Annotated in this window: 48 protein-coding genes and 1 tRNA gene; 23 read left to right on the top strand and 26 right to left on the bottom strand. The window is 70.8% G+C overall.

Features of this window, described 5'->3' with window-relative positions:
• Nucleotides 1–23: 23 nt before the first annotated feature.
• Nucleotides 24–992 (bottom strand): SGNH/GDSL hydrolase family protein, encoded by a 969-nt coding sequence (locus ACTWP9_RS24730; protein WP_443248461.1) that lies wholly within the window; start codon nucleotides 990–992, stop codon nucleotides 24–26.
• Nucleotides 993–1,296: 304 nt separating this feature from the next.
• On the opposite strand from ACTWP9_RS24730, the gene ACTWP9_RS24725 reads away from it, so the two are divergent.
• Both ACTWP9_RS24725 and ACTWP9_RS24720 read left to right on the top strand, forming a co-directional pair.
• A complete protein-coding gene (locus ACTWP9_RS24725) occupies nucleotides 1,297–1,791 on the top strand; it encodes a DUF3145 domain-containing protein (protein WP_443248460.1) in 495 nt (164 codons plus the stop codon).
• 99 nt (nucleotides 1,792–1,890) lie between these two features.
• Nucleotides 1,891–2,805, top strand: coding sequence for an NAD(P)-dependent oxidoreductase (locus ACTWP9_RS24720; RefSeq protein WP_443248459.1), 915 nt, complete (start codon nucleotides 1,891–1,893; stop codon nucleotides 2,803–2,805).
• Between the two features lie 143 nt (nucleotides 2,806–2,948).
• Here the strand turns inward: ACTWP9_RS24720 and ACTWP9_RS24715 are convergent, their stop codons facing one another.
• From ACTWP9_RS24715 to ACTWP9_RS24695, 5 genes are all read right to left on the bottom strand, one after another.
• Entirely contained in the window at nucleotides 2,949–4,259 is a 1,311-nt protein-coding gene (locus tag ACTWP9_RS24715; RefSeq protein ID WP_443248458.1) for a beta-ketoacyl-[acyl-carrier-protein] synthase family protein, read from the bottom strand.
• A gap of 34 nt (nucleotides 4,260–4,293) precedes the next feature.
• Entirely contained in the window at nucleotides 4,294–4,542 is a 249-nt protein-coding gene (locus tag ACTWP9_RS24710; protein WP_209263290.1) for an acyl carrier protein, read from the bottom strand.
• A 72-nt stretch (nucleotides 4,543–4,614) separates the two neighbouring features.
• Entirely contained in the window at nucleotides 4,615–5,649 is a 1,035-nt protein-coding gene (locus tag ACTWP9_RS24705; RefSeq protein ID WP_443248457.1) for a ketoacyl-ACP synthase III, read from the bottom strand.
• A 22-nt stretch (nucleotides 5,650–5,671) separates the two neighbouring features.
• The gene (locus ACTWP9_RS24700; protein WP_443248456.1) at nucleotides 5,672–6,619 is read right to left on the bottom strand and encodes an ACP S-malonyltransferase; all 948 of its coding nucleotides are present in this window, start codon (nucleotides 6,617–6,619) and stop codon (nucleotides 5,672–5,674) included.
• 100 nt (nucleotides 6,620–6,719) lie between these two features.
• Nucleotides 6,720–7,907, bottom strand: a complete 1,188-nt coding sequence (locus ACTWP9_RS24695; protein WP_443248455.1) for a PucR family transcriptional regulator — start codon at nucleotides 7,905–7,907, stop codon at nucleotides 6,720–6,722.
• Nucleotides 7,908–7,996: 89 nt separating this feature from the next.
• Here ACTWP9_RS24695 and ACTWP9_RS24690 point away from each other — a divergent pair, with 89 nt between their 5' ends.
• Nucleotides 7,997–8,707, top strand: coding sequence for a pirin family protein (locus ACTWP9_RS24690; RefSeq protein ID WP_443248454.1), 711 nt, complete (start codon nucleotides 7,997–7,999; stop codon nucleotides 8,705–8,707).
• Nucleotides 8,708–8,734: 27 nt separating this feature from the next.
• Here the strand turns inward: ACTWP9_RS24690 and ACTWP9_RS24685 are convergent, their stop codons facing one another.
• Nucleotides 8,735–9,550, bottom strand: coding sequence for a serine hydrolase domain-containing protein (locus ACTWP9_RS24685; RefSeq protein ID WP_443248453.1), 816 nt, complete (start codon nucleotides 9,548–9,550; stop codon nucleotides 8,735–8,737).
• 85 nt (nucleotides 9,551–9,635) lie between these two features.
• Between ACTWP9_RS24685 and ACTWP9_RS24680 the strand changes: the two genes are divergently transcribed.
• Nucleotides 9,636–10,160, top strand: a complete 525-nt coding sequence (locus tag ACTWP9_RS24680) for a MerR family transcriptional regulator (protein ID WP_443248573.1) — start codon at nucleotides 9,636–9,638, stop codon at nucleotides 10,158–10,160.
• Here ACTWP9_RS24680 and ACTWP9_RS24675 read toward each other — a convergent pair.
• The 7 genes from ACTWP9_RS24675 to ACTWP9_RS24645 form a co-directional block, all read right to left on the bottom strand.
• Entirely contained in the window at nucleotides 10,139–11,398 is a 1,260-nt protein-coding gene (locus ACTWP9_RS24675) for an acyltransferase family protein (protein WP_443248452.1), read from the bottom strand. The two genes, ACTWP9_RS24680 and ACTWP9_RS24675, sit on opposite strands and share 22 nt — an antisense overlap.
• Complete coding sequence (locus tag ACTWP9_RS24670; protein ID WP_443248451.1) at nucleotides 11,388–12,575, bottom strand: alpha/beta hydrolase; 1,188 nt, start codon at nucleotides 12,573–12,575, stop codon at nucleotides 11,388–11,390. The genes ACTWP9_RS24675 and ACTWP9_RS24670 overlap by 11 nt, the downstream gene beginning before the upstream one ends.
• Nucleotides 12,576–12,959: 384 nt before the next feature.
• Nucleotides 12,960–13,694: a response regulator gene (locus ACTWP9_RS24665; RefSeq protein ID WP_443248450.1), complete on the bottom strand. Its 735-nt coding sequence runs from the start codon at nucleotides 13,692–13,694 to the stop codon at nucleotides 12,960–12,962.
• Complete coding sequence (locus ACTWP9_RS24660; RefSeq protein WP_443248449.1) at nucleotides 13,691–15,223, bottom strand: sensor histidine kinase; 1,533 nt, start codon at nucleotides 15,221–15,223, stop codon at nucleotides 13,691–13,693. Before ACTWP9_RS24660 ends, ACTWP9_RS24665 begins: the two co-directional genes overlap by 4 nt.
• A complete protein-coding gene (locus ACTWP9_RS24655) occupies nucleotides 15,220–16,098 on the bottom strand; it encodes a DUF4429 domain-containing protein (protein WP_443248448.1) in 879 nt (292 codons plus the stop codon). The genes ACTWP9_RS24660 and ACTWP9_RS24655 overlap by 4 nt, the downstream gene beginning before the upstream one ends.
• A gap of 119 nt (nucleotides 16,099–16,217) precedes the next feature.
• The gene (locus ACTWP9_RS24650; RefSeq protein WP_443248447.1) at nucleotides 16,218–17,477 is read right to left on the bottom strand and encodes an alpha/beta hydrolase; all 1,260 of its coding nucleotides are present in this window, start codon (nucleotides 17,475–17,477) and stop codon (nucleotides 16,218–16,220) included.
• Nucleotides 17,478–17,636: 159 nt separating this feature from the next.
• The gene (locus ACTWP9_RS24645) at nucleotides 17,637–18,266 is read right to left on the bottom strand and encodes a TetR/AcrR family transcriptional regulator (protein ID WP_443248446.1); all 630 of its coding nucleotides are present in this window, start codon (nucleotides 18,264–18,266) and stop codon (nucleotides 17,637–17,639) included.
• A gap of 111 nt (nucleotides 18,267–18,377) precedes the next feature.
• Here ACTWP9_RS24645 and ACTWP9_RS24640 point away from each other — a divergent pair, with 111 nt between their 5' ends.
• Nucleotides 18,378–19,991, top strand: coding sequence for an MFS transporter (locus ACTWP9_RS24640; RefSeq protein WP_443248445.1), 1,614 nt, complete (start codon nucleotides 18,378–18,380; stop codon nucleotides 19,989–19,991).
• 325 nt (nucleotides 19,992–20,316) lie between these two features.
• Complete coding sequence (locus tag ACTWP9_RS24635; RefSeq protein ID WP_443248444.1) at nucleotides 20,317–20,709, top strand: peptidase inhibitor family I36 protein; 393 nt, start codon at nucleotides 20,317–20,319, stop codon at nucleotides 20,707–20,709.
• 130 nt (nucleotides 20,710–20,839) lie between these two features.
• Here ACTWP9_RS24635 and aceE read toward each other — a convergent pair whose 3' ends face one another.
• Nucleotides 20,840–23,587, bottom strand: a complete 2,748-nt coding sequence (gene aceE / locus ACTWP9_RS24630) for a pyruvate dehydrogenase (acetyl-transferring), homodimeric type (protein ID WP_443248443.1) — start codon at nucleotides 23,585–23,587, stop codon at nucleotides 20,840–20,842.
• 507 nt (nucleotides 23,588–24,094) lie between these two features.
• Between aceE and ACTWP9_RS24625 the strand changes: the two genes are divergently transcribed.
• The 6 genes from ACTWP9_RS24625 (at nucleotide 24,095) to ACTWP9_RS24600 (ending at nucleotide 28,965) form a co-directional block, all read left to right on the top strand.
• Nucleotides 24,095–24,532 carry a DUF3052 domain-containing protein gene (locus tag ACTWP9_RS24625; protein ID WP_099880468.1) on the top strand — a complete coding sequence of 146 codons (438 nt, stop codon included), beginning with the start codon at nucleotides 24,095–24,097 and terminating at the stop codon, nucleotides 24,530–24,532.
• 270 nt (nucleotides 24,533–24,802) lie between these two features.
• Complete coding sequence (locus ACTWP9_RS24620; protein ID WP_209237991.1) at nucleotides 24,803–25,261, top strand: peroxiredoxin; 459 nt, start codon at nucleotides 24,803–24,805, stop codon at nucleotides 25,259–25,261.
• A 197-nt stretch (nucleotides 25,262–25,458) separates the two neighbouring features.
• Nucleotides 25,459–26,034 (top strand): TerD family protein, encoded by a 576-nt coding sequence (locus ACTWP9_RS24615; RefSeq protein ID WP_443248442.1) that lies wholly within the window; start codon nucleotides 25,459–25,461, stop codon nucleotides 26,032–26,034.
• A 189-nt stretch (nucleotides 26,035–26,223) separates the two neighbouring features.
• On the top strand, nucleotides 26,224–26,802 hold the full coding sequence (locus tag ACTWP9_RS24610; protein WP_443248441.1) for a TerD family protein: 579 nt from the start codon (nucleotides 26,224–26,226) through the stop codon (nucleotides 26,800–26,802).
• A 116-nt stretch (nucleotides 26,803–26,918) separates the two neighbouring features.
• Nucleotides 26,919–28,070, top strand: a complete 1,152-nt coding sequence (locus ACTWP9_RS24605) for a DUF475 domain-containing protein (RefSeq protein WP_443248440.1) — start codon at nucleotides 26,919–26,921, stop codon at nucleotides 28,068–28,070.
• Between the two features lie 130 nt (nucleotides 28,071–28,200).
• The gene (locus ACTWP9_RS24600; protein WP_443248439.1) at nucleotides 28,201–28,965 is read left to right on the top strand and encodes a TerD family protein; all 765 of its coding nucleotides are present in this window, start codon (nucleotides 28,201–28,203) and stop codon (nucleotides 28,963–28,965) included.
• Between the two features lie 166 nt (nucleotides 28,966–29,131).
• On the opposite strand, the gene ACTWP9_RS24595 is transcribed toward ACTWP9_RS24600, so the two are convergent.
• Entirely contained in the window at nucleotides 29,132–30,406 is a 1,275-nt protein-coding gene (locus ACTWP9_RS24595; protein WP_443248438.1) for a TerD family protein, read from the bottom strand.
• 283 nt (nucleotides 30,407–30,689) lie between these two features.
• On the opposite strand from ACTWP9_RS24595, the gene ACTWP9_RS24590 reads away from it, so the two are divergent.
• The 3 genes from ACTWP9_RS24590 to ACTWP9_RS24580 are packed head-to-tail and all read left to right on the top strand — an operon-like array spanning nucleotide 30,690 to nucleotide 35,223.
• Nucleotides 30,690–31,856 (top strand): HpcH/HpaI aldolase/citrate lyase family protein, encoded by a 1,167-nt coding sequence (locus tag ACTWP9_RS24590; RefSeq protein ID WP_443248437.1) that lies wholly within the window; start codon nucleotides 30,690–30,692, stop codon nucleotides 31,854–31,856.
• A complete protein-coding gene (locus tag ACTWP9_RS24585; protein WP_443248436.1) occupies nucleotides 31,853–34,381 on the top strand; it encodes a phosphoribosyltransferase in 2,529 nt (842 codons plus the stop codon). The genes ACTWP9_RS24590 and ACTWP9_RS24585 overlap by 4 nt, the downstream gene beginning before the upstream one ends.
• A 5-nt stretch (nucleotides 34,382–34,386) precedes the next feature.
• Complete coding sequence (locus tag ACTWP9_RS24580; protein ID WP_443248435.1) at nucleotides 34,387–35,223, top strand: HAD family hydrolase; 837 nt, start codon at nucleotides 34,387–34,389, stop codon at nucleotides 35,221–35,223.
• 132 nt (nucleotides 35,224–35,355) lie between these two features.
• Here ACTWP9_RS24580 and ACTWP9_RS24575 read toward each other — a convergent pair whose 3' ends face one another.
• Nucleotides 35,356–36,069 carry a DUF4383 domain-containing protein gene (locus ACTWP9_RS24575; RefSeq protein WP_443248434.1) on the bottom strand — a complete coding sequence of 238 codons (714 nt, stop codon included), beginning with the start codon at nucleotides 36,067–36,069 and terminating at the stop codon, nucleotides 35,356–35,358.
• A 122-nt stretch (nucleotides 36,070–36,191) separates the two neighbouring features.
• Nucleotides 36,192–37,448 (bottom strand): hypothetical protein, encoded by a 1,257-nt coding sequence (locus tag ACTWP9_RS24570; RefSeq protein ID WP_443248572.1) that lies wholly within the window; start codon nucleotides 37,446–37,448, stop codon nucleotides 36,192–36,194.
• 171 nt (nucleotides 37,449–37,619) lie between these two features.
• Here ACTWP9_RS24570 and ACTWP9_RS24565 point away from each other — a divergent pair.
• A tRNA-Val gene (locus tag ACTWP9_RS24565) sits at nucleotides 37,620–37,691 on the top strand.
• Between the two features lie 274 nt (nucleotides 37,692–37,965).
• Here ACTWP9_RS24565 and ACTWP9_RS24560 read toward each other — a convergent pair.
• Nucleotides 37,966–38,898, bottom strand: a complete 933-nt coding sequence (locus ACTWP9_RS24560; protein ID WP_443248433.1) for a DedA family protein — start codon at nucleotides 38,896–38,898, stop codon at nucleotides 37,966–37,968.
• Nucleotides 38,899–39,103: 205 nt separating this feature from the next.
• Between ACTWP9_RS24560 and ACTWP9_RS24555 the strand changes: the two genes are divergently transcribed.
• A complete protein-coding gene (locus ACTWP9_RS24555; protein ID WP_443248432.1) occupies nucleotides 39,104–40,078 on the top strand; it encodes a superoxide dismutase family protein in 975 nt (324 codons plus the stop codon).
• A 7-nt stretch (nucleotides 40,079–40,085) separates the two neighbouring features.
• On the opposite strand, the gene ACTWP9_RS24550 is transcribed toward ACTWP9_RS24555, so the two are convergent.
• Together ACTWP9_RS24550 and ACTWP9_RS24545 are read right to left on the bottom strand one after the other, a co-directional pair.
• Nucleotides 40,086–41,801 (bottom strand): alkaline phosphatase D family protein, encoded by a 1,716-nt coding sequence (locus ACTWP9_RS24550; protein WP_443248431.1) that lies wholly within the window; start codon nucleotides 41,799–41,801, stop codon nucleotides 40,086–40,088.
• 102 nt (nucleotides 41,802–41,903) lie between these two features.
• The gene (locus ACTWP9_RS24545) at nucleotides 41,904–42,584 is read right to left on the bottom strand and encodes an HNH endonuclease family protein (RefSeq protein WP_443248430.1); all 681 of its coding nucleotides are present in this window, start codon (nucleotides 42,582–42,584) and stop codon (nucleotides 41,904–41,906) included.
• 496 nt (nucleotides 42,585–43,080) lie between these two features.
• Between ACTWP9_RS24545 and ACTWP9_RS24540 the strand changes: the two genes are divergently transcribed.
• The 4 genes from ACTWP9_RS24540 to ACTWP9_RS24525 all read left to right on the top strand — a co-directional run bounded on the left by ACTWP9_RS24540 (nucleotide 43,081) and on the right by ACTWP9_RS24525 (nucleotide 48,025).
• Nucleotides 43,081–43,662, top strand: a complete 582-nt coding sequence (locus ACTWP9_RS24540) for a TMEM165/GDT1 family protein (protein WP_443248429.1) — start codon at nucleotides 43,081–43,083, stop codon at nucleotides 43,660–43,662.
• A 194-nt stretch (nucleotides 43,663–43,856) separates the two neighbouring features.
• Nucleotides 43,857–45,857, top strand: a complete 2,001-nt coding sequence (locus tag ACTWP9_RS24535) for a DHA2 family efflux MFS transporter permease subunit (RefSeq protein ID WP_443248428.1) — start codon at nucleotides 43,857–43,859, stop codon at nucleotides 45,855–45,857.
• A gap of 273 nt (nucleotides 45,858–46,130) precedes the next feature.
• The gene (locus tag ACTWP9_RS24530; RefSeq protein ID WP_443248427.1) at nucleotides 46,131–47,117 is read left to right on the top strand and encodes a peptidoglycan-binding protein; all 987 of its coding nucleotides are present in this window, start codon (nucleotides 46,131–46,133) and stop codon (nucleotides 47,115–47,117) included.
• A 248-nt stretch (nucleotides 47,118–47,365) separates the two neighbouring features.
• Entirely contained in the window at nucleotides 47,366–48,025 is a 660-nt protein-coding gene (locus ACTWP9_RS24525; RefSeq protein ID WP_443248426.1) for an HAD-IA family hydrolase, read from the top strand.
• 30 nt (nucleotides 48,026–48,055) lie between these two features.
• Here the strand turns inward: ACTWP9_RS24525 and ACTWP9_RS24520 are convergent, their stop codons facing one another.
• A complete protein-coding gene (locus ACTWP9_RS24520) occupies nucleotides 48,056–48,430 on the bottom strand; it encodes an antibiotic biosynthesis monooxygenase family protein (RefSeq protein WP_443248425.1) in 375 nt (124 codons plus the stop codon).
• A 375-nt stretch (nucleotides 48,431–48,805) separates the two neighbouring features.
• Here ACTWP9_RS24520 and ACTWP9_RS24515 point away from each other — a divergent pair, with 375 nt between their 5' ends.
• The gene (locus ACTWP9_RS24515) at nucleotides 48,806–50,902 is read left to right on the top strand and encodes a bifunctional glycosyltransferase 87/phosphatase PAP2 family protein (protein ID WP_443248424.1); all 2,097 of its coding nucleotides are present in this window, start codon (nucleotides 48,806–48,808) and stop codon (nucleotides 50,900–50,902) included.
• 26 nt (nucleotides 50,903–50,928) lie between these two features.
• Here the strand turns inward: ACTWP9_RS24515 and ACTWP9_RS24510 are convergent, their stop codons facing one another.
• A complete protein-coding gene (locus tag ACTWP9_RS24510) occupies nucleotides 50,929–52,176 on the bottom strand; it encodes a cytochrome P450 (protein ID WP_443248423.1) in 1,248 nt (415 codons plus the stop codon).
• Between the two features lie 315 nt (nucleotides 52,177–52,491).
• Between ACTWP9_RS24510 and ACTWP9_RS24505 the strand changes: the two genes are divergently transcribed.
• Entirely contained in the window at nucleotides 52,492–53,661 is a 1,170-nt protein-coding gene (locus ACTWP9_RS24505; RefSeq protein ID WP_443248422.1) for a steroid 3-ketoacyl-CoA thiolase, read from the top strand.
• Nucleotides 53,662–53,840: 179 nt separating this feature from the next.
• On the opposite strand, the gene ACTWP9_RS24500 is transcribed toward ACTWP9_RS24505, so the two are convergent.
• The 3 genes from ACTWP9_RS24500 to ACTWP9_RS24490 form a co-directional block, all read right to left on the bottom strand.
• Entirely contained in the window at nucleotides 53,841–54,416 is a 576-nt protein-coding gene (locus ACTWP9_RS24500) for a TetR/AcrR family transcriptional regulator (protein ID WP_443248421.1), read from the bottom strand.
• Between the two features lie 519 nt (nucleotides 54,417–54,935).
• The gene (locus ACTWP9_RS24495; RefSeq protein WP_443248420.1) at nucleotides 54,936–55,826 is read right to left on the bottom strand and encodes an ECF transporter S component; all 891 of its coding nucleotides are present in this window, start codon (nucleotides 55,824–55,826) and stop codon (nucleotides 54,936–54,938) included.
• Nucleotides 55,823–56,886 (bottom strand): ATP-binding cassette domain-containing protein (locus ACTWP9_RS24490; protein ID WP_443248419.1); only part of this gene is annotated, 1,064 nt, incomplete at its 5' end. The genes ACTWP9_RS24495 and ACTWP9_RS24490, both read right to left, overlap by 4 nt.

Raw genomic sequence — 56,886 nt, 5'->3', positions numbered from 1 at the left:
GAGTCCCGTAACGCCCTGCCGGTCTACCCGGCGGGGCGTCGCGCGGTGATCTGTCCGTACGCCAGTTCCGCGAGGCTGCGCTGGCCCTCCTTGCTGGGGTGGAACCAGTCCCAGTTGCTCAGCTCGGTCCCGGTGAACCGGTAGTTGAAGACCGCCCCGTTGTCGTAGCGGCAGCGCAGATCCTTGGCGCACTCCTGCTTGAGCACGGCGTTGTAGGCCACCACCCGGTCGTAGACCTGCTGCCGCCGCTCCCGGTCGGCCGCGTCCGTGGACTGCGGTTCCTTGAGCATCGACTGGCAGATGCCCAGCCCCCACACCCGCTGCCCTATCGGGTTCTTCCTGCCCTCCTGCCACAGCCGCTTCAGGTTGGGCACGCTGGAGACGTACATCTGCGCCTTGGGTGCCTCGGTGCGCAGCGCCCGCAGCCCTTCGCGGAAGCTGGTGCGGAACTCCTCGACGGAGGTCATCTGTCCGACGGTGGGGCGGCAGGCGTCGTTGGCGCCGCTCATGACGGTCACCATGTCCGGCTTGCGGGCCGCGGCCCTGCGCAGCTGGGCGGGCAGGTCGGCGATGACCGCGCCGCTGGCCGCGTAGTTCCAGCTCTCCGTCCCCGGGTCGCTCAGCAGCCGCCGCGCGAGGCTGTCGACGCCGTCCGCCGTGCCGGTGGCCCATGACACCTTGGTGCAGTCGGCCAGCAGGGAACATGCGTCGAACCCGCGGGTGATGGAGTCACCAACGGCGGCCAGGGAGTCGGGGCTGCGGTCCCAGATCCGCCGCGGGGTGGGTCTTGGGTGGGGGCGCGAGGAGTCTTCGGCGCGCTGCGCGCCGTGCTTGTCGCCTCCACCCGACGAGCTGCCGCACGCCACGGCGAGCACCAGACCCGCTACGGTCATCAGGACGAAAGCGCAGATGGCAACGGTGCGGGACCGTTTCGGCGCGCCGGGCAGCGAACGCGCTGGACGTGCGTTCCCCGGCTCGTGGCTCTCCGTCATCCGACCCCCTGTTTCGCCCGCGCTCAACCGACGGTACGTCACCCACCGTGCGCCGCCTCGCGGTAGCTTGTGCCGTGGTCGGTGAGCGGGTGGGTCGACCGGCACAGCGACTGGTAAATATTACCTCGCGTCACTTCCTGTCCCTTTCGGGGAGAATTGGGCGCAATGGTGTTTACTATTCGTAACCTCGGGAGCTGGTAGGGAAGTGACCGGTGGTGCAAATTGTCAGGCGCTTTTCCGGCGCGTGATCGGTAGGTGATCGAGGCCGCCCGGTGGCGACCCTCGGAGCGCACTGGAGGTCCCGGTGACGACACGTGGAGTTCTGTACGTCCACTCGGCGCCCCGCGCCCTGTGCCCGCACGTCGAGTGGGCCGTCGCGGGGGTGCTGGGCGCCCGCGTCAACCTCGACTGGATCAGACAGCCCGCCTCGCCCGGTACCTGGCGCGCCGAGTTCTCCTGGCAGGGCGATCCCGGCACCGCCTCCAAGCTCGCCTCCGCGCTGCGCGGCTGGCACCTGCTCCGCTTCGAGGTGACGGCAGAGCCGTGTGCGACCGCGGAAGGCGAGCGGTACAGCTCCACACCGGATCTCGGCATCTTCCACGCGGTCACCGGGATGCACGGCGACATCCTCATCCCCGAGGACCGGTTGCGGGCCGCCGCCGCCCGCGCGGGACGAGGTGAGAGCGAGCTGGAGGCCGAGATCTCCAAGCTGCTGGGCAAGCCCTGGGACGACGAGCTGGAGCCGTTCCGCTACGCGGGAGAGGGCGCACCCGTCCGCTGGCTGCACCAGGTGGTCTGAAACCGGTGGCTGCACCAGGTGGTCTGAAACCGGCCAGGACAGGCCGCCCGCATGCGTGCCGGTTGCCCTGGAGGGCGCTCGAAGCCCTACCGTTCCGGCATGCCTGACGAAAACTCAGTCGCAGTGCTCGGCACCGGCACCATGGGGGCCGCCATGGCCCGCAACCTCTCCGCGGCCGGGCTCCGGGTCCGCGCCTGGAACCGCACCCGCGCCAGGGCCGAGCCGCTGACCGGCCACGGCATCACCGTCACGGACGAGGCCGCCGAGGCCGTACGCGGTGCCGACACCGTTCTGACTTCCCTTCATGACGGCCCGGCCGTGCTGGCGGCGATGCGCGCCGCCGCCTCCGGGCTGGCGGAGGGCACCCTATGGATCCAGGCCAGCACCGTCGGGCCGGACGGGACCGCACCGCTGGTCGAGTTCGCCGACACGCAGGGGCTGTGCTTCCTGGACGCGCCTGTCCTGGGCACCAAGGCGCCTGCCGAAGCGGGGCAGCTGACCGTCCTCGTCTCCGGCGGCTCCGGCAGCTCCCTCGTACGGGAGCGGGCCGCCCCCGTGCTCGACGCCATCGGCGCCAAGACCCTGTGGCTCGGCGAACAGCCCGGCGCCGCCAGCCGTCTCAAGCTGGTGGTCAACAACTGGGTTCTCACCCTCATCAACGGAACGGCCGAAACCCTCGCCCTCGCCGAAGGGCTCGGAGTCGAAGCCGCCGACTTCCTCGGTGCCGTCGCCGGCGGCCCGCTGGATGTGCCGTATCTCCAGGCGAAGGCCAGGCTGATCCTGGAGGGCGCCTATGACGCCAGCTTCCTGCTCTCCGGCGCCCGCAAGGACGCTGAGCTCATCACCGGAGCAGCACGGAAAGCCGGCGTACGGCTCGACGCCACCCCGGCGATCGCCGAGCGGCTGCGGCGCGCGGAAGCGCAGGGGCACGGCGCGGACGACGCGGCAGCCTCGTTCTTCGCCAGCTACGAGTCCTCCGACTACGGCAGGGGCGACGCCCGCGGCTCCGCTTAGCAGCCCACAGCCCACAGCCCACAGAAGAGCAGCGGTCGCAGACGGCCGGCAGTACATATGTAAGGGGCGGCCTCCAAGGGAGGCCGCCCCTTACATATGCCGCGATCGGCACTCGGTCCGCGTCCGGAACGACACGGCCGGAATCACACCGTGCGGAACGCCAGTACCACGTTGTGGCCGCCGAATCCGAAGGAGTTGTTCAGCGCGGCGATCCGGCCCTCGGCCGGGAGCTCGCGTGCGGTGTCGCGCACGATGTCGCCGTCGGCCTCCGGGTCGAGGTTGGCGATGTTGATGGTCGGCGGAGCGATGCGGTGGTGCAGCGCCAGCAGCGTGGACACCGTCTCGACACCTCCGGCGCCGCCCAGCAGATGGCCGGTCATCGACTTGGTGGCCGAGATACCCATGTGGTCGACGTCGTCGCCGAACACCTTGCGCAGCGCCTTCAGCTCCGCAAGGTCGCCCTGCGGGGTCGAGGTGGCGTGCGCGTTGATGTGCATGATCTCGGCCGGGTCCAGGTCGGAACGGGAGACCAGGTTCTGGAGTGCGTGCGCGATCCCGTTGCCTGAGGGCTCCGGCTGCACGATGTCGTGGCTGTCGGCGGAGATGCCCTGGCCGACCGCCTCCGCGTAGATCCGCGCGCCGCGCCGCCGGGCGTGCTCGGCCGACTCCAGCACGATCACCCCGGCGCCCTCGCCGAGCACGAACCCGTTGCGGTCCACGTCGAAGGGGCGGGAGGCGCCCTGCGGGTCCTCGTTGTTCTTGGACATCGCCATCATGTTGGCGAACGCGGCGACCGGCAGCGGGTGTATGGCCGCCTCGGTGCCGCCGGCGACGACGATGTCGGCGCGGCCGGTGCGGATCATCTCGATCGCGTACCCCACCGCCTCCGAGCCGGAGGCGCAGGCGCTGACCGGAGTGTGCACTCCGGCCCGGGCGTTGACCTCGAGGCCCACGTTGGCCGAGGGGCCGTTCGGCATCAGCATCGGCACCGTGTGCGGCGAGACGCGGCGAACGCCCTTCTCCCGCAGCACGTCGTACTGGTCCAGCAGCGTGGTGACACCACCGATACCGGACGCCACGACGGCGCCCAGCCGGTCCGGGTTGACGGAGGCGTCCTCGCCGGCCCGGGCGGTGAAGCCCGCGTCGGCCCATGCCTCACGGGCCGCGATCAGCGCGAACTGCGCCGAGCGGTCCAGTCGCCTGGCCTGGGGGCGGGGGATGCTCTCGCCCGGCTCGACCGCGGCCTTCGCCGCGATTCGTACCGGCATATCGGCAGCCCACTCCTCTTCGAGGAGCCCCACGCCCGAGCGCCCGGCGACGAGCCCTTCCCAGGTCGATGCGCTGTCGCCACCCAGCGGTGTGGTTGCGCCGATACCGGTGACGACCACGGAGTGATTGGTCGCGTTCACTGGAATTCTCTCCACGGTAGGGGGTGACTCGTTTGAGCCACCCATACGCCGGGTGGCGACAAACGCGTCAACGGATGTCTCAGCTCTGGTGCTTGAGGATGTAGTCGGTCGCGTCACCGACGGTCTTGAGGTTCTTGACGTCGTCGTCCGGGATCTTCACGCCGAACCGCTCCTCGGCGGCGACGACCACCTCGACCATGGACAGCGAGTCCACGTCCAGGTCGTCGGTGAAGGACTTCTCCAGCTGGACATCCTCGGTCGGGATTCCGGCGATCTCGTTCACGATCTCGGCGAGGCCCGAGACGATCTCTTCCTGAGTGGCGGCCATTGCGGCGCTCCTTCGTATATGCGGTGAGTCCGCAGCGCCCGACCCTGTCGTACGGGGCTGCTCGGATCTTGACTAGGGGAGAGTAACGACCGTGGCGGCGTAGACGAGACCCGCCCCGAAGCCGATGACGAGCGCGAGGTCGCCGCTCTTCGCCTTCCCCGTCGCCAGCAGCCGCTCCATCGCCAGCGGGATGGAGGCAGCCGAGGTGTTGCCTGTGGTCTCCACGTCGCGGGCGACCGTGACGTGCTCGGGCAGCTTGAGGGTCTTGACCATCGAGTCGATGATCCGCATGTTCGCCTGGTGCGGAATGAAGACGTCCAGATCTTCGGCCGTTATGCCGGCCGCGTCCAGGGCCTGCTGCGCGACCTTGGCCATCTCGAAGACGGCCCAGCGGAAGACCGTCTGGCCCTCCTGGCGCAGCGCGGGGAACTTCAGCGAACCGTCCTCGCTCAGCGGCAGCTGCGAGACATCGCCCACCCGGAAGCCGTCCCAGGGGACGGTCTGGGTGATGACGTCCCGCTTGTCACCCTCCGAACCCCAGACCGACGGGCCGATACCGGGCTCGTCGGACGGGCCGACGATGACGGCTCCGGCACCGTCCCCGAACAGGAACGCCGTGGAGCGGTCCGTCAGGTCCGTCAGGTCGGAGAGCCGCTCGGCGCCGACCACCAGCACGTAGTCGGCACTGCCCTCGACGACCAGTCCCTTGGCGAGGGTGAGGCCGTAGCCGAAGCCCGCGCAGCCCGCGTTGATGTCGAAGGCCGCCGCCTTGCCCGCGCCCATCCGGTCGGCGATCTCGGTGGCGACCGCCGGGGTCTGCTTGAAGTGCGAGACGGTCGAGATGATGACCGCGCCCACCTGGTCGGCGGTGATCCCGGCGTCCGCGACGGCCTTGCCCGCGGCCTCCAGGGTCATCTCGGCGACCGTCTCCTCCGGCCCCGCCCAGTGCCGGGTCGCGATACCCGAACGGGAGCGGATCCACTCGTCGGAGGAGTCGATGTGCTTGAGGATCTCCTCGTTCGGCACCACACGGGTCGGTCGGTATCCGCCGACGCCGAGAATGCGCGCATACGGCGAGCCCTGCGCGGGCTTGATCTTCGCGGTCATGCTTCTCGGGACTCCTTGGAGGTCAGGCGGACGTGTGTGCGGCGATGAGGTCCCGCGCGGCGGCGAGGTCGTCGGGCGACTTCAGCGCCAGCGTCCGTACGTCCGGCAGAGCGCGCTTGGCCAGGCCGGTCAGGGTGCCGCCGGGGCACAGCTCGATCAGGGCTGTGGCGCCCAGCTGCTGGAAGGTGTCCATGCACAGATCCCAGCGCACCGGGGCCGAGATCTGGTTGACGAGACGGCGTACCACCTCCTGCCCCGACTCCACGATCTGGCCGTCGAAGTTGGAGACGTAGCGGGTGAGCGGTGCCTTGGGTGTGACGCCCTCCACGGCCGTCTCCATGGCGGGCAGCGCGCTCGCCATGTGCTCGGTGTGGAAGGCTCCCGCGACCTTCAGCGCGATGACCCGGGCCTTCTCGGGCTTGTCCTCCGCCAGCGCCGCGAGCTGCTCGGCGGTACCGGCGGCCACGATCTGGCCCGCGCCGTTCTTGTTCGCGGGGGTCAGGCCGAGCTTCTCCAGGTGTTCGGTGACGACCTCAGGGTCGCCGCCCAGCACGGCGGACATGCCGGTCTCGGCCGTGGCGGCGGCCTCGGCCATCGCCGTGCCCCGGGCGCGGACGATACGCAGCGCCTCCAGCGGGGTGAGTACACCGGTCAGTGCCGCGGCGGCCAGCTCGCCCACGCTGTGGCCGGCGAACGCGCCGACGGCGGCGGCCCGGCCGGGGGCGCCCTGCGTGGGCTCGCCCTCCAGCAGTTCGTAGCCGGACAGCAGGCTGGTGGCGAGCAGCAGCGGCTGGGCCACGGCGGTGTCACGGATCGCCTCGGCATCGGCCTGGGTTCCGTAGTGCACCAGGTCCAGGTCGATGGCGGCCGACCACTGGGCGAGCCGGTCGGCGACGCCGGGGAGTTCGAGCCAGGGGGTCAGAAGGCCAGGCTTCTGGGCGCCTTGGCCGGGAGCGACGAGTACGAGCACTCTTTCACTCTCTCCTGTGGGCAGGGGTCTCGGCCGGTGGGGACCGAGACGAAGAACCGTGAGGGGAATTGTGGACCCTCAACAAAAGACGCCCGTCAGCTTACGGCTGACCCGGGAAGTCGGCGAGACGCCCCAGGATCAGCGCGATACGCAGCGTGAAAGCGGAACGTACATCCGAAGGCGACCAGCCGGTGACGTCCGTCACACGTCGCAGCCGGTAGCGGACGGTGTTGGGGTGCACGAACAGCATCCGCGCGGCGCCCTCCAGGCTACTCGCCTGTTCCAGATAGACGCTGAGCGTCTCCAGCAGCGCCGACCCGGCCTCCTCCAGCGGTCTGTAGATCTCCTCCACCAACAGCTCCCGCGCGGCCGGGTCACCCGCCATCGCGCGCTCGGGAAGAAGATCGTCCGCCAGCACCGGCCGGGGGGCGTCCGGCCAGGCCGCACACGCCTTCAGACCTGCCATCGCCGCCTGTGCGGAGCGGGTGGCCGCCAGCAGGTCACCCACCACGGGCCCGGCCACCACCGGGCCCGCCGCGAACGGCCCGATCAGCGACTTTGCCGCCTTCAGCGGATCGTTCGAGCCCCCCGCGATCACCACCAGCCGGCTGCCGAGCACGCCCGTGAGCACCTGGAGCTTGGCTTGCCGGGAGGCCCGCCGGATGGCCTCGACCGTCAGCTCGCTGTCGCCGTCCGGTGCGGTGCCCAGCACCACGGCCACATGCTCGGGGGAGTTCCAGCCCAGCGCGGCGGCACGGGAGACGGCGCCCTCGTCCGCCTCGCCGGAGAGCACCGCGTTGACCACCAGCGACTCCAGCCGGGCGTCCCACGCCCCCCGCGCCTCGGCGGCCTGCGCGTACACCTGCGCGGTGGCGAAGGCGATCTCCCGCGCGTACACCAGCAGCGCCTCCCGCAGCACCGCCTCGTCCCCGGGCGCCGCCACCTCGTCGATGGCCGTCTCGACGACCTCGATCGTGGTGCGCACCATCTCCACGGTCTGCCGCAGCGTGATCGCCCGCGTCAGCTCGCGCGGCGCGGTGCCGAACACGTCCGTGCTGATGGCCTGTGGCGTCTCCGGGTGCCGGAACCACTCGGTGAAGGCAGCGATACCCGCCTGCGCGACCAGGCCGATCCAGGAGCGGTTCTCCGGCGGCATGGCGCGGTACCAGGGCAGCTGCGCGTCCATGCGCGCGATGGCAGCGGCGGCGAGCTTCCCGGAGGACTGTTCCAGTCGGCGCAGGGTGGCCAGGTGGGGGTGCTGGGGTGGTGGATCTGTGGCTTCGGGCACGGGACAAGCCTGCCTTACCGGATGTCCTTTCCGGGCGCGGGGGCGGACAGGTGCCTTTCGAACAAGGGCCCGGCACTACCGTGGGGCCCATGGCACAGATGGTGTGGCGGGCCGAGGACCGGTACCGGGGCGGCGACCGGCAGGCCGGGATCGACACCCGGCACGCCTTCTCCTTCTCCGGCTTCTACGACCCCGACAACGTCGGCTTCGGACTGCTGGTGGCCTGCAACGAGGAGCGCCTCGCGTCCGGCGCCGGATTCGACGAGCACCCCCACCGTGACGTGGAGATCGTCACCTGGGTCGTCGAGGGCGAACTGGAGCACCGCGACTCCGCCGGGCACACCACTGTGGTGCGCCCAGGAGACGTGCAGCGGCTCGGCGCGGGCAGCGGGGTGCGGCACACCGAGCGGAACGCGGGCGAAGGACCGCTGCGTTTCGTCCAGATGTGGCTGGTGCCGGGTGCGTTCGGTACCGAGCCCGCATACGAGCTGGTCCGTGGCATCGCGGACAACACCCCTTTCGCCCTGCCGCGCACCGAAGCCGTACTGCACGTACGGCGGCTGGCCGACGGGGAGCGCACTGCTGTGCCGCAGGCCGCCTTCGTGTACGTCCATGTGGCGCGTGGCCGGGCACTGCTGGACGGTACGACTCTGCACGAGGGCGACGCCGCGCGGTTGACCGCCGAACAGGCTGACCATAGGAGCACCGAAGCAGCCGTACAGAGCGAGCTGGAGCTGCGTGCGGAGGGCGGCGCGGAACTCCTGCTGTGGGAGATGCATGCGGAGCCCGTGTACGGCTGAGCGCCACCGCAGTGCGCTGCCGTACGGCTAGCCCCGCAGCTCCGCCAGCACCGCGTCGGTGAACGGTGTCCACGCCTCCATGGCCCATGGGCCGAAGGCGCGGTCCGTGAGGGCTACACACGCGGCTCCCGCGTGCGGATCCACCCATAGGAACGTCCCGGACTGGCCGAAATGCCCGAAGGTGCCCCGCGAGGACGTCTCGCCCGTCCAGTGCGGGGACTTGGTGCCGCGGATCTCGAAGCCCAGGCCCCAGTCGTTCGGCTTCTGGTGGCCGTAACCGGGCAGCACGCCGCTGAGCCCCGGAAAGACCACCGAGGCCGCCTCCCGAACCGTGGAGGGAGCCAGCAGCGTGGGGGACTGGAGCTCGGCAGCGAAGCGGGTCAGGTCCGCCAGTGTGGAGACGGCGTCCTTGGCGGCCGAGCCCTCCAGCTCGGTACCGGCCATGCCCAGCGGATCGAGCACCCCTTCGCGCAGGTACTGCGGGAAGGGCATCTCGGTCGCCTTGGCCAGATGGTCGGCCAGGGCCTCGAAGCCCGCGTTCGAGTAGATCCTGCGGGTGCCCGGCTGGGCCATCGACCGGTGCTCGTCGAAAGCGAGCCCGGAGGTGTGCGCCAGCAGATGCCGCACTGTCGCACCCTCGGGACCGGCCGGCTCATCCAGCTCCACAGCGCCTTCCTCCAGCGCCATCAGCGCCGCATACGCGGTCAGCAGCTTGGTGACGGAGGCAAGCGCGAAGCGCTGCGTGGCCACACCGTGCGTTCCGGCCACGCTGCCGTCGGCACGTACGACGGCCGCCGCCGCAGTGGGCACCGGCCAGGTCTCGATGATCCGCAGGCTGTCCATGGGAACGAGCCTAACGGCACCGTTTTGCCGTCGATTTTGCCCTTGCTTTGAGTGCACTCCAACTCCGTAGCGTTCACTTGTGACCGTGACGCAGACGGAAAGACCACGTACGCCCGAGCACGACCGGCCCGCGCAGTGTGCCGACACCCGCAGCGGCCACCCACGGCCGGACGGACAGGACAGGTACACCATCAGCGAGGTGGCGGCGCTCAGCGGCCTGAGCGCGCACACACTGCGCTGGTACGAGCGGATCGGCCTGATGCCGCACGTGGACAGATCCCACACCGGACAGCGGCGCTTCTCCAACCGTGATCTGGACTGGCTGGAACTGGTCGGCAAACTGCGGCTGACCGGGATGCCGGTCGCGGACATGGTGCGCTACGCCGAGATGGTGCGCCAGGGCGAGCAGACCTTCGCGGAACGCCAGGCACTCCTGGAGGCCACCCGCAAGGACGTGCTCGAACGAATAGCGGAGCTGCACGACACCCTCGCCGTGCTCGACTACAAGATCGACCACTATTCGCGGAAGACCGGGGACCTGCCGGCCACCCGCGCCGTCCAGTCCCACATCACCCCCACCCCGTCGGCTCACACCACGGCGAACGCGTAGAGCGCGAACGCGGCGGCCAGCGCACCGGCCGCCGCCCGTGCGCCCCGCCCGGCGCTGCGCCACGGCGGCTCGAACCGGCGGGTGAGGCTGCCGATCGCCACCAGTGCCACCGCGAACACCGGCAGCCACGCCAGCCGGGCGAGCACCCAGCCGAGAGAGTCCGGCGCCGTGCTCAGACCGGCCACCGCTCCCAGCCGCGCGGTGGGCACCGCCACGGCCAGCATCGCCGTCTGGTGCCAGCACAGGATCGTCATCGCTGACAGATTGACCCCCACCACCGGCGCCCACAGTGCCGGGCGGCGCAGCACGCGGCCGATCCGCCCGTGCAACAGGACAGCAGCACCGCACTGCACGGACGCGAGCGCCAGCACCAGCAGTGAGGGCGGATGCGAATTGGTACGCGACTGCCCGGGGACGCCCACCATGGACGCCGGATAGCCGAAGACGACCAGCAGCACGGCAAACAACACCGCGCCCCCGAACAGCAGCACAGCAGCACCCCCGCGACGCAGCCTGCCCACACCCCAGCACGCGCCCAACTGGTAGCCGAAAAGCCACCCCGGTAGCAGGTTGAGCAGACCGAGCCAGGGCGGCACCTGCTGCGCGTACGGCCCATACCGCAGGAAGTCCACCATGGCGACCGTCACCAGCAGCGGCACCGCCGTCCACCCGCCCCACCGCTGCGCCGCACGCACGCAGTACGGCGTCAGCGCGGTGACGCCCGCATAGACGGCAACGAACCACAGCGGCTGCACCACCAGCACCGCACCTGTCCGCAGCGTCGCCTCCGGTACTCCCAGAAACGACAGCACGGGCAACAGTGCGGCCCACACCGCCGTGACGCCCAGCACAGGACGGCCCAGTCGCAGCAGCCGCCCGCGCAGCCAGTGCCCGGCCGTCTCGCCCCGCGAAGTGGCGCGCCGTAGTGAGAGCACCGAGGAGTAGCCGCCCACCAGGAAGAAAATGCCCAGCAGTTGCAGCATCCAGCTCAGCGGGGCGAAGAAGCCCAGCGTGGCCAGTGGGCTCGCATTGTGCAGGGCGCCCTCCGGGCCGCGGGCGAACCCGCCCAGCATCCAGTGGCCCAGCGGAACGGCGAGCAGCGCCAACGCACGCAGTCCGTCCACTGCCCGGTCGCGGTGCGGGGGAGTGCGCTCCTCCACGGTACGGACGGCGTCCTGGGCCCTGCGCAGCAGCGGGCGGGCGGGGGAGGCGGTGCGGACACCGGATTCAGCGGGCATCAGCGCACTCCTGGGAGGCGGGCGCGCACCGGACGGAGCCGTAAGCGCGCAGCGCGATGGAAGCGAAGTTGTCGAGCGAGTCGGTGCCCGGCTTCAGATAGCCGCCGTGCCCGTCGGCCTCGGCCGCAGTGACGACGCGGGCACCGAACCCGGCGTCCGTCGGGTCGGCGCCGTGTCCCAGGCCGAGCAGCTCGACGTGGGGGACATGCCCGATCCAGTCCTCGGCGGTACGCGCGGCCCACACCGGCACCCTGGTGTGCAGCGCAGCGGCCGAGCCGGTGCGCATCCCGGGGGAGCCGAAGACGATCAGGTCGGCTGCGTCGGACCGGCCGAGCCGGGCCGCCGCCCGGCCGCACACCACCGACCCGTAGCTGTGGCACAGCACGGCTGGCGCGGGCGCCCCGGTCCGCGCCAGCCCGTGCAGGAAGCGTGCCAGCCGCGGCGCGCCCGCTTCCGCGAGCCGCCCGGTCGCGGCGTCAGGGCCGAGGCCGACGGGCGTCGTGTAGCCGACCCACGCGATCACCGCGGTGCGGGTGTGCGGGGCGGCGGCGGTCATCCTGTCGCGCAGTGCGGTGGCCATCCCCGCGGGCTTGCCGTAGCGGTTCTTGCCGTCGCCGTCGAAGGTGGTCAGATCGATGTCGGAGCCGGGGACGACGACGGCGGAGCGGGTGGCGTGCTCCAGATCCCCGTAGACCTCGGCGACCTGGCCCCGGCCGCGCGGATCGAAGACGAGGATCTGCCTTCCGGGAGCGAGCAGTTCGGCATACCGGCTGGCCTTCTCCCCGGCCTCCCGGTGGTCCTCCCGCGTCAGCCCGGCATCCCGTACCCGCCCCAGCTCCGCCCGCCGCTCCTCCTTGAGCGCCAACCGGTTCGCCTGGTAACGAACACGTAGGGGGGCGCCGTCCAGATTCCCCACCGTCAGCGGATGCCGCCGCACCAGCGCCCGCCGCTCCCTCCCGCTCAGCCCCGCGAAGAATGTGCCGACCCGTTCGGGGCTCGCGGTTGCGGGGTCCGGCAGCGTGCGCCCCAGCGAATGATCCGCGCGCCATGCGGCGGCGCCCGGTGCGGGTCCGGTGACCGGGGTCTGCTCCGTGCCGCTGGTGACGCCGGCAGTCGTGGCGAAGACGGCCGCGACGAGCGGGGCGACGAGCAGAGCACGCTTGCGGCGGCGCTTCATGTGGGTGTGTCCCTCCTCCCGCCGCCCGACCGGAGTCTCCGGCGGCGGCAGAAGGAGAGTGCGGGCACGGCTGTACGCCGGGCGTCACACCGCGGAGCCAACTCGCGGGTGCTACCGGGGTAGGGGGTGGAGGAGAGCGTGCCGGGGCCGGAAGCGGGAGCACGGGACGATGCTGCCGGGGAGCGGGAGCAGCGCAGGGACACGGGAGCGGGGCCGGAGCGGCCCGTGGAGCGCCGGGCTCCGGGAACCAGGGAGGGGAGCTGGGTGAGCCCGGAATCGCGGGAGGGGCGCTATCGGCTGCCTGGTGGGGAGTTGGTGGGATTGGCCGCACAGTACGAGGTCCGCGGTTGCCCAGTGCGAAGTCAGCGGTCGCCCGGCGGGACATCAGTGGTCGCCCGGTGCGACGAGCCCCGACTCGTAGGCGAAGATGACTGCTTGAGCGCGGTCGCGCAGCCCCAGCTTGGCGAAGATGCGGCTCACATGGGTCTTCACCGTCTGTTCGGCCAGCACGAGCGATTCGGCGATCTCGGTGTTGGACTGCCCGCGGGCCACCAACTCCAGCACCTCGGTTTCGCGTTCGGTCAGCGCCTTGAGCCGCAGCTCGGGTGCCGAGGCGCGCTCCTTGCGCGGAGCGGTACGGGACCGCTGCCGGGCGAACTCCGCGATCAGCCGCCGGGTCACCGAGGGCGCCAGCAGCGCCTCCCCCTCGGCCACCACCCGGACCGCGGCGATCAGGTCGGCCGGTGGCGCGTCCTTGAGCAGGAACCCGCTGGCTCCGAGCCGCAGTGCCTCGTACACGTAGTCGTCCACGTCGAACGTGGTGAGCATCAGCACCTTGGGCTGATGGGTGACGCCGGGCGGCGGGTCGAGGAGCTGTTGCGCCGCCTCCAGGCCGTTCAGCCGTGGCATCCGTACGTCCATCAGCACGACGTCCGGGTGGGCGCGGCGGCACAGTTCGACACCGGCCACGCCGTCGGGTGCCTCGCCCACCACGTCGATGTCGCTCTGTGCGGCCAGCAGCGCTGCGAACCCCGCGCGGACCATGGCCTGGTCGTCGACGATGACCACGCGGGTCACCCGGTCCGTCGAAAAGGCGCCGGACGCGCCGATGCCGTTCATGCGGTCGCGGAACCCCTCGTGTTCTTCGAGTCCTTCTTGCCCTGCCTGCGCTTGCTCTGCTTCTGCTTGTTCTGGCTCTGCTGGCTCTGCTGGCTCTGCTGGCTCTGCTGGCTCTGCTTGTTCTGTTGGCTCTGCTTGTTCTGCTTACGGTCCGCCCTCTGCCGGTCCTGCCCGCTGGCCTCCGGACCGGTGTCCTCCGCGGTGTCGCGCGGGCTTTCCAGCGCGGTGACGGGCGGGCTCAGCGGCAGTCGGGCGGCGACGCGGAAGCCGCCGTCGGGCAGCGGGCCGGCCTCCAGGCTGCCGCCGACCAGCCGTACCCGCTCCCGCATTCCCACCAGCCCGTGTCCGGTGCCGGCCGTCTCCAGGGGCGTCGCATCGGGCTCGGGAGAGGGGCCGTTGACGACCAGCACGGACAGGAAGCCCTCCGGCGCCGTCACCGAGACCCGGGTCTGTGCGCCGGGTGCGTGCCGTACGACGTTGGCGAGCGCCTCCTGCACGATCCGGTACGCCGACAGCGTCACGGTCGGCGCCGGCGCGGAAACCTCGTCTGCTGCACCGTCTTCGCTCTCAGGGAGGGAGATGTCCAGTTCCGCGGGGACCCCTGCTCGTACGGTGGCCTCCACGAGCTGGTCCAGCCTCTCCAGGCCGGGCTGCGGTGCCCGCTCGCCGCGGGTTTTCTCGCTCCTCAGGACGCCCAGCAGGCGGCGCATCTCGGTCAGCGACTCGCGTGCCGTGGCGGCGATGGAGCCGAACTCCTCGCGTGCCTCCTCGGGCAGTTCCGAGATCCGGTAGGGGGCGCTGTCCGCCTGGACGGTGATGACCGACATGTGGTGTGCGACCACGTCGTGCAGTTCCCGTGCGATACGGGCGCGCTCCTCCAGCAGGGTGCGCTGGGCGCGTTCCGCCTCGCTGATGGTCTCCTGCTCGGCGAGCCGTCGCTGTGCCTCCGCCCGTTCCCGCAGCGTGGCGCCGAGCAGCAGTACGACGCCGCTGAGCACGATCAGCAGGACGTTCGTCCCCTCGCTTCGCTCAGGCGAGACGAACCCCAGGACGAGCGAGGCGGTCACCGTGACGAGCCAGACGGCCAGCAGGGTACGGCGGCTCTCGCGCAGCGCCAGCGCCAGGCACAGCACCAGACAGCCCACGATCACCGTCGGCGGCCACGGCCAGGGGCGCCCCGCGCTCCCGTCTGCTGTCAGCAGGGCCAGGGCACCCAACAGGTCGGCGGTGAAGATGATCCACCAGGCGGGCAGCGGCCTGGTCACGGCCAGCAGCAGCGGCGCGGACTGTGCAACACCGAGCACACCGGCCAGGCCGCCCTGCAACCTGTACTCGTTCGAGAGCAGCTGAATGGTGACCGGGAGCAGCACGACGGCGAAGAGGAACGCCACCACATAGGGCAGCGACCGCACCACGGGGGACGAGGCATGTCCCAGCAGCGGCTCGTGAGAGGCGGCGGGCGTGGCCAGCGCGGTCCTCAGTGAGCGCAGCTCGGCGCGCAGGCGGGGCGCCACAGCGCGAACGCTCACAGCTCCGCCAGCAGCTCCGCCTTCTTGGCGGTGAACTCGTCGTCGGTCAGCAGCCCGGCGTCGTGCAGCTCACCGAGGTGCCGGATGCGCTCGGCCACGTCGGCCGGGTCCGAGCGGTGCGGCTGCGGCGCCGCGGGGGGCGTACGGAGGTTCTGCAGCTCCCGTACCGGGTCGGCCGCGCGTACCGCCTCCAGGACCGAGGCGGCGAAGGGCAGCGATTCATAGACGGGGCCGTAGCCGAGGCCGAACACCACGGAGGCCGGGTCCTGGTCGGCCTCCGCGAGCATCTCGGCTCCGCGCGGGCGCAGCCGCAGGTGGCCGCTGAGCCCCTCCGGGGAGCGCCATTCGACGTCTTCCAGCTCTCCTACGGGGAAGAACTGGTCGCCGGCTTTCCATTTGGCTGTGGAGGCGCCCGTCCAGAACCAGCGGAAGGCGACGACCTTGCCGTCGAAGGATGCCTTGCCGTCGTACGCCTTGAAGCTCTGCGGCGCTGCCGGTGCGGCGACCAGATAGTGCTCGGCGGGTTTGGCCGTCTCCCCGGGCAGTGCGGCACGCAGCTCGGTCGCGTAGTAGTCCGCCAGCGTCTCGCGCTCGGCGGGCAGCACCAGGCGGTAGGGATCGCTGCTCTCCTTGAGCTGTCCGGCAGCCGCTTCCAGCAGCGGGTCGGCGCCCTCGCGGGGCACGGCGCGCAGCACCACGGTGCCGCGTTTGCCGCCCGGGGCCAGCTCTACGGCGCTCAGCGCCTCGTACGGAACACGCCGCTCTCCGAGCACCTGGAAGAGCTTCGGTGTGCGAATCCCCCGTTCGAAGCGGATGAGCACGGAGTCCGAATCGAACTCCCAGGTGGAGTGAATTCCAGCCAGTACGTCACCCATGTGGGCCATCGTATGCGTCGGTCGGCTCTCCGTCCCCCCTCCGCCGCTCTCTGCGACGCTACGCGCGCTGATTCGGGGCGTACGGCGTCCCGGGAGGGCTTGGGTGCCCTCGCGTGATGTCAGGCCGCGCCCGGGACGAAGGAGCACTTCGGGTCCGAGGAGTCGCAGGAGACGTCCTTGTAGGCGCCGGTGCCGATCGCGGCGAAGTTGGCGAGGCTGTGGGTGTGCGGCACGAAGTAGCCGGTGTGGCCAACAGCGCCCCGCGCTGACAGATGCCGGGCACCGAAGCTGTCCGCGACCGGGTCGGCGCCGTGCCCGAGCCCGCCGACGTCCATGTGGGGCACGTCGGCGATCCAGTCGTCGCTGTCCCGCATCGCCCAGATACGGGCGCGGGTGCCGAGCTGCGACGCGTTGTCGGCGCGCATCCCCGGGCTGCCCGCCACTGCGATGTCGGTGACGCTCTCCGGCAGCTGGTGCGCCGCGACGCCGCACACCACCGAGCCGTAGCTGTGGCAGAACAACGCGACCTTGGGGGCCGGGCCGACCGAGGTGGCGGGCAGGGCCTGCAGCAGCCGGTTCAGCCGTACCGCGCCCGCCTCGGCCGGGCCGCCCGAGGCGGCGTCCACGCCGAGCCCCGCGGGCGCGGTGTAGTCGGCCCAGGCGATCGTTGCCGTGCGCATACCGGGGCGGTCGGTGTGCTGCTGGCGCTGCAGCGAATCGGCCATGCCGACCGGTGCGGAGTACTGCCGTGCCGTCTTCTCGAAGGTCAGCAGTTCGGTGTCGACCCCGGGGACGACCACCGAGACGCGCTGGGCGTCCCGCAGATCACCGAAGACCTCGGCTGCCCGGCCGCGTCCTGTCGGGTCGAAGGCGAGGATCTGCCGCCCGGGGCGCAGCATCGACTCGAAGCGGTGCATCCGCTGCCCCGCCTGGTGGCGGCCCTCGTCCGTCAGCCGCTGGTCCCGCATCCGTTTGCGCTCGGTGTCGCGGGCCTGGAGCAGTGCCGTGTGGTTGGCCCGGTAGCGCATCTCCAGAGGGGCGCCGCCGAGGTTGCCCACGACCAGCGGATAGCGTGCGGCGAGACCGCGCTGCTGTGCTGCGGTCAGCCCGGCGAAGTAGCGCGCGATGCGGCTGGGCGAGGCGTGGGGGTCGGGCAGCGGGCGGCCGGCGAAAGAGCCCTTCTCCCAGGCGTGCAGTGCCGCTGCGCGGGGGCCGGCGTCGGCCTGGTGCTTGCGGACCGCCGTCCAGCCGGTCGTCGCCAGCAGTACGAAGACGACGGCCAGGGCGAGCAGCGCACGCCAGGCCGTGATGCCCGGGGCTCCCGACTCGGGGACGCCTGATCCGGACAGCGGGTTGCCTAGTGCGGAGAAGTAAGTCACTGGAGCGACACCCTAGGAGATGCCGCGCAGTGGTCCCGCATTCATGGGCGTCGCGTGAGTCATCTCACGTTTCGTAATCCGCCCCCGGGTCAGTCCCGCGCGTCCGTTTGGCGTACTGGTCACCGTGTGCAACTGCCGTGCGGGGGGCGGCAGTCGGGTTCAGTGCTGCCGTTCCCAGTCCGCCGAGAGTGCGGGCCCCAGTTGCGCTACGTAATCACGGGTGACCCCGCGCGCCAGCTCCAGGGAGGCGTTGCTGCTCAGGCTCCATTGCCGCCCGGCGGTGCGCATCACACCGCTGAAGGCGGCCACCAGTACCCGTGGCCGCGGGTCCTTCTCGGCGTCCAGGCCGGTGCGCCGGGCGATCTCCTGGACGAGCTTCTCCTCCAGCAGCAGCGAGTGCCGAAGGTGCGCGGCGAGCAGCGCGGGAGTCACCTCGATGATCTGGCACATCTTCAGGTGCAGGTCAAGAGGTGTGATTTCCTCCACGGCCTCGCCGACCTCGTCCCACACGTCGTCGAGGGTGTTGCGCAGGCACTCCAGCGGAGGCTCTCCGGGCGGGCGGGCGCAGACGGCCTCGTAGTAGAGCTGTCCCACCATGTCCTGCATGAAGAGCGCAACTTCCTCCTTGTTCGCGAAGTAGCGGAAGAAGGTGCGCTGGGAGACGTCGACGGCTTCGGCGATCTGGTCGACCGTGGTGGTTTCGTAGCCCTGCGTGACGAAGAGCTCATGGGCCGCCACGATCAGGGCGTCCCTCGTGCGCTGTTTCTTCCGTTCACGCAGACCGGTCAAAGCCGCTTCCTCTCCTGATTCAGAATGCTCACGATACGTGATCGTCGTTTGACATTTACCGGCTAATAGTTTGGTTTGTCAATTGTCAGTCGCTGTCATTACTCTCCCGCCATGAGCACCCAGACCAGCACCGTCGCGCATGGCGCGCCGGATCCAGCAGGCCCCGAGGGCGGTGGCCGGGAGGCCCGCAGCGGGCTGCGCGGGCACCCGTGGCTGACCCTCGTCACCGTCGCCTTCGGTGTCGCGATGGTCGCCCTCGACGGGACGATCGTCGCCATCGCCAACCCCGCCATCCAGGACGACCTCGACGCCTCCCTCGCCGACGTCCAGTGGATCACCAACGGCTATCTGCTCGCGCTCGCGGTCTCGTTGATAACGGCGGGCAAACTGGGTGACCGCTTCGGGCACCGCCAGACCTTCCTGGGCGGTGTGGTCGGTTTCGCGGTCGCCTCCGCCGCCATCGGAATGTCCGGCAGCGTCGCCCTCGTCATCACCTTCCGCGTGCTCCAGGGCATATGCGGAGCCCTGCTCATGCCCGCAGCCCTCGGGCTGCTGCGCGCTTCCTTCCCCGCGGAGCGGCTGAACGCGGCCATCGGTATCTGGGGTGCGGTCATCGGCGCCTCGACCGCGGCCGGGCCGATCGTGGGCGGACTGCTGGTCGAGCACAAGGGCTGGGAGTCGGTCTTCTTCATCAACGTCCCCGTCGGAGCGCTCGCGCTGGTGATGGGGCTCGTGCTGCTGCTCGACCGGCGCGCAAAGGACGCTCCCCGCTCCTTCGACCTGCTGGGCATCGTCCTGCTGTCGGGCGCGATGTTCTGTCTGGTCTGGGCGATCATCAAGGCCCCCGACTGGCACTGGGGTGACCCCAAGACGCTCGGCTTCCTGACGGTCTCCGTGGCGGCCTTCGCCGTCTTCGGCTTCTGGGAGACGAAGGTCAAGGAACCGCTGCTGCCGATGAGCATGTTCCGCTCGGTGCCGCTGACCGCCGGCACCGTACTGATGGTGCTCATGGCCTTCGGTTTCATGGGCGGCATCTTCTTCGTCACTTTCTACCTGCAGAACGTCAACGGGCTCTCGCCGGTGGACAGCGGGCTGCGGCTGCTGCCGCTGACCGCGATGATGATCGTCGCCTCGCCGCTGGCGGGCACCGTCATCACCAAGGTGGGCCCGCGCATCCCGCTGGTCGGCGCCATGGTGCTGGCCGCCGTCGCCATGTTCGGCCTCTCCACGCTGGAGACGGACAGTGGCATGGCGATCACCTCCCTCTGGTTCGCCCTGCTGGGGCTGGGGCTCGCCCCGGTGATGGTCGGCGCCACCGAAGTGATCGTCGGGAACGCCCCCTTGCAGCACGCCGGTGTCGCGGGCGGCCTCCAGCAGGCCGCCATGCAGGTGGGCGGCAGCCTCGGTACGGCCGTGCTCGGTGCCGTGATGGCCTCCCGGGTCGGCAGCGAACTCCCGCACAAGTGGGCCGAGGCCAAGCTGCCGCCGCTGCCCGAGAAGAAGGAGGCTGCCCTCAAGGACGCCGCCGAGGTCGGCATCGCGCCCGTGCCCAAGGGCACACCGGAGCAGATGGCCCAGGCGATCAAGCACGTGGTGCACGACTCCTTCGTCTCCGGCATGAGCCTGGCGTTCGTCTGCGCGGGCATCGTCTCGGTCCTGGCCGCGGGCGTCGCCGTCTTCACCAGCCGCGGCAAGAAGGACGCGGGTCCGTCCGTACACGTCTGACGGGCCGTCGGGCGCCTACCTCACGTGTCCGGCGATGCACCTGACCGGCCGCCGGTGCACATCCGACGGACAGAACGCGCACATCTGACGGACCGGAATTATTCCGGCGTTCTCCTGGCCCGGTAGCGCCGGGACGGTGGATAACTCGCGAGTTGTGGACAACTCCGCCACCTGTCCCGGTGAACCGGGCCGTTTGCTCTTGGCGGCCCTTCGGCGGCGCGGACATGCTGGTCACACGCCGGGCGAGCACGTGCCCGGCCTTCAGCGGGGGGAGTGATCAGCCATGAAAGGCATGTTCGGACGAGGTCCGAGGACGGCGGCCGGGATGCTGGCCGCGACTGCGCTCGCGGTGGTGCTCACAGCCGCCGCGCAGCCGTCGGGAGCACAGACGCAGCACGGGCCCCAGCAGCGAGCCGCAAAGCAGGGCGACGGTTCCCGGCTGGGGAAGTGCGGGCCGGGTGAGCTGTGTCTGTGGGAGCGCCCGCGGTTCAAGGGGAAGCCGCGCGTCAACGAATTGAGCGGCATCGACATCGAAAGCTGTACGCCACTGCGGGGCGGGGCCTCGGCCACCTCGGTGGCGAACCGCACGGGTCGTCCCGTCACGCTCTATCAGAGCAAGAAGTGCGCGGAGACGGCCGAGTTCGACACCTACCCCTCAGGCTCCTGGACACCTGAGCTGCCCTACCGGGCACGCGCCTTCAAGGTCTGGGAGCACTGAGATGGCCGCATCAGCGGGGCGCCTGCACGGGCCCCGCATGCGAGCGGCCGGGTGCGGTCCTGGAGCGGACCGCACCCGGCCGCCCGGCCCGGGCCGGGAGCCGGACGGCTCCCGGCGTACGGGGCCTGGCTCAGGCGTCGCCGCCGGCGGTGCCCGGGTCGGCCGCCGCCACCTCCAGCAGCTGGTAGCGGTCGATGGCCTGCTTCAGCGCGGAGCGGTCCACCTTCCCCTCCTTGGCCAGCTCGGTCAGCACGCCCAGCACGATCGACTGAGCGTCGATGTGGAAGTAGCGGCGTGCGGCGCCCCGGGTGTCGGCGAAGCCGAACCCGTCGGCACCCAGCGACTGGTAGGTGCCCGGAACCCAGCGCGAGATCTGGTCCGGCACGGCCCGCATCCAGTCCGAGACCGCCACCTTGGGCCCCTCGGCGCCCTGCAGCTTGCGGGTGACGTAGGGGAGGCGCTGCTCCTCGTCCGGGTGCAGGAGGTTGTGCTCCTCCACCTCCACGGCCTCGCGCCGCAGCTCGTTCCACGAGGTCGCCGACCACACGTCGGCCTTCACATCCCACTCGTCCGCGAGGATCCGCTGTGCCTCCAGCGCCCACGGCAGGGCCACCCCGGAGGCCAGGATCTGCGCGGCATGGGTGCCCCGCTCGCCCCCCCGGTAGCGGTAGAGCCCCTGGAGGATGCCCTCCACATCCACGTTCTCCGGCTCGGCCGGCTGCTGGATGGGCTCGTTGTAGACGGTCAGGTAGTAGAAGATGTCCTCGCCCTGCGGGTGTTCTTCGCTGGAGCCGTACATCCTGCGGAGCCCGTCCCGGACGATATGGGCGATCTCGAAGCCGAAGGCCGGGTCGTAGGCGACCGCCGCCGGGTTGGTGGAGGCGAGCAACTGCGAGTGGCCGTCGGCGTGCTGGAGGCCCTCACCGGTGAGCGTGGTGCGTCCCGCGGTGGCGCCCAGGACGAAGCCGCGCGCCATCTGGTCGGCCATCTGCCAGAACTGGTCACCGGTCCGCTGGAAGCCGAACATCGAGTAGAAGACGTAGATCGGGATCAGCGGCTCACCGTGGGTGGCATAGGCGGAGCCCGCGGCGATGGCAGCGGCGGTGCAGCCCGCCTCCGAGATGCCGTCGTGCAGCATCTGCCCGGTCGGCGACTCCTTGTAGGCCAGCAGCAGTTCGCGGTCGACGGACTCGTAGAGCTGCCCCAGCGGGTTGTAGATCTTGGCCGAGGGGAAGAACGAGTCCATTCCGAAGGTGCGGTACTCGTCGGGCGCGATCGGCACGAAGCGCTTGCCGATCTCCTTGTCCCGCATCAGATCCTTCAGCAGCCGGACGAACGCCATCGTGGTGGCGATCTGCTGCTGCCCCGAGCCCTTCTTCAGCGTGGCGTACGCCTTCTCGTCCGGCAGCTGCAGCGGCTCGGCCCGGTTGACCCGCGTCGGTACGTAGCCGCCGCACTCCTTGCGGCGGTCGTGCATGTACTGGATCTCTTCCGAGTCGCGGCCCGGGTGGTAGTAGGGCGGCAGGCCCGACTCCAGCTCGCTGTCGGGGATCGGCAGGTGCAGCCGGTCGCGGAAGCCCTTGAGGTCGTCGACCGTCAGCTTCTTCATCTGGTGGGTGGCGTTGCGGCCCTCGAAATTGGGGCCCAGCGTCCAGCCCTTGATCGTCTGCGCCAGGATGACGGTCGGCTGCCCCTTGTGCTCGGCAGCCGCCTTGTAGGCCGCATAGACCTTGCGGTGGTCGTGGCCGCCGCGGCCCAGGTGCAGCAGCTGGTCGTCGGTCATGCCCTCGACCATCTTGCGCAGCCGCTGGTCACCGCCGAAGAAGTGCTCGCGGATGTAGGCGCCGCTCTCGGTGGCGTAGGTCTGGAACTGACCGTCCGGCGTCGTGTTCAGCTTGTTGACCAGCACGCCGTCCCGGTCCTGTGCCAGCAGCGGGTCCCAGGAGCGGTCCCACACCAGCTTGATCACGTTCCAGCCGGCGCCTCGGAAGTAGGACTCCAGCTCCTGGATGACCTTGCCGTTGCCGCGGACCGGCCCGTCCAGCCGCTGCAGGTTGCAGTTGATGACGAAGGTGAGGTTGTCCAGCCCCTCACGGGCGGCCAGCGAGAGCTGGCCCAGCGACTCGGGCTCATCCATCTCGCCGTCGCCGAGGAAGGCCCACACCCGCGATTTGGAGGTGTCGGCGATGCCGCGGGACTCCATATAGCGGTTCATCCGCGCCTGGTGGATCGCGCCGATCGGGCCCAGGCCCATGGAGACGGTGGGGAACTCCCAGAAGTCCGGCATCAGCCGCGGGTGCGGATAGCTGGAAAGCCCGTGCGGTGCCTTGCTCTTCTCCTGCCGGAAGCCGTCGAGCTGGGCCTCGCTGAGCCGGTCGAGCAGATAGGCGCGGGCGTAGATGCCGGGGGAGGCGTGCCCCTGGAAGAAGATCTGGTCGCCGCCGTCGCCCTCGTCCTTGCCGCGGAAGAAGTGGTTGAAGCCCACGTCGTAGAGCGAGGCGGAGGAGGCGAAGGTGGCGATGTGGCCGCCCACCCCGATCCCCGGACGCTGGGCACGCGAGACCATGACCGCCGCGTTCCAGCGGGTCGCGTTCAGGATCTTGCGCTCGATCTCCTCGTTGCCGGGGAAGAACGGCTCGTCCTTGGTCGCGATGGTGTTGACGTAGTCCGTGCTGCGCATCTCCGGGACGGCGACGCGCTTCTCGCGGGCGCGCTCGATGAGCCGGAGCATGAGATAGCGGGCGCGTTCCCGTCCGCGCTCGTCGACGGCGGCGTCGAGCGAGTCGAGCCATTCCCGGGTCTCTTCAGGATCGAAATCCGGGACCTGGCTGGGAAGGCCGCCAATGATGATCGGGTTGCGATCGGATCCGGAAGCCACGCTGTTCCTTCGCTGTATCGGTCGGGTGGTGCTCGGGGGCCGGGCGGCGGCGGACGCCGTGGGTCGTGCTCGGTGGGTGGCGTGCCGCCTCCATCGTGTACCGCCGCCGCCGTGACGTCACCTCTACCGATAAGTAACCCAGCACCTCTCAAGGCGGGCCGGAAGGGCGGCGTACGCAGGGACAACGAGGCGGTCAAACCGCAACCTTACGCCCGTTCCGGGGCGGAGCCCGCACTCCGCTCCGGTCACCCCAAACATCCGTTCGGCCCGGGGATGCACCCCTACGGCTCCCCAGGCTCAGCCGGGGCAAACCTGGCAGATCCCAGCGGCTGCAATGTGGCCTGAATCACTCTCGATCAGGCATTGTGGGATGAGACGTCAACGTTTGGGCGGGATCGAAGGCCGGGTACTTGCGTGATCCGGCCCGCCCGTGTGGACTACGGCTCATGCCTCGCGTACGCGCGGGGCCGCAACCCCATATTCGCAAGACATGACTGGAGGCAATCCGTGAGCGCGACCGCGGACCACGCGGAGGAGCGGACCAACCCCGCCGCAAGGCTGGGTTTCCAGCCCGGACAGGTGGTCCAGGAGATCGGCTACGACGACGACGTCGACCAGGAGCTCCGCGAGTCCATCGAGGAGATCACCGGCACGGAGCTGGTCGACGAGGATTACGGCGATGTGGCCGACGCCGTGGTGCTGTGGTTCCGCGACGAGGACGGCGATCTGACGGACGCGCTGGTGGACGCGACCACGATGATCGACGAGGGTGCTCCCGTCTGGCTGCTGACCCCCAAGACAGGCCGCGAGGGCTATGTGGAGCCCAGCGACATCGGTGAGGCGTCCCAGACCGCCGGTCTCTCCCAGACCAAGAGCTTCAACGCGGCCAAGGACTGGACGGGCAGCCGTCTGGTCACCCCGAAGGGCGCCCCGAACAAGCGCTGAGGCGGCAATTCCCGCTCCGGCCGCCACGGCGTCGGCACACCGCGGTCGGCGCCGCTTTCAGGATGCTTCCCGTTCGGGATCCTTCCGTCCGGGCCCCGTCCTGGACCGGGCCCCGTCCCGGCTGCCTCCTGGAGCCGCATTCGATTGCTTCCGGTGTGTGCCCGACGCGTTCCGGCGGGTATTCGACGAGCCCCTGACCGGCCCCTGGCCGGCAGGGGCTCGGTGCATAGGGTGGGGGCGTCTTTGTCCGCCCACCGAAGGGAACGTGCCATGGCGATCGAGGCCGGCACCAAGGCGCCCGACATCGAGCTCAAGGACCAGCACGGCCAGGCCGTGCGGCTCTCCGACTACCAGGGCAAGAAGAACGTCGTCCTGCTCTTCTACCCCTTCGCCTTCACCGGTGTGTGCACCGGCGAGCTGTGCGCCCTGCGGGACGAGCTGCCCCGGTTCGTCAACGACGACGTGCAGCTGCTGGCGGTCTCCAACGACTCGCCGTTCGCGCTGCGCGTATTCGCCGAGCAGGAGGGGCTGGAGTATCCGCTGCTGTCCGACTTCTGGCCGCACGGCGAGGCGTCCCGCGCCTACGGGGTCTTCGACGAGGAGAAGGGCTGCGCGGTGCGTGGCACCTTCATCATCGACAAGGAGGGCACCGTGCGCTGGACCGTCGTCAACGGTCTGCCCGACGCCCGGGACCTCAAGGACTACGTCAAGGCGCTCGAGAAGCTCTGACGCCTTGGCCGCCGCGCCGGGGGGCGCTTCCAGGCGCTCCCGGCGACGCTCGGAACAACCCCGATTCCGCTCTGTAAGAGGGCTGTGTCCCGGGGAACCGCTCACTAGGATCGAATCGTTGATCCGACGGCATCCACAAACACGGGGGCACGTGGTGCTCCTCAGGAATCACCGAAACAACTGACCCAGGAGGACTCGTGGGAGTCAGCCTCAGCAAGGGCGGCAACGTCTCGCTGACCAAGGAAGCGCCCAACCTGACCGCGGTCATCGTCGGTCTGGGCTGGGACGCGCGTACGACCACCGGCAGCGACTTCGACCTCGATGCGAGCGCCCTGCTGACGAACGCGGAGGGCAAGGTCGCCAACGATCAGAACTTCGTGTTCTTCAACAACCTCAAGAGCCCCGACGGCTCCGTGGAGCACACCGGCGACAACCTCACCGGTGAGGGAGAAGGCGACGACGAGGTCATCAAGGTGAACCTCGCCGGGGTGCCCGCCGACGTCGAGAAGATCGTCTTCCCCGTCTCGATCTACGAGGCGGAGAGCCGCCAGCAGAGCTTCGGCCAGGTGCGGAACGCCTACATCCGCGTCCTCAACCAGGCCGACAACGTCGAGCTGGCGCGCTACGACCTCAGCGAGGACGCATCGACCGAGACGGCGATGGTCTTCGGCGAGCTCTACCGGCACGGTGCGGAGTGGAAGTTCCGCGCCATCGGCCAGGGTTACGCCTCCGGGCTGCGCGGCATCGCGCAGGACTTCGGCGTGAACGTCTGAGGAACCCGACGGGCATCCGCCACCGGCCCGTGAGCGGGCCGGTGCGGCACGCCTGCCGGTGGACCGGCAGCCACGGGCGCCGCAGACTTCCGTGACCCGGAGGTGTGCGGCGCTCGGTGGTACGGAGACACTTGGATGCACCGTGGTGCGCCGCACGGTCGTGCCATAAGCCGGGGAGAGGACCAGAACATGAGCGTGACGCTCGCCAAGGGGGGAAATGTCTCCCTCTCGAAGGCCGCACCGAATCTGACCCAGGTGCAAGTCGGCCTGGGCTGGAAGGCCCGTTCCACCACGGGCGCCGACTTCGACCTCGACGCGAGCGCGCTGCTGTGCTCCGGTGGCCGGGTCCTCGGCGACGACTACTTCATCTTCTACAACAACCTCAAGAGCCCCGAGGGCTCCGTCGAGCACACCGGTGACGAACTGGTCGGCGGCACCGGCAGCCAGGACGACGAGACGGTGCTGGTGGACCTCTCACTGGTCCCCGCGCAGGTGGACAAGATCGCCTTCCCGGTCTCGATCTACGACGCCGAGAACCGGCACCAGACCTTCGGCCAGGTCGCCGAGGCGTACATCCGCGTCATCAACCGGGAGGACGGGATCGAGCTGGCGCGCTACGACCTCACCGAGGATGCCTCTTCGGAGACGGCAATGATCTTCGGGGAGCTGTACCGCTACAACGGAGAATGGAAGTTCCGCGCAGTTGGCCAGGGGTACGCGTCGGGGCTGAGGGGCATCGCTCTAGACTTTGGCGTCAACGTCGCTTAACGGCGGCGGTCGCCTGGTTGCGGCACACTGCCTGGACGGCTCCGAAGTGGTGGTCGTCCCAGGTCTCTCATCCCCTTTGTAAACCTATGTAGACCGGATACCGGATTGGGAAGCCAGTGCTCCTGAAAACCTTTGGTTGGTCCTTCGGCGTCACCGCCGTCGGGTTGGCCGCAGCGGCGTTCTTCTGGGGGTGGGAGGCGTTCGCCCTCGTGGCGATCCTTTCCGTCCTCGAGATTTCGTTGTCGTTCGACAACGCGGTCGTCAACGCCGGCGTACTGAAGAAGATGAACGCCTTCTGGCAGAAGATCTTCCTCACCATCGGCATTCTGATCGCGGTATTCGGCATGCGGCTGATCTTCCCGGTCATTATCGTCGCCATCAGCGCGAAAGTCGGCCCGATCGAGGCCGTACAAGTCGCGCTCGACAATCCCGACCGGTACGAACAGCTGGTCACGGACGCACACCCGGCCATCGCCGCGTTCGGCGGGATGTTCCTGCTGATGATCTTCCTCGACTTCATCTTCGAGGACCGGGACGAGAAGTGGATCGGCTGGCTGGAGCGTCCGCTCTCCAAGCTCGGCAAGATCAACGGTCTCTCCGTCTGCATCGCGATGGTCGTGCTGCTGGTGACGGCCACCATGCTCGCCACCGCCGCACACCAGCACGTCGGGCACGCGGACAAGTCCGGCACAGTGCTGCTCGCCGGTGTCGCCGGGCTCGTCACGTATCTGATCGTCGGCGGCCTCTCCGGCTACTTCGAGGACAAACTCGAGGAGGAGGAAGAGCGCGAACAGGAAGAGGAAGAAGCGGCCAAGAAGGCCGGAAAGCAGCCCTCGGCCGTCGGAATGGCGGGCAAGGCGGCCTTCTTCATGTTCCTGTACCTGGAGGTGCTGGACGCCTCGTTCTCCTTCGACGGTGTGATCGGCGCCTTCGCGGTCACCAACCAGATCTTCTGGATGGCGCTGGGCCTGGGCATCGGCGCGATGTACGTCCGTTCGCTCACGGTCTACCTGGTGCGCCAGGGCACCCTGGACGACTACGTCTACCTGGAGCACGGCGCGCACTACGCGATCGGTGCCCTTGCCGCGATCCTGCTCATCACCGTCAAGTACCAGATCAACGAGGTCATCACGGGCCTCATCGGTGTGGTGCTGATCGCCGCCTCCTTCTGGTCCTCACTGCGCCGCAACCGTGCGATCGAGGCCAATGGGGGAGACGGGGGCAGCGGGGACGATTCCGAACAATCCGAGGTCACCGCGCGCGTGTGACCGCCTGCCAAACGAGGAACGCTCCCAGCGGGGCGGCTTGAAGCGACGGTGCGGACCCAGCGGTCCGCACCGCCGTCCCCGAGCCGCCCCGCTGTGGTGAGTTGGGCTCGAGCACAAGTGGGGGTGCGGGATGGTCTCCCTGTGGGAGAACTGGCGGCGGGGTGTGGGAATGTCCCGGCGCGGACCCAAGTTCGACACGGTCGGCGGTCCGTCGACGTATGCGATGGAGTTGACCAAGCGGCACTCCGAGCTGTCGCTGACCAAACAGGGGGCCGACACCGGCAGCATGCAGGTCAATCTCTCCTGGCGGATGCGCAGTTCGGACGTGGAGGGCATCGGCAGACGCACCAGCGGTTCGCTGCGGCACCCGCTCCGGGCTCTGAAGCCGGCCCCCGTGGTGCAGGCGCACACCCAGGGCGTCGTCAACGTGGACCTCGACCTGGCCTGTATGTACGAGCTGGTGGACGGCAGCAAGGGCGTCGTCCAGCCGCTCGGCAACTTCCTGGGGGACTGGAACGCGCCGCCGTACGTCAAGCTCACCGGGGACGACCGGTTCGGCTCGCCGTCCGGTGAGACGCTCTACGTCAATCTCGACCACCGGGACGAGATCAAGCGACTGCTCTTCTTCGTCTACATCTACGACGGCACCCCGGCCTTCGACCGGACCCATGCGGTCGTCACGCTCATCCCCAGCAACGGCCCTCATGTGGAGGTGGGCCTGGACGAGCGTGCCCCGCAGGCGCGTTCCTGCGCGGTACTGCTGATGGAGAACGTCAAGGGCGAGCTGAAGGTGCGCCGCGAGGTGCGCTACGTCTACGGCTTCCAGGCAGAGCTGGACCGGCTCTACGGCTGGGGTCTGCAATGGGGGCGGGGCTACAAGACGCAGAAGGTCTGACCGGGCCTTCGGCATCGCGCCCGCACCGGGCCGAACACCGCGCAGGCCCCGGCCGGTCACCGGCCGGGGCCTGCTGCGTGCCGTGGGCGTGCCTGCTTCCCGGGTGCTGCTGCGTGCGGGGCCTGTTGTGTGCCGGGCCCTCGCCGCCTGCCGGCTGGCGGGGGCCTCAGCGGTTGGTGAGGAACTGTGGGCCCTGGGGCGGCAGCGTGAACGCCGGGTCCGGCTGGGGGTAGCCGTAGGTGGGTTGTGGGTAGCCGTACGCGGGCTGAGTGGCGGGTGGCTGCTGGGGCGGGTGGTGCGGCGGCTGGGGGTAGCCGTAGCCGGGCTGCGTGGTGGGTACCCCCTGGGGCCCGAACGGTGGCGCTCCCGGCATTGGCACCTGCGCCGTGACGGCCGACGACGCCGCCCCTCCCGCCGCTGCCACCCCCGCCGGGTCCGGCTGCGGCTCGGGCGACGGGGTGGGCTGCGGCGGCTCCGGAGCGGGCGGCTGCGGCGGCGGCGCGGGGTCTGGCCCGGGGACGGGGCCAGGGCCGGGTGCGGGCCCCGGAGGCGGCCCCGGCGGCACCGGCGGCACCGGTTCAGGGCCGGGCCCGGGCGGCGGTCCTGGCGGCGGACCGGGCTCCGGATGGGGCGAAGGCTCCGGGTGCGGCTCGGGCGGCACCGGGTCGGGCTCCGGGAAGTCGGGCTCGGGCGGCGGCTGCGGCACGGTGGCGGCGGGCGGGCCCAGCCGGAAGTCCTCGGAGCCGATCGTGTCGGGACGGGGCGCATGGGCCACGGTCGCGTCCGGATCGGGCTCCGGGGCGCGCTCCCGGGTGCGCCCCCTCTCCCGGCCTGCGTCGGCCTCGGTCTTCCCGGCGTCGGCGTCATCGGCCTCGCCCTCGTCCACGGTGATGCCGAACTCGGTGGCGAGGCCGACCAGCCCCGTGTCGTAGCCCTGGCCCAGGGCGCGGAACTTCCAGCCGTCGCCGCGTCGGTACAGCTCACCGCAGACCATGGCGGTCTCGGCGCCGGTCTCGGGCTCTATGTCGAAGCGCGCGAGCAGCTGCCCACCGTGCCCGGAGCCGGTTGCGCCATCCGGGTTGTCCGCGTCGTGCAGCAGCAGCCGCAGCTCGCGGACGGCGGAGAAGGTTCCGCCGTCCGCCGAGGCGGCCAGCAGTACGCGGTCGACGGAGGCGTCCAGCGCGCCCAGATCCGCCTCGACGGTGTCGCGCAGCCCCTCGGGTTCGCGCTTCTTGGCCAGGTGCCGCACCAGCCCGGAGGGGTGGCGGGGCTGGTTGTAGAAGATGAAGTCGTCGTCGGAGCGAACCTTGCCGTCCGGGCCGAGCAGCAGAGCCGAGGCATCGACATCCGGCACACCAGCACCAGGCGCCCAGCAGAGGACGGCGCGCACCGCCGTGGACTCCAGCTGGATGTTCGACCCCTTCGTCATCGCGTGCGTCATGTCTTCATCCTGCCCCCGGACGGAGGTCGCCGACAACGCGGGGCGTGATCCCCGGGACGCGGGACGTGATGCCCGGAGTGACGGATGTGATGCCGCGGTGAGTGCTACGGCCGCGCCAGGGAGCCGAGGGAACTTGTGACCGACCCCCATACGTACGATGAGCAGCCACGCGGCACCACGGCGGCCACGGCAGGACCACCGCCACCGCGCGACGCCACCAGGTTGGCCATACCCGCCATGGCAGCCATAAAGGGACGCTGAGACGGCAATACGGGGGTCTTTCATGCGGCATTTCAGGCAGCTGACGCCTGAGCGCCGGAGCGCGCTCTTCCACCGCGAGCCGACCGAATTCACCCCCGATGCACCGGCGAGGACGCTCTCCGTCGCGCTCGGCGCCACTCTTTACAGTCCCGCCACCAGACCCTCACTCGCCGACGACGTCCTCAAGCAGACGGCGCGCGGCGTCGTCTCGATGGTGCTGTGCCTGGAGGACTCGATAGCCGACGGCGAGGTGCCGCAGGCCGAGGAGAACCTTGTGCGGCAGCTGCGGGAGCTGGCCGACCGCGGCACGGAGGAGGCGCTGCCGCTGCTGTTCGTCCGGGTACGGGAGTCGGGACAGATCACCGGCCTGGTGCGCAGGCTGGGCGCCGCGGTGCGGCTGCTGTCGGGCTTTGTGCTGCCCAAGTTCACCGAGGACCGTTCGGGGCCCTTCATGGAGGCGCTCACCGAGGCGGAGGCGGCGTGCGGACGGCGGCTGTTCGCGATGCCCGTCCTCGAGTCGCCCGAGCTGCTGCACCGGGAGACCCGCACGGACGCCCTGACGGGTATCGCCCGGACCCTGGACAAGTACCGCGAGCGGGTCCTCGCGCTGCGCCTGGGCGTCACCGACTTCTGCGCCGCCTACGGGCTGCGCCGTACGCCGGAGATGACGGCGTACGACGTCCAGATCGTCGCCTCGGTCATCGCGGATGTGGTGAATGTGCTGGGCCGGGCCGACGGCACAGGGTTCACCGTGACCGGTCCCGTGTGGGAATATTTCCGGCCGCAGGAGAGGATGTTCAAGCCTCAGCTGCGGCAGAGCCCGTTCCTGAGCGGCCGGGCCGAGGATGTGCGTACCGCGCTGATCGAGCACGACCTGGACGGTCTGCTGCGCGAGATCGAGCTCGACCGAGCGAACGGTCTGCTGGGCAAGACCTGCATCCACCCCTCGCATGTGGCTCTCGTGCACGCGCTGTCGGTCGTCAGCCACGAGGAGTTCTGCGACGCGACCGATGTGCTGCGCCCCGAGCGCGGCGGAGGCGGAGTGATGCGCTCCGTGTATACGAACAAGATGAACGAGGTGAAGCCGCACCGTGCCTGGGCCGAGCGCACACTGCTGCGCGGCGAGGTCTTCGGGGTGGCGCGCGAGGGCGTGAGCTTCGTCGAACTGCTGGCGGCGGGAGTCAAGTGAACGGAAGCGTACGGGACGTCGGAGCCGGGGCTGTCGGGAGAGCCGGGGCGGAAGCCGGGGCCCGGTCCTCGGCTGCGGACGCGGCCGGAGCAGAGGCGTGGCCAGGCACGTGGGTGGCCGAACGGCTCGGGGTGCGGCTGGAGGGCGAGGGCCTGCGGGGACTGCTGGGGCTCGCCCTGCGGCGCAACCCCAAGCGGGCCCACCTGCTGGTCTCCACCGTCCTGGGCAAGCACATCCCGCAGCACCCGACGGCGGTCCTCGGCGCGGGCTGCCGCCTGGGGAAGCAGGTCCGTGAGCTGCTCGGCGACCAGGAGGCCGCCCGCTCGGTCGTGCTGGGCTTCGCAGAGACCGCGACAGGGCTCGGGCTCACTGTCGCCCACAGCATGGGCAGCCGCATGAGCGCCCTGCACTCGACGCGGCGCCGGGTGCCAGGGGTGCAGCAGTACGGCGGTTTCGAGGAGGAGCACAGCCACGCGACCTCGCATCTGCTGCTGCCCGAGGATCCGCAGCTGCTGCGCACCGACGGGCCGCTGGTGCTGGTGGACGACGAACTGTCCACCGGCAGGACCGTACGCAACACCATCGCGGCCCTGCACGCCGTCCACCCGCGCGACCGGTACGTGGTGGCCGCGCTGGTCGACATGCGTGGCGAGGCGGACGTGGCGGCGCTGGAGAAGTTCGCCGCCGAACTGGGTGCCGGCGTCGATGTGGTGGCCCTCGCCGCCGGCCGCACAGGGCTGCCGGGGGACGTGCTGGAGCGGGGCCGGGAACTGGTGGAGAAGTACGCCGGTGCTCCGGTGGCCGCGCAGAACACGGCTTCGCGGGGCACCGTACAGCGGGTGGACCTCGGGTGGCCCCAGCAACTGCCCGACGGCGGACGGCACGGCTTCGGCCCCCGCGAACAGATCCGCCTTCAGGCCGCGCTGCCGGGTATGGCCGAACGCGTGCTGTCCGCACTGGAGTCGGCAGGGTGGGGCGACCGGGCCGACGGCGAGCTGCCGCGCGTTCTGGTCCTCGGTAACGAGGAGCTGATGTACGCGCCGCTGCTGCTCGCGTTTGAAATGGAAAAGCGCACCAATGGTCGTGCGGAAATCCGCTTCTCCACGACGACCCGTTCACCCGTCCTCCCCGTCGACGACCCGGGCTACGCGATACGCACCGCGCTGAGCTTCCCGGCGCACGACGCGCCCGGTCAGGACGGTCCGGCGGAGCGCTACGCCTACAACATCGCGGGCCAGGGCTTCGACACCGTGGTCGCCGTCGTGGACAGCGAGGGCGACACCCCCGCACTGCACGCCCCCGGCGGGCTGCTGGATCAGCTTGCGGGCTGTGCGCCCCAGGTGCTGCTGTCCGTCGTCCCGGCCTACGTTCCTCACAGCGCCCGGCCGAACCCGCCCGCGCCTCTGCACGGACCCGTCTTCTCCTCGTACGTGGCCGACGATGTGGCGTGGCTGCTCCGCGATCTGTCCGACGTCGAACTGGAGGCGCCCACGGAGGAGCGGGAGGAGGCCATCCAGGCGGGCGGAGCGCACTACGCCGAGTCGCTGCCCGTGGAGTACCAGCCGTCCGCGGAGTACCAGCAGCTGTTCCACGACGCGCTGGAATCGGCGGCCGAGCGGCTCGCCCGCGCGGTCGGCACCGTGACCGAAATGGTGCTCACGGAGCGCGGGCCGCGCCCTGTGCTCGTCTCGCTGGCCCGGGCCGGTACGCCCGTCGGGGTCCTGATGCGCCGCTGGGCGCGGTACGCACACGGACTCGATCTGCCGCACTACGCCGTCTCGATCGTGCGGGGCCGCGGCATCGACACCAATGCGCTGGCCTACCTGGCCGCCCACCACGACCCGGCCGACGTCGTCTTCATCGACGGCTGGACCGGCAAGGGCGCCATCACCCGTGAGCTGGCCCAAGGGCTCGCCGCACACCCACGCTTCAACCCCGAGCTGGCCGTCCTCGCCGATCCGGGCTCCTGCGTACGCACCTACGGCACCCGCGAGGATTTCCTCATCCCCTCCGCCTGCCTCAACTCCACCGTTTCCGGGCTGATATCCCGCACCGTGCTCCGTGCCGACCTGGTGGGCCCGCACGACTTCCACGGCGCGAAGTTCTACCGCGAGCTGTCGGACAGCGACCTCTCCCAGCACTTCGTGGACACCGTCGCGGCGTGCTTCCCCGCGGTCGGGGAAAGCGCAGCCCAGGACGCCGCGGCTCTGGCGGGCGCGGACCGCACCCCCACCTGGGCGGGCTGGCGCGCCGTGGAGGACATCAGCGAGGCGTACGACATCGGCGATGTGAACCTGATCAAGCCGGGGGTCGGCGAGACGACCCGCGTCCTGCTGCGCCGCGTCCCCTGGCGCATCCTGGCCCGGCGCGGCGCGGGCGCCGACCTCGACCACGTACGGCTGCTTGCCGCACAGCGCGGCGTGCCCGTGGAGGAGACCGACGGCCTGCCCTACAGCTGCGTCGGCATCGTCCACCCCCGCTACACGCGCGGCGCGACCGGCGCCGACGGAAAGGCCGCACGGTGACTACGGTGACGCCGCACTCCGACGGCGCCGACGCGGCGGGACGCGTCCTGGTCGCCAGCGATCTGGACCGCACCCTCATCTACTCCGCGGCAGCCCTCGAGCTGACCATGCCCGACGCCCGGGCGCCCCGGCTGCTGTGCGTCGAGACGTACGAGCACAAGCCGCTCTCCTTCATGACGGAGGAGGCCGCCGGACTGCTGGACGCGCTGGCCGCCCGCGCGGTCTTCGTGCCGGCCACCACCCGCACCCCCGAGCAGTACCGCCGGGTCCGGCTGCCCGGACCGCCGCCCCGCTACGCGGTCTGCGCCAACGGCGGCCAGCTGCTGGTCGACGGCGAGAGCGACCCGGAATGGCGGGAGCGGGTGCGCGAGCGGCTGACCGAGTGCGCCCCGCTGGCCCAGGTCCGCGCCCATATGCTGCGCCAGGCGCGCCCCGAGTGGCTGCTCAAGGAGCGCGTCGCGGACGGCCTGTTCGCCTACCTGGTGGTCGAACGGTCGCTGCTGCCCGACACCTGGGTGAAGGAACTGGCCGCCTGGGCGGGCCCGCAGGGCTGGAGCGTCTCCCTCCAGGGCCGCAAGATCTACGCCGTACCGCACCCGCTCACCAAGAGCGCCGCCGTGGCCGAGGTGGCCCGCCGGGCCGGTACAGCGCGGACCTTCGCGGCCGGTGACTCCCTCCTCGACGCCGATCTGCTGGGCGCCGCCGACGTGGCCTGGCGCCCCGCACACGGGGAGCTCGCCGACAGCGGCTGGCAGCGGCCCCACGTACGGGCGCTGACGGAGCGCGGCGTACTGGCGGGCGAGACGGTTCTGCGCCGGATGAGTGCCGCGCTGCCCGTCTGATCCCGCGGGCCGTCCAGGGTGGTCCGGCGCCTTTTGCGTACCCGGTATGAGGGCTGCGCTTGCCCACCCTGCGCCCCTGCGCAGATTGCCCAAGCTGCGCAGGGGGAGGGGGCAAGATCCGCCGGACACGGGCTATCCGCGGCGCCGCCGCCCGCGGCTGCCGTCCTCGGGGGCCGCAGAGGGGTTTCCCTCGCCGGGCGTGGCGTGGCCCCTCACGCCGGGCTCCCTCCCTCCGTAGAGCGAGGCACTGCGCCGCAGTTCCTCGCCGCGCAGCCGGGCAAGCGTCCGCTGTTCGCGCAGGTCCCGTGCGCGCCGGGCGCGTTCGACTTCGTCCAGGTGGCGCTGCTGCCAGTACGGGTTGTCGTGCGGCAGGGCGCTGCCCACCCGCCCGTACATCCCGAAGACGAGCAGCAGCAGACCGACGACAAAGCTGAACAGCACGTTCTGGAGCTCGAAGGCGAGCACGTTGAAGCCCGTCTCCAGCAGTGCGAGATTGACGAACCCGCTCAGCAGGAACAGACCGCCGAAAGTGATGTTCAGGCTGGAGGCGAAATTGCCGCCGCGCACCATGCCGGAGAAGAGCAGCAGTCCGACGACGATGGACAGCACACTGAGCGCGCCGTTGGTGTTGAGGCCGCCCACCCGGTCGCCGCCGGTGTCGAAGAAGCCAATGTTGTCCGTGAGCCCCAGTGCGCCGAAAACGGTCAGGATCACCCCCACCAGCCCGGCTCCCGCACGGTAGATACGGCTCAGCCTGTGGTGCACCGGCATGTGCTCGTCCAGGACGCGCCGCCCCCGCGGCAGGAGGCGGCGGTAGCGGAACGTACGGGTAGGGGACGCGGCCACTGGGGGGCCTCCTCGGGGCGGCCGGAGGCACTCGCTCTCGCCTTCCAGCATCCGCCCGCGGCGCCCGTGCCTCAACAGCTCAGTAGCTGCTGGCCGGCGACGCTCAGTAGCGGCCGGCCGGGTCAGTGCCCGGCCGCGCGCTCCTGACGGATCTGCTCGACCACCCGCTGCACCGTTTCCTTGACCGCGTCCAGCTCGATGAGCAGGTGCCAGTAGTCCGGGTGGCGGCCGGTGAGCGAGGCGACCGCGCGGTCCACCCGCTCCACCGCGTTGTCGAGCGGCTGCGCGTGCCGTGGATCCGGAGTGGTGCGGCCGGCCATCGCCAGCCGCTGCGCGTCGCGGATCGCGAAGCGGGTGCGCTCGACCTCCTTCGAGTGGTCGAAGGAGACCTCGTTGAGCCGTTGCAGCCGCTCTCCGGCGGCCTTCACCGCCTCGTCGGTGGTGTTCAGCAGCGCCCGCACCGTCGACAGCAGCGTCGTGGCGTCCGGCCAGCGCTGCTCCTCGCGTGCCGTGCGGGCTTCCCGCAGCTTCTCGTCGGCCTGCCGCGCCGAGCGCTCTGCCTGCTGCGGCACCTGCTGGAGGTCCTGCCAGCACGCCACGCTGAAGCGGCGCCGCAGCTCGCTGAGGACGGGCTCCACCTGCCGGGCCCGGTTCTGCAGTGCCTCGGTGCGGGTGCGCAGCGAGGCGATCCGCTTGTCGATGTCGGCCGCCTTCTGCGGCAGCCCGTCGGCCTGGGCGCGGATCGCCTCGGCCTCCCGTACGACCTGGTCGGCACGCTGGATGGTCTCCTGCACACCGTGGGTGCCCGCGCCCTCGTTGAGCTTGGTCAGCTCGGGCGAGAGGGCCGCCAGCCGGGCCGCGAGGTCGTCGGCCTTCAGCCCCTTGGCCCGTACGGCATCCAGCGCGTTGCTCGCGGCCAGCAGCGCCTGCCGGGCCCGCTCGACAGCGGGGGCGAGTCGGGCGAGCTGGTTCTCGGCGCGGGTCAGCAGCGGGCCGAGGCTCTGCGCGAACCGCTCCAGCTCTCCCTTGGCCCGCTCCAGCTCGCCGCGGGCCCGGTCCAGCTCGGTGCGGGCGCGGGAGGCGACAGCGGCGTCCAGGTCGTCCCGGTCCAGATCGTGGGCGTCGACAGCGGTGATGTAGTCATGGCTGACGCTGTCGATACGTCTGCCGAGCTCGGCGAAGTCCGCCGCGGCCTTGCGGCCGGCGGGGGAGCTGTCGACGGCACTGATCGTCTCTATGGAGATACGCAGCTCACGCTGGGCGGTGTCGAGTTCGTAGAAGGCGGCTGCGGCGGCGTCCTTCGCGGCCTGCGCATCGGCCCGGAGGTGTTCCGCGCGGCCATTGCCCCAGCCCCAGCGGCGGGTGCCACCGCCGTTCATCGCCGTCACGAAACCTCTCCCCGTACGTGCCTGTGGCTCTTCGACCCGTGCTCATTCTCCCACCTGGGCTCAACGAACACACGAGCTGATTCGTTCACGGACCGCTCCCGCCGCCCCACGTTTGCGCTGCCCGCCACCAGGCAAGGTACGCTGTCGTCCCACACCACCCCCGGGCGCATAGCTCAGCGGTAGAGCGCCTGCCTTACAAGCAGGATGTCACTGGTTCGATCCCAGTTGTGCCCACCGAGCCGTTTCGGCTCTGATCAGCAACGCGAGAGGCCCCCGCAGATCTGCGGGGGCCTCTCGCCGTGCCCAGCTGCGCGAGCTCGACCTCTGGTGGTCACTGGGGACGCCGCGGACGACAGGTCCCGCGAGGCGTACGGCTACGGCGCTGCCACATCATCGGCGGGGCGGGTACGCGGGCACAGCGGGGTCTCCGCCACGAACAGCATCACGGGCCGTCAGAAGAAGGTCGGCGTCCGGTACTTGCGTACCATCCGCCCGCTCGCCTACGAGTTCACGCGGGCGCCGACGGCACCACGGCGGAGTTCGTGACCGTACTGTCCTCGGTGTCGCCGTCCGCGGCCGTGCGCATCGTCGGCAGTACGTGCAGCACGGGCGGCATCGGCAGTACCGGCAGAACGGGGAACGTGGTGGGCCCGGGGAGAACGACGCCCGCCGGGAGCGTTTCGCGGGCCGGCGGCGCGTCCGCGGCCGGCAACAGGTCCGCAGCCGTGGCCGCCTCGGCGGGGCTGCTGCCCCGCAGTTCCGCTCCCGTCTCCGGGCCTGCGTCCAGGCCGACGGCCGCGTCCCCATCCGCTTCCGCTTCCGCGTCCGGCTCACGCCGTATCAGATACGCGGCGAAGCCGCCGGCCAGGAACAGCGCGAGCACCGAGACGGCCGTGCCCAGCCAACTGGCGCCCAGCCACTGGCCGCCGAAGTAGCCGAGGCCCACGCTGTAGGCCGCCCAGGCCACTCCGGCCAGCGCCGACCAGGGCACGAAGTCCCGTGCGCTGCGGTGCGTGGCGCCCGCGGTCAGGCTGACCACCGAGCGGCCGGCGGGCGCGAACCGGGCGAGGACGACGAGGGCACCGCCGCCCTGGGAGAGCGCGCGGCCGAGCTGTTGCTGCGCGGAGGCGAGCCTGCGGGAGCGGGCGACGGCCCGGTCGAAGCGGTCGCCGCCCCGCCAGGCCAGCCGCCAGGCCACCAGATCGCCCAGTACGGAGGCGACCGCGGCGCAGAGCATCAACAGCAGTACCTCGACGAGACGGCCGCTCTCGGCCGCACTACGGGCAGCGGCGGTGGGCAGATCGGCGGCGTCGGCAGCGGTGGTCCCCGCAACTGCGGTGGATGCGGCGATCACCAGGACGCCGCTGGGCAGTACCGGCACGAAGACGTCGAGCAGTACGGATACGGCGATGACCACATAGATCCACGGGGATCCGGTCACCGACCCCAGGATTTCCGGCACTGCTGTCCCCGTTTCTTCCCCTGCCCGGCTCTCGTCGGTCGGCGGTCTACCGCCGTACAGCGTACGCCCGGGTCCCCCGCTCAGGGCCGCTGGGTGCACGTGGCGTCACTTCGGCGGCGCTGCTGGATACGGATGTCACGGAATCGGACCATCGGACAACCGTGAATCAGTGGAGGCCGGCACGATGAGGGCACGTATGCGCATGGTGGGGGCGGGGGGAGCGGCAGTTGTCACGCTGGTGACGGCGTTGCTCGCGGGGAGCGGGTCGAGTACGGCGAGCGATGTACCGGGAGACGATGCGGAACGCGCGGCCCACGCGGGCCATTTGGCCCTCCAGCGCCTGACCGACGTCCTGGAGAACCTCGGCCACGATGCCGACGACAGCGCGGAGGCGGCCGACGGGGACATCGACCGTCTCGCGGCGCTGAAGGACCTCCGCGACCTGCCGGAAAGCCTCCGTGACGGCGAACTCGGCAGCGTGCGGGTGAAGGTGGGCTCCGGCGAGGTCGAGATCGTCGGCAGCCCGGTCGTGAACCGCCTCTTCCGGCTCGGCCGCGGCACCGCCGACAGCTCCGACCCGGTCATCCGGCACACCGCGGACGCCGATGCCGCAGACGCCGCCAAGGTCACCTCGGCGGAGGCGGCGGGCCCTGGCGACCAGCGGACGTCGATCCTGGTGCGCTACGACCGGTTCGCGCCGGCGAACGCCTTCATCCGTCCCGACGCGGTCACTTACGACCGGTCCAAGGTGCCCGCCGGGGCGGGCATCATGGTGGCGCGGAAGGCCACCGAGCACCGCACCACCGTGCGGCTGCAGGTGCGCGGTCTGCTCCCGAACCGCACCTACGGGGCGCACGTCCACACCAAGCCGTGCGGTGCCAGGCCCGACGACTCGGGCCCGCACTACCAGCACCGTAAGGACCCGGTGCAGCCCTCCACCGATCCCCGCTACGCCAATCCGCGCTACGAGGTGTGGCTCGACTTCACCACCGACCACAAGGGCCGGGGCGAGGCTGTCTCCCGCCACAACTGGACCTTCCGCGAGGGCAAGGCCAGATCGGTCGTCCTGCACGAGATGCGCACCAGCACCAAGCCGGGTCACGCGGGTCAGGCGGGTGCCCGGCTGGCCTGCTTCTCGGTCCCTCTCAGCGACACATGAGGGGCTGTCAATTCTGATCGGCGGCCGGTTCCGCTCCGCTGAGCCGGCCGCCGAAGACCCGCTCCAGGGCTGAGTGGGGGGTGCCGTCCGGCGCGGAGGTTGCCGGGCGGGCCTGGTCGAGCGCGTACCCGGCGTCGCGGCCGTGCAGCGTCAGCGTCATCAGCATGTTGCCGAACCACGGGCCGCCGGTGCGGCGCCAGCGGAAGGGCGGCTCCTCGGCGCGGGCGTGCCGCTCCAGCAGCTGTCCGAGCCGGCGCCCGGCCCGGCTCCAGCCGAAGCGGAAACCGGACCGCATCACCGCCGGGATGTCGTTGTGTATCGGCGAGCAGGTGAGCTGCACCACTCGGGAACGCTGTCCGCCGCCGGCGACCTTCAGGTCGTCGAACTCGGGCTCGGTGACGTACGCGTGGTGCACATCACCTGACAGGACGCTGACCGTGGCGGGTGCGTCCTGGTCGGCGGCAACCCGCTGGATCAGTTCGCTCAGGCCGCGGAAGGAGTGCGGGAAGGCCGCCCAGTGCTCCAGGTCGGCGCGCTGCCGCAGCTTTTCGCTGAACCGCGCCCAGCGGGGCCCGCGTGCGCCCGAGCACAGCAGCGTGTTCCAGCTCTCCAGGCCGTGCACGGCGGGCGGCAGCAGCCACGGCAGCGAGCTGCCCAGGACCAGATGGTCGACGGCGCCCGGCCCGCCGTCGAGCACCTGCTCGTGCAGCCAGTCGAACTCCTCGTCGTCCACCATCCGCCGCCCGTTCTCCGGCAGTACGCGGCCGGCCCGGGTGTCGATCATCACCAGCCGGATCCGGCCGAAGTCCCTGCGGTAGCTCCACCGGGCCGCGGTCGGGTCCTGGTCGGCGCGTTCGGCGAACGCGCGCAGCGGCGGCGCCCCGTCGTCGGCGGCCCGTACGGCGGCGAAGATCGGGTTCTCGGCGAGTTCGGCCGGTGAGAGGTTGCCCAGGTGCTGATAGACCCAGTACGAGGTCAGCCCGCCCAGGATGCGCTCGCGCCACCAGCCGGTGGCGCGGATCTCGCGCTGCCACGCCTCGCTGGTGTTCCAGTCGTCGATCACATCGTGGTCGTCGAAGATCATGCAGCTGGGGACGGTGGACAGCAGCCAGCGCACCTCCGGGTCCAGCCAGGACTCGTAGTACAGCTCGGTGTACTCCTCGTAGTCGGCGACCTGGTCCCACGGCGGTGTGCGCACGTCGCGGCGCCGGGCGAGCTTCGCGCGGACCGGCTCGGAGGTCTCATCGGCGTACACCTGGTCGCCCAGCAGGAGCAGCACGTCCGGGCGGGGGCCGCCGGTCAGGGCCTGGTGGGCCAGTGCGTCCAGCGCGTCCGGCCCCATCGGATCGTGCCGGGAGCCCGCGGGGCGGGCCGCCCAGCGGCAGGAGCCGAAAGCTATCCGGAAGGGCGCCGTCTCGGCGGGGGGCGCATCGGGCGGCGGCAGGGTGCGGATGGTGCTGGTGGGGAACGGTGAGCCGGGCAGCGGCCACACCTGCTCGCCGTCCAGCGTGACGCGGTACGGCGTCTCGGTTCCCGGTTCCAGACCGACGACGGTGATCAGCGCGTAGTGGTGCCCGGCGACCTGCCAGGTGCGGGCCACCCCGCCCGCCGTCGAGCCCTCGCAGTGCACCTCGGCGCGGCAGGGAGCGTCCGTCTCGACCCAGACGGTGGCGGTGTCCTGGTCGACGTAGCGCAGCAGCGGGCCCAGTCGGAGGCCGGTCATGCGGATCTCCCTCGTCCGTGTGGCGCCGTACGGTGCGGGCCTTGAACCCGCACCGTACGGAACGAGGGAGCCGTCCGACCAGTTTCCTGACCGGGTACGGCCTCAGCAGGTGCCCAGGGCCTTCTTGAGGGCCGCCTTCTCCTCGGAGTCCGCCGTCATGTCGTAGCTGTGCTTGACCCAGATCCACATGCGTGCGTAGGTGCAGTGGTAGCCGGACTCGGACGGCATCCACTTGGCGGGGTCCTTGTCGCCCTTCTCCTGGTTGATGTTGTCGGTGACCGCCATCAGCTGGGCGATCTTGAGGTTGTTGGCCAGCTCCTGGCGCTTGTCCTGGGACCAGTCGGAGGCACCGGAGCGCCATGACTCGGCAAGCGGCACGATGTGGTCGATGTCCACGTCGGAGGGCTTGGTCCAGGACCCCCCGTCGTAGGGGCTCTTCCAGGTGCCCTTGGTCGGGTAGCAGTCGCTGCCGGTCTCGACGCCCTCACCGTCCCGCTTGAGGACGGCTTCGCGGGTGTCGCAGTTGTCGTCCTGGTCGATCCAGTGGGGGAACTTCTCGCGCGAGTAGCCGTCCATCGAGCCCTCGGCCTTCTCGCTGAGTTCGCCGAGCATCGTGGTCGCCTCGGACGCGCTCGGCGGCGTCGGTGGCTCGGCGGCGGCGGGGGAGGCGCCCATGGTGAGGGCGATCAGCAGTCCGCAGACAGCGGCTGCGAGGGTGCCGATGAGCGCCGACCAGCGTCGACGCGCGTAGAGGGTGAGGGCTGTCCGGTGCTTGTGCGCCATGCGAACTCCCATATGTGGGGGGAAGTTGAGCGGTGGTGCCGTCGGGTGGTGCTGTTGATGGTGCGGCACACAGCCTGACGGTCGTGTGCACGTCACATCAAGAGCCTGCCCGGGAATGAGCCCCCGGCCACTCGCGATACACCCACCTGACGGACCTCGTACGGGAGTTGGTTACACGGCTGGTTCCCTGTCCCCCTCTCCGACGTCCTGCGCCTCCCGTGCCACACGGAGCGCCGATCGCGCCGGTGTGCGGATATCGCGTACAGTCGGGCGAGTCTGAAGGGGAGTAGCTCTTCGCCGGACCGTCGACACACTGGCCCGCCGCGTGCGGGCCCGGCGCCCGGAGCGAGGCGTCCGCCATCCGGTGGCGGTGCCGCGCCAGCGAGACCTTCGGCCGCAGTGTCCGCGTTCGTGCCCGGTGCACGGACAGCCCATGACGCTGCCGTGCCGAAGTGAGCTCGCGCCGGTGCGGCAGCCCCGACCCCGGAGGAACCCCGTGCTCAGCCTCACCGTCGCCGCCGTCGTGTTCGGCGTCGTCTTCCTCGCCGAGCTGCCGGACAAGACGGCCCTGGCCGGGCTGATGCTCGGCACCCGCTACCGCGCGTCCTACGTTTTCGCGGGTGTCGCCGCGGCCTTCCTCCTCCATGTCGTCCTCGCCGTCGCGGCGGGCAGTGTGCTCACCCTGCTGCCGCACCGGCTGGTGCAGGGCATCGTCGGCGTGCTGTTCCTGGTGGGCGCCGCCATGCTGCTGCTCAAGAAGGACGACGACGAGGAGGAGCAGGCCCGTACGCCCGCCGACCAGTCGTTCTGGAAGGTGGCGGGCAGCGGCTTCATGCTGATCCTCGTCGCCGAGTTCGGCGATCTGACGCAGATCATGACCGCCAATCTCGCAGCCCGCTACGACGACCCCCTCTCGGTGGGCGTGGGTGCCGTTCTCGCCCTGTGGGCGGTGGCCGCACTGGGCATTCTGGGGGGCCGCACCCTGATGAAGTACGTACCGCTCCGGCTGATCACCCGGGTCGCGGCACTGCTGATGCTGGGGCTGGCCGCGTTCAGCCTTTATGAGGCCGTCGCCTGAGGGTTGCCCGGCGGCTCCCGGTGCCGGGTAGGGGTGCGCCTGTCCGTTGCCCGCAGGCTGCGGGTGGGTGGTGGCCGTCGCGCCGTTCCCCGCTTCGGGGCGCGCGTCCCCTGCGGCGCTTGTCAACCCCCAAGCGTCCCCCGAACGGAGGCGGCCGGCGGGCTGTGCCTCACCCGGCGGGGCACCGTGGGCGTATGAGCGGGGAACACGTGGCGGCACCGGCACCACCTCGCACTCGCGGGGTACTGCTGCCGATCAGCGCACTCCTGCTCGGGCTGCTGCTGGCCGCGCTCGACCAGACGATCGTCGCGACGGCGCTGCCCACCATCGTCAGCGACCTCGGCGGCATGGAGCATCTGTCCTGGGTGGTGACCGCCTATCTGCTGGCCGTGACAGCGGCCACTCCGCTGTGGGGGAAGCTCGGCGACCAGTACGGCCGCAAACGCCTCTTCCAGACCGCCATCGTGATCTTCCTGGTGGGCTCCGCGCTGTGCGGGGTGGCGCAGGACATGCCGCAGCTCATCGGGTACCGCGCGGTGCAGGGTCTGGGCGGCGGCGGTCTGATCACGCTGTCCATGGCGATCGTCGGCGACCTGGTGCCGCCCCGCGAACGTGGCCGCTACCAGGGTCTGTTCGGGGCGGTGTTCGGTGCCACCAGCGTGCTCGGCCCGCTGCTGGGCGGGTTCTTCACCCAGCACCTGGACTGGCGCTGGGTCTTCTACATCAACCTGCCGATCGGCGCCGTCGCCATGGTGGTGATCCTCCTCGCGCTGCACATCCCGGTGTACGCCGAGCGGCACCGCATCGACTATCTCGGCACCTTTCTGATCGCCGCCGTCGCCACCTGTGTCGTACTCGTCACCTCTCTGGGCGGCACCACCTGGCCGTGGAACTCCGTACAGATCTACGTGCTGTCCTTGCTGGCGCTCATCCTGCTCGGCTGGTTCGTCGCGGTGGAACGCCGGGCGGCGGAGCCGGTCCTGCCGCCGAGCATCTTCGCCGTACGCAACTTCACCCTCTGTGCGGCGATCAGCTTCATCATCGGCTTCGCCATGTTCGGCTGTATGACCTACCTGCCGACCTTTCTGCAGGTCGTGCACGGGATCTCGCCGACGATGTCGGGCGTGCACTTGCTGCCGATGGTGCTGGGCGTGGTCGCCTCCTCCACCCTGTCCGGCCAGCTGATCAGCCACACCGGGCACTGGAAGGTGTTCCCGGTGCTGGGCAGCGCGATCACCACCGGCGGACTGCTTCTGCTGCACCGGATGACGCCGGACAGTTCGCAGTGGGAGATGGGTGTTTATTTCGTCGTCTTCGGCCTCGGCCTCGGGCTGGTGCTCCAGGTGCTGGTGCTGGTGGCGCAGAACGCCGTGGGCTACGGGGACCTGGGGGTGGCCACCTCCGGTATCACCTTTTTCCGCTCCGTGGGTGCCGCGGTCGGCGTGGCCGTCTTCGGCACGATCTTCGCCTCCCGGCTCGGCGGCAAGCTCAGCGACGCGCTGCGCGGCCGGACGCTGCCCGCCGGGATCACGCCGGACTCCCTCGAACACAACCCGCAGTCCGTCGGCCGGCTCCCGGCCGGTGCCCGGCGCGGGGTGCTGGACGCGTACTCGACCTCCATCACAGCCGTCTTCCTCTACGCCGCGCCGCTCGCCGCGCTGGCTTTCGTGCTGACCTGGCTGCTGCACGAGCAGCGGCTGCGGCGCAGCGTGCAGGTGCCCGACGAGAGCGAGACCCTGGGCGCGTGCCCGGTCGAGCGCAGCCCCGCCGACGAGGTCACCCGGGCCCTCTCCCGGCTGAGCACCATCGAGGGCCGGCGCGACCTGTACGCGCGGATCGCCCATGGTGCCGGGCTCGACCTGGCCCCGGCCGCCACCTGGATGCTGCTGCGCGTGCACTACGACGGCCCCGTCGAGCCCGCGCTGCTGGAGGACGCCGGGGTGGTGCCCCGCCGCGTCGTCGCCGACGGCGCACGGGAGTTGGAGGAGCGCGGGCTGGCGACGCGGGCGGGGCTGGAACTGGTGGCGACCCCGCGCGGCGAACAGGCGGCGCGCGCCCTCTCCGACGCCCGCCAGGAGCAGCTGGCCGAGCTGCTGGGCGACTGGTGGACACCCGACCGTCCCACGGACCTGACGGAGCTGGTACGGCAACTGAACGCGGAGGCGGGCCAGTCGGAGCCGCCGCGGGCAGCGTGAGTCTCCCCTCGTGACCGTGAGGGCTCTCGACCATGACATCGGCGGGGCGGCTACGCAGGTGCGTCCACAGGGACTTGCAGACGTCCACACGGACTTGCGCGGAGACGGGTGAACTTTCCCGCAGTGCGAACTTTCCCCACCCGTCGGCCTTTCCTGCGCGCTTGACCCTGACCGTCCTTGACCGCGTATGGTCCAGCACTGGACAGTTGCTGGCGATTCGGGCACGGCCGCCGTGCAGCGGACGGAGTGGCGGTGCCAGGGGAGGGGACCGGAATGACGGGGGACGGACGATGTCCCGAGTGCGGCGGGAGCGCGCAGTCGTGCACACACACTGAGCGGGAGCCGCAGGATCGGCCGGGTCCGGAGGATCCGCTGCACATCCGCCCCTACGTACGGCTGGGCGAGAGCGACTCCGCGCAGACGTCGCAGAACGAGGCGCCCGAGCAGGCGGCCGGCAGCGCCGGGGACGCCCATGTGCCGCTGCCCGACCTGTCGCCGTTCGCGGCGCACGGCACGGAGGAGACGGCCGAACTGCCCGCCGTCACCGGATCGGATGACAGGCGGGGCGAAGGGCGCCGCAGTGCGCAGCCTTCCGGAGCCGGCCCGGCGCCCGCGGCCCACCGCCGGATGCGGGAGCGCCGCAGACCCAGTACGGCGGTGTTCGCCGGGGTCGGGGTGGCGGCGGTGCTCGGCGGCGGCCTGCTGACCACCCAGCTGCTGACCGACGACGGCAGCCGCACCGGGGACGGCCGTGCGCTGCGCCATATGCCGACCGGAGCGCCCACCGACGACCTGCCTTCCTCCTCCCCGTCCGCCGAGGAGAAGCCGGAGCGCAGCGAGCGGCCCGCGCCCGCTCCCTCCCGCACCAGTGCCGCCGGAACGCCCCGCGCCAACCGGGACCGCGGCGAACACACCACGCGTCCGTCTCCCTCCCGGAGCGGAAAGGGGCACTCGTCCCGCCGTCCCGGCGCCTCCGGGGAGGGGCACTGGGGCCACGGCCGCCCGCGTCCGGAGTGGCCGGGCAGTTCCTCGGGCGAGACGCTGCGCCCCGGAGACTCGGGCGGCGAGGTCGTCGAGCTGCAGCGCCGTCTGAAGGAGGCCGGTTACTACGACCGTGAAGCGTCGGAGGACGGCGTCTACTCCTCGCGCGTCCAGGAGGCCGTCTTCCGCTACCAGGCGCACTACCACCTGCGGGACGACCCGGCTGGCGAGTACGGCCCGGTCACCCGGCGCCATCTGGAGGCCCGGACGTCGGGCTGAGCGGAAGCGCACGAAGGAGTCGGCAGGCGGAAAGCACGCGCAGGGGTGGCCGGATTCCCGGACTGGTTTGTATGATGGAGAAACAAATGGTCCCGCCCGTGTCCCTCACCTGACGGAAGGGGCGTCCCTGACCGGCGGGCGGGCCATCTGTTTCTCGTCAGCTTCCCCGACAGCTGTGCGGCCGTCCTTCCGCAGCCGCACAGCGTTCCGACAGCCGTGCGCCGACCGCGATCCCGGGAGCCCCTCGCATGCCCATACCGCCGCTCACCGTCCGCGCGCTGCTGCTCGACATGGACGGCACGCTCGTCAACTCCGACGCCGTGGTCGCCCGGGTCTGGCGGGGCTGGGCCGTCGGGCAGGGCCTCGACCCGGACGAGGTGCTGCGCGTCGCACACGGCCGCCAGGGGCACATGACGATGGCCACGCTGCTTCCGGACCGCCCGATGGAGCAGAACTACGCGGAGAACCGCGTCCTCCTCGCGCAGGAGACCGCCGACACCGCGGGCATCGTCCCCGTGCCCGGCGCGCCCGCCTTCCTTGCGGCGCTCCAGGATCTTCCGCACGCGCTGGTGACGTCCGCGACCCCGGCCCTGGCCGAGGCGCGGATGGCGGCGGCCGGGCTGGGTATGCCCGCGGTCCGTATCACCGCCGCCGATGTCAGCGCCAGCAAGCCCGATCCCGAGGGCTTCCTCAAGGGCGCGGCGGAGCTGGGTTTTCCGCCGGACCAGTGCGCCGTGTTCGAGGACTCCGGTGCGGGCATCGCGGCGGGTCTGGCCGCCGGTATGCCGGTCGTCGGCGTCGGCCCGCGCGCCGGTGAACACGGCCCGACCGTGCACGTACCGGACCTGGAGCAGGTGCGCGCCACCCGGCTCGCGGACGGCCGCGTACGCCTCACGTTCGAAGGCTGACCCCTCAGGCGCGCGGCGGCCCGCCCGGCGTCACTTCTTCGGCGGCGCCTGCTGAACGACCTCGAACGACCAGGTCTCCGAGCCGGTCGCTGCGGGCTTCGGCTGCTCGGCGCCCCCGGTCCCGGCCCCGGAGCCGGCGGGCTTGGCCTCCGTGCCGCTGTCCGCGCCCTTCGCCCGCTGGTGGGCCTCCTTCATGGGGCCGTTCATCCACGCCTGGAAGGACTCCTCGTCCCGCCAGCGGGTGTAGACGAGGTAGCGGTCGGTTCCCTCCAGCGGGCGCAGCAGCTCGAACCACTCGAAGCCGTCGGCGCTCTCCACGAAGCCCTTGCGCGCGGCGAACCGTCCTTCGAGTACCTCCCGCTGGTCAGCGGGTACGGTCAGCGCGTTGATCTTGACGATGCTCATGGGCCCATCCTGCCTCACCGCACGGAGCACGCCGCCGCCCCGGTGACAGGTCTGTCCGGCTTGGTGGCCGGTCGCACGCAGCTGTCAGGTAGCGAGTAGGTTTCTTGCGTCTGACCTGAAGGCTAGCTTTCGGGGTGGGCCTGAAGGCCGGCTCTCAGGGTGGGGCGGGGCGGATCCGGACGAGTGCGGGGGACCCGCGGAGAAGAACACCGGCGGACAGGACGGAGACGGCGGGGCGTGGCGGCGGAATCGGTGGCGAAGGGGCCCAAGGGGCCGGAGCGGGGCGGCACATGGCACCCGTCCGGAGGCGGACCGGGTGGACCGTCGTATCGGAAACCGGCCCGGCAGTGGGGGCGGCTGGGGTCCAGTTCAGGGATGGCGCTGGTGGGGCTGTGGCTGCTGGCCCTGGCGTTGGCCGTCCGGCAGGCGGCGGCCGTGCTGCGGCTCCCTCAGGACGAGCGGCTCGTCGACCTGTTCGCCTGGATCGGTGACAACGGCGTGCTGCGCGTGCACGGTTCCCTCTACGACGGGGAGACGCCCTTCACCGGGACGCCCTTCGCGGGGCTGGTCCTCAAACCGCTCACCCGGGCCGCCGAGCAAGGGCTGGGCGTGGCCTGGACGTTGGGCACGATGCTGCTGGTCGCCGCCGTCGGTGTGGTCGCCGCACGCGCGCTGCCCGGGCCGGTCCCGCGGCGTACCGCGCTGTTCGCTGTGCCGGTCGCGCTGAGCCTGCTGGTGCTGTCGGTGCCGGTGCGCAACACCTTCCACCTCGGGCAGACCAGCGTGCTGCCGGTGCTGCTGGTGCTGGTCGGCTGGCTGCTGGGCGGCGAGCAGCACCAGCGTGACCGCAGCGCGGAACACACCGGGCGCGGCGGGCCCTTGGCCGGTGCTGTCCGCGGGAAGCCGGGCAGCCTCCGTAAGAAGGCCGTGGAGGCGCTGGGCGGGAAGGCGGGCGGCGTACTCATCGGTGTCGCGGGCGCGTTGCAGCCCGCCACCTTGCTGTTCGTGCCGCTGCTGTGGCTCACCGGGCGCCGCACGGCCGCCGTCTCGGGCGCGGGTACGTTCCTCATCTGCACCCTCGCCGGCTGGGCCGCCATGCCGGACGACTCGTGGACGTACTGGATACACCACGTCGCGGGAGTCGGCCTGGGCGATCCCGCGGACGCGACCGCCAACCAGTCGCTGCACGGCGCCCTGCTGCGTGCCGGGCTGCACGGCCGGCCGGAGGCGGTCCTGCTTGTCGTGCTGGTGGCCGCCGTCAGCTGGCTGGCGCTGCGCCGCGCGGTGCGGTATGCGCGTGACGGGCAACTGCTGCTGGCCGCCGCCGTCGTGGGCTGCGCCGCGGTGGTGGCCTCGCCGATGGCCTGGCAGCACCAGCAGCTGTGGGTGCTGCTGGCGGTCGTGGGCCGGGTCGGCCGGCGGACCGGGGACCGGGTGGTGTGGCCGGTGTTCGTGGTGATGGTGATGACGCTGGACGGCACCGCGCTGGTGCCCAAGGTCGCCGCGTTCGGTGTGCTCGGCGAGAACGCGGTGCTGCTGGCGGCGGTGCTGGCGTCCTGCGCCGTCCCGTTCGTCCTGCGCACCTCCCCGGCCTGGGCCGACCCGCAGCCGTCGGGCCCGCTCAGCCGCCCCAACCTGATGCTGGAGCTGCTGCTGATCCGTGTCGGCTACTGGGCGTACTCCTACGTCCGCGGCCACGCGCCCGACTCGCGCTCCCTGGCCGAGGGCCACGGTCACCAGATTCTGACCGCGGAGTCCTTCCTCCACATCGACATGGAGCACAGCCTCAACAGGCTGGCCGCGCGCACGGAGTGGCTGCGGGACTCCTGCGACACCTACTACACGACGTTCCACTTCCTGGTGCCGATCGCCCTGCTGGGCTGGCTGTACGCGCGCCGCGTGCCGCAGTACCGGGCCGCGCGTACGGCGCTGAGCTTCGCCACGCTGCTGGGCCTGGTCGGCTTCTGGCTGTACCCGCTCGCGCCGCCGCGGCTGTTGCCGGGCCAGGGTTACATCGACACGGCGCACGGCCCGCAGGACCTGTCCAACCCGGACTTCGGTGCGCTGACCCAGCTGTCCAACCAGTACGCGGCGATGCCGTCGCTGCATGTGGGCTGGTCGCTGTGGTGCACGATCGTCGTCTTCATGATCACCCGCAACCGCTGGCTGCGGGCGCTGGGCGTGCTCTATCCGCTGCTGACGACGTACGTGGTGATGGCCACCGCCAACCACTATCTGCTGGATGCGGCGGGTGGCGTCGCAGTCGTGGCAGCGGGCTTCTACGTCCAGCGCCGGCTCGCCCGGATCCGGGGCGGCGCAGCACCGGCCGAGGGCGGTCCGGCGGCCGGGGCGGGCCGGGCGGCGGCCGACGCGGACACCCGCACCGAGCCCGCCACCCGTGCGGTGCCGGGTCCCTCACTGCCCGGCCAGTCGAGTTCCGAGGACCGCAGAGCGCCGGCCGGGCAGGACTGAGCTGCTCCGCCTGTCCGGGGCGCCGCTCAGCCGTAGTCGACCCGTAGCTCCTTGATGCCGTTCAGCCAGGCCGAGCGGAGCCTGCGCGGCGCGGGACCGGCGAGGGAGATACCGGGGGTGAGGTCGGCCACGGCGTCGAAGATGAGGTTGATCTCCAGGGTGGCGAGGCTCTTGCCGAGGCAGAAGTGCGGCCCTCCGCCGCCGAACCCGAGGTGCGGATTGGGGTCGCGGGTGATGTCGAAGACGTGCGGGTTCTCGAAGACCTCGGGGTCGTTGTTGGCGGAGGAGTAGAACAGGCCCACGCGCTCCCCGGCCGAGATCTTCTGCCCGCCCAGTTCGGTGTCCTGCGTGGCGGTGCGCTGGAAGGAGACCACGGGCGTGGCCCAGCGCACGATCTCCTCCGCCGCGGTTCCGGGGCGCTCGCGCCGGTAGAGCTCCCACTGGTCGGGGTGGGTGAGGAAGGCGTGCATGCCGTGGCTGATGGCGTTGCGGGTGGTCTCGTTGCCCGCGACGGCCAGCAGGATCACGAAGAAGCCGAACTCGTCCGCGTTGAGATTGCCCTCGCCCTCGGCCGCCACCAGACGGCTGACGATGTCCCCGGCGTACTGGGCCGGGCACTCCTTGCGGGCCTCGGCCATCGTCATCGCGTACGAGACGAGCTCCGCCGCCGACCGGGTGCCGACCTCCTCCGTGATGGCGTACTCGGGATCGTCGTAGGCGACCATCTTGTTGGACCAGTCGAAGATACGGGAGCGGTCCTCCTGCGGGATGCCGATGAGTTCGGCGATGGCCTGGAGCGGCAGTTCGACGGCGATGTCGGTGACGAAGTCGCCGCTGCCGCTGTCCTTGGCGTTCCGTACGATCCGCGCCGCGCGTTCCCGCAGCGCCGTCTCCAGCGCGCGGATGGCGCGGGGAGTGAAGCCGCGCTGCACGATCTGCCGGACCCGGGTGTGCTCGGGCGGGTCCATGTTGAGCATGATCAGTTTCTGGACGTCGATCTGGTCGCGGCTCATATGGTCGGCGAACCGGATGACGGCGGTGTTCAGATTGGAGGAGTACAGCTCCGGGTGGGTGGAGACCTCCCTCACGTCCGTGTGCCGGGTCACCACCCAGTACCCCTCGTCGTCGAAGCCCGCCACACCGCGCGGCTGCCGGTTCCACCACACCGGCGCGGTCTCACGCAGCAGCGTGAACTCCGGGAGGGGGACGCGCTCTTGGTAGACGTCCGGATCGGTGAAGTCGAACCCGTCGGGCAGCGCGGGGCAGGAGGACATCGGCAGCTCCACTCCTCTTCTGACGGCCCATCAGAAGACCCCCGAAGGTAGTAACGGGTTCTACAAGTGGCAAGGGGTGCGGCGCCAGTTCCTGTGTACGCAGCGTGCGACGGAGGGGACGGCGAGTGTGCTGAGGGGGTGTTGCGCGGAGGGGTCGCGGATGCGCTGTGGCCGCTCTGCGGAGCGCTGCGGAATGTGCTGCGGTCCGTGCGGGACCCTTGCGCGGCGATGAGCGCGCTCCGCACACTGTCCGGAGAACTAGAACGCGTACTAGTTGTGCTGGTGGGGAGCCAGCCGGGCTGGAGAGGACGACTCATGGCCGCCGAACCCGTCATCGTCGAGGCAGTACGCACCCCCATCGGCAAGCGCTCCGGTGCCCTGGCCAATCTGCACCCCGCCTATCTGCTGGGCGAGACCTACCGCGAAATCCTCGGCCGCACCGGCATCCACGCCGACTGCGTCGAACAGATCGTCGGCGGCACCGTCACCCACGCCGGCGAACAGTCCATGAACCCGGCGCGCAACGCCTGGCTGGCCGTCGGCCTGCCCTACGAGACCGCCGCCACCACCGTCGACTGCCAGTGCGGCTCCTCCCAGCAGGCCAACCACATGGTCGCGAACATGGTCGCCGCCGGCGTCATCGACATCGGCATCGGCTGCGGCGTGGAGGCCATGTCCCGTGTGCCGCTGGGCAGCGGCTCCAAACACGGCCCTGGCAAACCCTGGCCGGACGAGTGGAACATCGACCTGCCCAACCAGTTCGAGGCAGCCGAACGCATCGCCCGCCACCGCGGCCTCACCCGCGAACGCGTCGACTCGCTCGGCCTCCTCTCCCAGGAACGCGCCGCCACCGCCTGGGCCGAAGAGCGCTTCAAACGCGAGACGTTCGCCGTGCAGGTGCCCACCACCGAGGAGGAGCAGGCCGCAGGGCAGGGCATGTGGCGCTACGTCGACCGCGACGAAGGGCTGCGCGACACCTCCATGGAAGCCCTCGCCTCACTCAAACCCGTCATGCCCACCGCCGTGCACACCGCCGGGAACTCCTCACAGATCTCCGACGGCGCCGCCGCCGTGATGTGGGCCTCCAAGCGCATGGCCCGCGCACTGAAGCTCCGCCCCCGCGCCCGTATCGTCGCCCAGGCCCTGGTGGGCGCCGACCCCCACTTCCACCTCGACGGGCCCGTCGACGCCACCCGGGCCGTACTCGGCAAAGCCGGGATGTCCCTCAAGGACATCGACCTCGTCGAGATCAACGAGGCGTTCGCCTCCGTCGTGCTCTCCTGGGCCCAGGTCTTCGAACAGGACCTGGCGAAGGTCAACGTCAACGGGGGAGCCATCGCCCTCGGCCACCCCGTCGGCGCCACCGGAGCCCGGCTCATCACCACCGCACTCCACGAACTCGAACGCACCGACAAGGAGTTCGCCCTGATCGCCATGTGCGCGGGCGGCGCCCTGTCCACCGCCACCATCCTCCAGCGGCTGTAGGGCCTCCAGCGGCTGTAGGGCCTCCAGCGGCTGTAGGGCCTCCAGCGGCTGTAGGGCCTCCAGCGGCTGGAGGGGCGGCCGCCGGGTGTCCGACCCCTCCGCGTGCCCGACCCCTCCGCGCGCAGGACCCGCCGGGCGCCGACACGGTGGTGCTCGGAGGTGGTGGGCCAGGCGACCGGCTAGGCGACCGGCGCCGTCGTGCCGTTCAGCAGCGTCTTCGCGGCGGAGCGGGCGTGGCGCGCCGGGGTGGGCGAGTCGGTGATGGAGGCGTTGCTCATCGCCCCGTCGAGCAGGACCGCCAACTGTGCCGCGAGCCACTCCGGTTCCGACGCGCCGGTCTCGTGCGCCAGGTCCTGGAGGTAGTTGCGGACGGCAGCCTTGTGGTCGCGTACCGCGTCGACCACCCCCTGGGAGTCCGCGCCCAGCTCGCCGAAGGCGTTGATGAAGGCACAGCCGTGGAAGTCCGGCCCGTCGACCCAGTCGTAGAGCCAGTCGAAGACCGCCAGCACCCGCTCCTCCGGATCGGTGTGGCAGGCCACCCGCTCCTCCAGCGCGGTGCGGGCCCACCGGTCCCGGCGCCGTAGATATGCCTCCACCAGGGCCCCCTTGGACGGGAAGCATTTGTAGATCTTCTTCAGTGAGACGCCGGAGGCGTCACGGATCCTGTCCATGCCCACGGCATGTACGCCGTACTCGTAGAAGAGCGCGTCCGCCGCGCTGAGAATGCGAGCCTCGGTCGTGGCTTCGCTGTCCATGCTGCCCCGTTCTCCCCGTCTCCCCCGCTGTTCTCCTCTGGTCTTGAGAACTGTCGTTCTCTACGATACAGTCTTACTTGATCGGAGAACGAGCGTTCTCCGGCGTCAACGGGGGTCGAACGGGGGGCTCAAGCGTGGCCGAGCAGACGATGCAACAAAGGACAGGCTTGGGCGAGCTGGCGGTGACCGGGCTGCTCACAGACCCGGTCGTCGTCGGCGCCCACGCAGCGGCAGCTGATTCTCGCCATGCACCGCATGCGGTGCATTCGCCCAATTCCACGGCACCCACCGCAAGCTGCCGCTACCTCCCTGCGCCGGGCCATCGGCCCACGGCGCCGTACGCGGAGCAGATATCCGGCAGACAGGCGTCGGCCCCCGCGACGAATCGCTGAGCAACCAGCTGAACCACCACTGGAGCACCACCAGAGTGCCCCGGAGCCAGCGCAGGTCAGCGCGCCTGGAGGCGTCCGGAAGAGAAGCCGCGAGTCCGCGCGCACAACGCGTACAGCAGGACTCGCCTTAGGGCCCGTGTTCCTGCCCGTCGGGGTCGGGCAGGAACACGGGAATCTCACTTCCCGACTCCCTCACGAACACCGGCGAGGTGTCGAAGGCGGCACGACGGGTGGCCCGGCGCAGCGCCCGCAGCACCGTACCGCCCAGCGACAGGGTCAGCACCACGGTGAGCAGCGCCCGCGGCACATCCCAGCCCAGCGAAGTGGCCAGCACATAGGCACCGTACCGGGCCAGATTCTCCTGGAGGGGATCACCCGGCACGAACGAGAAACCGGAGCCGAGCCCTGCGATGTAAGGCCAGCCCTGAAGATTCATGACCAAGCCGTAGAGCAGGGCCGAGACAGCCCCGTACGCGGCGAGGAGGAGAAGTTCACGCCGGCCCCGCAAGGTGGCGGGCCCGGGCAGCAGACCGGCTCCCATGGACACCCAGCCCATGGTGAGCATCTGGAACGGCATCCAAGGCCCCACCCCACCGGTGAGCAGGGCCCCGGCGAACATCGAGACAGCACCCAGAACGAATCCGAAACCCGGCCCCAGCACCCGGCCGGAGAGCACCATCAGAAAGAACATCGGTTCCAGACCCGCGGTTCCCGCACCCAGCGGACGCAGCGCGGCACCGGCCGCGGCCAGCACGCCCAGCATGGCCACGGCCTTGGCATCCAGCCCGGTCTCGGAGACGGTCGCCACGGCGACGGCAAGCAGAAGGGGGAGCAGTGCGGCGAAGAGCCAGGGAGCGTCCTGGGAATGCGCCAGCCCGGAGGTCCGGTCGGCCAGCAGAGGCCAGGCGAACGCGACCACGCCGGTGGCGCTGGTGAGAGCCAGCGCGGCAACGGACTTCGGCCCCAGCCGAACGGCCCGTACCGCCGGGGGTGCCCCTTTGGCGGCGCGGCGGATCACAGCGCCTCCTTCACCTGGCTGACGGTCAGCCAGGGCTGGGGGGCGAGGATCTTGGACACCTGCGGGGCGTATGCGGGTGAGGAGGTGACGACCTCGTCCGTGGGCCCGTCGGCCACGGGCTCACCCTGGGCGAGGACGACGACGCGGTGGGCCAGCTCTGCGACGAGCTCGACATCGTGGGTGGCCAGCACGATGGCATGGCCCTCGGCGGCCAGTTCACGCAAGAGCGCGACCAGCCGGGCCTTGGCCGCATAGTCCAGCCCGCGGGTGGGCTCGTCCAACAGCAACAGCGGCGGCCGGGCCGTCAGGATGATCGACAGCGCGAGGGCCAGCCGTTGGCCCTCCGACAAATCACGGGGGTGAGTGGTGTCAGGGATATCGGGCAACAGCCGGGAGACCAGCGCCCGGCAGCTGCCGGGCGCGGCACCCGCGTCGCCGTCGGCGGACCGGCACTCGTGGGCGACGGTGTCCGCATAGAGCAGATCACGTGGCTCCTGCGGGACGAGCCCCGCGTGGCGCAGCAGCTCGGACGGCCGCGTACGGTGCGGCACCTTCCCGCCGACGGTGACCTGGCCCGAGGTGGGCCGGTGCATCCCGACGAGAGTGTTCAACAGGGTGGACTTTCCCGCTCCGTTGCGCCCCATCAGCGCCACGATCTCCCCGGCGTACAGCGAGAGAGACACGTCATGAAGGGCGGTGACACGGTCGCGGACCAGGCTGAGCCGGGAGATCTCCGCGAGCGGCTGCGCATCCTGGGGGAGTAGCTGCCGTGCCCCTTCGGTGAGCTGCGCCGTGGCGGGGGCGAGCGCATGGGGGAGGCGGGGTGCCAGGCGTTCGCGGAGCGGGCCCGCGCTGCGCCGGGCGTCCCGCACCGAGAGCGGGAGCGGATCCCACCCGGCCAGCTCGCCCAACTCCACGACGGGCGGCCGCACAGGCGAGACCGCCAGCAGAGCGGCGGGATCCCCGAGTCGCGCCGTGTCGCGGCGGGAAGACACGCCCTGGCGGACCTGCGCGGGGACGGCGGCCGGGGTGGGGGGTGGAGCTGGGTTGGGAGCTGAGC

This window comes from Streptomyces sp. 3N207, assembly GCF_052246355.1.
Lineage (GTDB): Bacteria > Actinomycetota > Actinomycetes > Streptomycetales > Streptomycetaceae > Streptomyces.
The sequence above is the reverse complement of the archived record's forward strand: the minus strand, read 5'-3'. Positions and strand labels throughout refer to the sequence as shown.

Bases quoted from the DNA above. Each gene is read 5' to 3' on its own strand.
- ACTWP9_RS24730 (WP_443248461.1), bottom strand. From the start codon at position 992: ATGACGGAGAGCCACGAGCCGGGGAACGCACGTCCAGCGCGTTCGCTG.
- ACTWP9_RS24720 (WP_443248459.1), top strand. From the start codon at position 1,891: ATGCCTGACGAAAACTCAGTCGCAGTGCTCGGCACCGGCACCATGGGG.
- ACTWP9_RS24715 (WP_443248458.1), bottom strand. From the start codon at position 4,259: ATGGGTGGCTCAAACGAGTCACCCCCTACCGTGGAGAGAATTCCAGTG.
- ACTWP9_RS24710 (WP_209263290.1), bottom strand. From the start codon at position 4,542: ATGGCCGCCACTCAGGAAGAGATCGTCTCGGGCCTCGCCGAGATCGTG.
- ACTWP9_RS24705 (WP_443248457.1), bottom strand. From the start codon at position 5,649: ATGACCGCGAAGATCAAGCCCGCGCAGGGCTCGCCGTATGCGCGCATT.
- ACTWP9_RS24690 (WP_443248454.1), top strand. From the start codon at position 7,997: ATGGCACAGATGGTGTGGCGGGCCGAGGACCGGTACCGGGGCGGCGAC.
- ACTWP9_RS24685 (WP_443248453.1), bottom strand. From the start codon at position 9,550: ATGGACAGCCTGCGGATCATCGAGACCTGGCCGGTGCCCACTGCGGCG.
- ACTWP9_RS24675 (WP_443248452.1), bottom strand. From the start codon at position 11,398: ATGCCCGCTGAATCCGGTGTCCGCACCGCCTCCCCCGCCCGCCCGCTG.
- ACTWP9_RS24670 (WP_443248451.1), bottom strand. From the start codon at position 12,575: ATGAAGCGCCGCCGCAAGCGTGCTCTGCTCGTCGCCCCGCTCGTCGCG.
- ACTWP9_RS24665 (WP_443248450.1), bottom strand. From the start codon at position 13,694: ATGAACGGCATCGGCGCGTCCGGCGCCTTTTCGACGGACCGGGTGACC.
- ACTWP9_RS24655 (WP_443248448.1), bottom strand. From the start codon at position 16,098: ATGGGTGACGTACTGGCTGGAATTCACTCCACCTGGGAGTTCGATTCG.
- ACTWP9_RS24640 (WP_443248445.1), top strand. From the start codon at position 18,378: ATGAGCACCCAGACCAGCACCGTCGCGCATGGCGCGCCGGATCCAGCA.
- ACTWP9_RS24635 (WP_443248444.1), top strand. From the start codon at position 20,317: ATGCTGGCCGCGACTGCGCTCGCGGTGGTGCTCACAGCCGCCGCGCAG.
- ACTWP9_RS24620 (WP_209237991.1), top strand. From the start codon at position 24,803: ATGGCGATCGAGGCCGGCACCAAGGCGCCCGACATCGAGCTCAAGGAC.
- ACTWP9_RS24610 (WP_443248441.1), top strand. From the start codon at position 26,224: ATGAGCGTGACGCTCGCCAAGGGGGGAAATGTCTCCCTCTCGAAGGCC.
- ACTWP9_RS24600 (WP_443248439.1), top strand. From the start codon at position 28,201: ATGGTCTCCCTGTGGGAGAACTGGCGGCGGGGTGTGGGAATGTCCCGG.
- ACTWP9_RS24595 (WP_443248438.1), bottom strand. From the start codon at position 30,406: ATGACGCACGCGATGACGAAGGGGTCGAACATCCAGCTGGAGTCCACG.
- ACTWP9_RS24590 (WP_443248437.1), top strand. From the start codon at position 30,690: ATGCGGCATTTCAGGCAGCTGACGCCTGAGCGCCGGAGCGCGCTCTTC.
- ACTWP9_RS24570 (WP_443248572.1), bottom strand. From the start codon at position 37,448: ATGAACGGCGGTGGCACCCGCCGCTGGGGCTGGGGCAATGGCCGCGCG.
- ACTWP9_RS24555 (WP_443248432.1), top strand. From the start codon at position 39,104: ATGAGGGCACGTATGCGCATGGTGGGGGCGGGGGGAGCGGCAGTTGTC.
- ACTWP9_RS24550 (WP_443248431.1), bottom strand. From the start codon at position 41,801: ATGACCGGCCTCCGACTGGGCCCGCTGCTGCGCTACGTCGACCAGGAC.
- ACTWP9_RS24545 (WP_443248430.1), bottom strand. From the start codon at position 42,584: ATGGCGCACAAGCACCGGACAGCCCTCACCCTCTACGCGCGTCGACGC.
- ACTWP9_RS24535 (WP_443248428.1), top strand. From the start codon at position 43,857: ATGAGCGGGGAACACGTGGCGGCACCGGCACCACCTCGCACTCGCGGG.
- ACTWP9_RS24530 (WP_443248427.1), top strand. From the start codon at position 46,131: ATGACGGGGGACGGACGATGTCCCGAGTGCGGCGGGAGCGCGCAGTCG.
- ACTWP9_RS24525 (WP_443248426.1), top strand. From the start codon at position 47,366: ATGCCCATACCGCCGCTCACCGTCCGCGCGCTGCTGCTCGACATGGAC.
- ACTWP9_RS24520 (WP_443248425.1), bottom strand. From the start codon at position 48,430: ATGAGCATCGTCAAGATCAACGCGCTGACCGTACCCGCTGACCAGCGG.
- ACTWP9_RS24515 (WP_443248424.1), top strand. From the start codon at position 48,806: ATGGCGCTGGTGGGGCTGTGGCTGCTGGCCCTGGCGTTGGCCGTCCGG.
- ACTWP9_RS24510 (WP_443248423.1), bottom strand. From the start codon at position 52,176: ATGTCCTCCTGCCCCGCGCTGCCCGACGGGTTCGACTTCACCGATCCG.
- ACTWP9_RS24505 (WP_443248422.1), top strand. From the start codon at position 52,492: ATGGCCGCCGAACCCGTCATCGTCGAGGCAGTACGCACCCCCATCGGC.
- ACTWP9_RS24500 (WP_443248421.1), bottom strand. From the start codon at position 54,416: ATGGACAGCGAAGCCACGACCGAGGCTCGCATTCTCAGCGCGGCGGAC.